Here is a 45,190-nt window from a genome sequence, read left to right as displayed (position 1 = left end):
ATCAGGAACAGGTCGCTCACCGCCTCGTGCAGCTCAAACCGCTCCGGCAGCAAGACATCCGGACCCAGCGGTGTCTCCAGGCGTAAAATACGCTCCGCTTGAATGAACGAAGCCGCCGCGACCTCGAGATTCATGGGGTGCTCCCTAAAGATCAGCGATAGTTCAAGTCGCTCCAGCAGTATCTTACGAAAGCAGAAATCCTCAAACTATCCAAACTGTACAGCCGGCCAACACTTGCCACGTCTGCCTTCCGACTTGCGACCGCGCACCGATCAGGCCGCGAGTTTCAACTCGGGTTGTGCAAACTGCGTGGAAAGCCGATGCAGCGCGCCAAAAGCCTCTCGCATGTTCTGAGGGGTCAGGCTGTTCGCGAAGAGGCCGTTGTCCACGAGGTCCTTGCCGAAGAAATCTCGGTAAAGCTTGTTCATACGCTGGTTGATTCCCCGGCCAAGCGCATCGATCTCAATGACTGAACCGATCATACCGGCGCTATATGCATTCTTCGGATAGGCCGCGGAACCAGGTGCTGCGGAAATCGGGGACCGCGATATGACCTTCGGGCCTCGCATCGTTTCACTGTATACACGCGTCACCATCTGGTCGCGGGTCATGACGAGGTTCAGATACATGATCAGTTCGAGCGCACCGGCAAGCTTGGGATCATAGATGTCCTTCTTTGGAGCCCTCATGATTGCCGCGCTGTCGAGAATGGCGATTGCGCGGCGCGCCTCTTCGAAGCTCGTATTGTTGTTCTGGATATCGAGTGCTGCAGTCTGCGCCTTCGAGCTCGCAAGTTTGAGGATGCGCAGCATGGCAAGATAAACACTGAGCGGCGTGTTGGAGCGCGTGATGGCATCGGCGCGGGGGACACCGGCCTTGATGGCCTCTTTGGCCTGGTCGGTGAGGTACTTGCTGCCGGCTTCGACAAGGCCGGCCACTGCGAAGCTGCCGGCAGGGCTGGCCTCGAGCATGGCGGCGATGCGGAAGGTCCGCTGCATGTTGAGGTTGCAGATCGTCGAAACTGCCACCTCTTTCATGACCGCAGTGATCGCGGCCTTGCCGATCATGGCCGTCGCCATGGTACCGCCAAGGAGCGAGAGGCCTACGAACAACAGCTCGATCCTCTCCTGGTCGGCCTTGGCTTGCGCGTCCAGCACGTTCTTGTAGTTGTTGAAGGCCTCGTCATAGGCGGACGCAAACGGGTTGATCACATAGGCATCCCAGTTGGTAACAGCCAGATTGAGCCTGTTCAGGTAGTCAACGACCAGATCGCGCTTCGTGGTTGCCATGATTGCCTCTTCCCTCGTTTTTCAACTCGTTCCAGCTCTATAGCCGGAAGACCATCGTCAGAGTGTGACATTGTCCGCCGCCGCAGGTCGGTCACCTCTTGTAGCTATATTCCGTGCCGCTGTTACGGCTTTCCGGCATTGATCCTCAAAGTATATTCGCCGCGCGTTGCATACATCCAGAAGTTTCGCGCCGGTGTCTTGTACTGCAGAAAGTCCAGTGCATTGGTCCTGGGTTGTCTCAAGCGATCCATCGCCTGATGTAGAAGTTGTGTTTCACGCTTGGCATCATCGGGATACCATTTGTATTCATTGCTACCTTCGACCGAAAAGACAAGCTCAAGATCGCCATCACTCAGTGTCCTGGCGCCCAGATATGTCCATTTGATTGGGAAGGAGCCGGTGGCCATTTTCCAGTCATAAGTAGTGACGTCTTGCTGACCGAAGCCGATCACACCTGTCTGACCGTTGCGCAAATTGTTGGCGTTGAAGAATTGCAGGATTTCCCGCGAAAATCTCCTGGAGACACCGTCATTCTGTTCGATGAACTGGACCGCACTGAATGTCTTGGGCGTACCGGCGCCGCTTAAATAATGATCGAAATATTCTTCGGCGCGGCCGCCTGAAGGCAGAGCGACGAGCCTTGCAAGTTCCGCCATTTCGCGATCCTTGCGCCAATCGGATTTCATGAATGAGAACGGACCCGAGCCGTAGTCGACAACTGTCCGCGCGCCTTTCACCATATCTCGCGTCGTCATGGGCATCGCATGCTGTCTCCGATCTGAGCTGCAACCCATGATTTAGACTGGCGCACACTTCCCCTCAAGCCGCTTTTCCGCCCGAGCCACAGCCGATAACCAAAAAGGAGGATGGTTTATTCCGCCAGAGCCTGTTTCAGTTCGCGTTGCAGGCGTTGCAACAGATTGACGTTTGTCACTTTGCCATTGCTGCTGTTGAAGAGGCCGGAATGTTCGACCAGCTTGTCCCAAAGTGCAGCCTTGCGCAGCGCCGGCAGCATTCGTGCGCTTGAACCGACGCGCTGTTCCAGCGTGGAGAGCGCCAGATCAGCCTGCAGACGCTCGACAAAGGCGAGGATGCCGGCACTAAGTTGGGAGGAGGTGCGGGATACGTCCTGAAAATCAGCTCGCATCATTTCCAGGTCACGTGGATCGGCTTCGGCCAGGAAGGAGATTACCGAGGAGAGCAAATTGGATTGGTTCTCTCCGGAGAGCGAGAAGATCCAAGGTGTGCTGCTGGGCTCGGATTCTCCTGTTTCCAACACCGCGGCCGATTTTATCCTGGCAACTTGCAGCGCTTGCAGCCCTGTCAACGCGATCGCCAGTGCTCGTCCGACATTGTGAAAGAATTTAAGCGAATCCTGAGGCCCTTCCGGAATCCTGACAAGGCCGGCGCCGTCGCAGAAAGCCTGAAACAGATCGCTGGCGTGCCCGACATCCAGTCCTCGGGCGGCGGATGGAATGGTTTGCGGGGAGGGCAGAGCGGAATGTTGAACCGGCATGGCGGCTGGGATCGAGACCGGCGGCCCGCCAACATCGATGTTCTCGACGGGTATGATGTGGAGATTCGCGCGATCCACACCCTCGATCGGAGGACTTTGCGGAGCGTTGGCGGCTTGGGGAATCGCTTCGACCGGCGTTGGCTTCGAAGTGGCTGCCGACGTCGCAGCCTCGTCCTGTGGAGCATTCCAGTCGTCCGGCAGTATCTGTTTCGGCCTTGGCAGGTCGATGCGCAAGGAGGCAGTCGGAATCTGCTCGGAACGATTGATGAGTTCGTGATTTCTGGGATGAATGATATCGGCCGGCTTGATCACGTCGCCGCCCTGGCTCGGCGGCCCATCCCAGCCAATATCGATCATCGGCTTCGCGGATGGTTTCGAAAGAGGCATTGATGGGAGAGGCTCTTGAATGCCGGGCAGAGATCCGGATGCGGTGATACCTGAAGGGGCCACATCGTGCAGGATGGCCGTGATCTTCGGTTGTGAAGGATCGGCGAGGTCTTTGCCTGAGCCATGCGCGGCGACGGAGATCCGGGCCTTGAAGCGGTAGGAGCCGATTGCAATCTCGTCGCCGTCGCGGAGCAAATTTCCATTGTTTCGATCGACCGGCCGTCCATTGACCGAAGTCCCATTGGTCGATGTGTCGACAATGCGGTAGCCGTCCGAAACCTGCTCTATAACGCAGTGGCGTTTCGAAACCGCACGTTGAGAGTCGGAAATCACCCAGTCGTTTTCCGTCGCGCGGCCGATCGAAAAACGCCGGCCCGAAATATCTGTCCGTCCGGAAAACAGCGTATCGCTGCCATTTGGCAATGCTTCGAGGCTAATTCTCATTCAACTTGTCGCTGTTGTACCGCAAGCAGACAATAGTCCATCTGGGCATCCAACGCGGTCATTTCGACACGAAGAGAGCCTGCCTATTGGCTGCTATTTCTTGCTTCGATGTCATGATTAGCCTAATGTTTTGGTTTAAGGAACCTCCATCATTCTTGGGGTCACCCTACAATTGTATCAGAGCGCGGCGACACGCCTTTCGCTAAAGACTTACACCGGATATTTCCATGCCGCGCGGCTGATCGGTCTCGCGACGATATTGCTCGTGCTTGGCGTTCTGGCTGCCCAGGCGGCACCTGGAGGCCAGCGTATTGCGCTCATCATCGGCAACGGGCGCTACCAAAATGTCCAGACCCTTGCCAACCCGACGAACGACAGTATCGCCATGCGAGGCGCTTTGGAGAAGCTGGGCTTCACCATTTACGGTGGCGATGACCTCGACCTGTCCGAGCTGAGGTCGACGATCGCCGAATTTCGCCAGGCAGCGGAAAAGGCTGACACCGTCCTGTTCTACTATTCGGGGCATGCCTTTCAGCTGCGAGGCAGAAATTATCTCGTGCCCGTCGACGCAAAGCTTAAAGCAGTGAGCTCAATCGAGGCAGAAACCGTCAGACTGGATTGGGTCATCGAAGAACTCCAGGACAGCAGGCGGCAGACGCTGATCTTCCTGGATGCCTGCCGCAACAATCCGCTTCCGCCCTCCCAGCGCACAAACGATGGCTTGGCGCAGGTCGAATCCGCGGGGAATGACCTTTTCGTCGCATTCGCCACCCAGCCTGGCAACATCAGCTACGATGGAAACGGCAAGCTCAGCCCGTTCACCAAAGCGATCGCGAAACATATTTCGACACCCGCGCAAGGCATTTCCGATCTGATGATCCAGGTTAGAAATGACGTCGAAAAGCTCACGCTCGGACAGCAGACTCCGTGGGAGCAGACATCGCTCAAAAAGCAATTTTACTTCAACCCTCGGTCGGTGCAGCTGCCGAACGAGAAGATCGCTTCCCTCGATCTTGGCGTGCCGGGTAGCGAGCTTTCGTCCACCGATCGTTCAGCTCAGATCAACGACGATGTGTCGCGTGCGCTCTCGGGCGACCAGCCGAATCTGATCACAGTCCCCGGCATCGGCAACACCAGCCCGAACGTCATTTTCCTGCCCGAAGCGCCGATCGAGCTGTTCGGCAAGGAGGATTTGATCCTGGGCGTACAGTCCGAATTGCAGCGTGTGGGCTGCTACAACGGCGAGCCTGACGGTATCTGGAGCGACAGTTCAAAAGACGCCCTTAGGCGCTACTACAAGGTGAGAAAGACGTTGCGCCAGGAGGGCGAGCCGAACGAGTTCCTTCTCGAGCTTCTCAAGCGCGAACGCGGCATGGTCTGCCTAGCGCCGGTTGTACGGCGACCGCCAATTGCATCGGTTCCGCGAGCGGAGCGGCCGAAAGCCAGCCGACGCGCATCGTCCGAGACGCGCAGCGCGCCACCGGTGGCCAGTGCCGCGCCGAAAGCCAGGACGATCACAAACACACGCGTGCTTGGCGCATTTCGCTAAGGCGATCGATCATGGTTCCGCAGCCTAGCGGTGATCCCGAATATCAATATCGGCTCATTGACGACTTTCGGCAGTTGGCCCGTGAGATCCACCGTCGCCGTCGCCTGCACATCGCACGCTTTTGGATCGGTTCGCTGGTTCTGGCGTGTCTGGCAGTTACCCTCGGTTGGGGCGGCTGGGTCGGATATCGAAGCGATTGGTTTCGCGGTAATGCCGACAGCGCGACCTTGGCTGTCTCCAGTGCGCAGGAACAAAAACCGGCTCAGGATTTCGAGCTTCAATCGGCCGACCGTATGCGCGATCCAATCCTCCTGGCGCCCGAAGATGGGCGCGAGGGAAAGAATACCAAGTTCGAGTTGCGCTTTCAGAATGCCGGCAGTGCAACGGCGGTTAACGGCAAGGTCTTCTATGTTTCGGATCGGATCGCCAACAATTCGGTTCAGCTGATCTCTGCGCTGCCGGCAACGCCGCAGGACTTTGCCTTGATGAATCCGGCGGCCAGCGCTGGCGACGAAAGCATCCAGGACGGCCAGTCGTCTGTCGTGGTGACCGAAGCCGAGGGATTTGACGGACAGGATGGGGCCGGCTGGGATACCTCCGCGCAGAGCGGGTCGAGCACACATGAAGAAGCGCCCAGCAGTGAGGCGTCTTCGCTTGTCGGCAGCAGCACCCTTCTGATCAAACCCGCTGAAAAGCGGGCGGCCGCTGCAAACGAAATCATCGTCAAGATCAGCGCGCAACGCACCGTCGAGGCGACGTTGCTCGAGGCCGCTTTGCCCTCCGCCGAGGCGAACAGGGCGGCCGTTGCTGCTGCCAGGCTGCTGAACCTGCAAATGCTCCAGCCGGGCTATGTCGCCGCCCTGCTGATCGACCATCAGCAAGACGAAGAAACTCTGGTCCAACTGACGATCATCGATAACCGCGGCGGCGTTAGCCTGATCCGGACGACCCCGAATGCATCTTATGAGCGGGTCGCGGATGGCGGTGCCAATGCTGATCTCCTGCGCTATATCGGCGAGACTGATCGGGCGCGAAGCGACAGCAGGCGATACCGTCTCATGGACGGACTTTATGCCGCGGGCATCCGCAGCGGAGTCGCTCCGGCTGTCATCAGCGAGGCCATCATGCAGATGGCGCGCGCCTATGATCTGGGCGACTTCATGCAGCCGGACGACAAGTTCACCCTGATCTATGCCGACAAGCCCCGTGACGATGAACGCGACAACGGACGGGTTCTCTACGCCTCGATCATCACCGGAGGAAGGACGCTCGCTTGTTATGTGCTGAAGCCCGGCCTTGACCGCGATTTCACATGCATGACCGAAAAGGACACTGTGCGGCAAAAACTTGGCCCAGTCGGATTCCTGACACCCGTCAATGGCGCCCTGTCATCCGGATTCGGTCCGCGCCTGCATCCAATCCTCGGCCGTGTCCTCAATCACAATGGCGTGGATTGGGCGGCCCCGACCGGTACTCCCATCGTCGCCGCCTTTGCCGGCACCGTCATGTTTGTCGGGCCGAATGGCGGCTTTGGCAATTTCGTCAAGATCAAGCATGCCAACGGCCTTGCGACAGGTTACGCACATATGAGCGCGTTCGCTTCCGGACTTGCGGTCGGCAAGACGGTCAAGGCTGGCGAAACCATCGGCTACGTAGGCACCACTGGGCAAAGCACCGGGCCGCATCTCCACTTCGAACTCTACTTGGATGATGTCGCGGTCGACCCGTTGTCCTTCGACGGCGGGACCGTTGCCGTCAACGGGTCTGAAAAGGATAAGCTGATCGCGCGCATCATCGGGGTGGAAAGCGGTGGCGATCCTTCCGCTCAAAATCCGCTGTCATCGGCGACCGGTCTTGGCCAGTTCATTTCCGGGACCTGGCTTCGCATGATCCGCTCCTATCGCCCGGACCTCATGTCGAGCATGAGTGAGGGCGATATCCTCGCCCTGCGATTCAATCCGACGATTTCGCGTGACATGCTCTATCATCTGGCTTCGGAGAACGAAGCAGATCTCCGCCGTGCCGGGCAGCGGGCAACGGCCGGCAATCTCTATCTAGCGCATTTTCTCGGCAGCACCGGTGCAATTTCCGTGTTGCGGGCAGCACCAGACCAGCCACTGATCGATCTTGTCGGCTATGATGTGATCGCTGCCAACCCGTTCCTCAGTGGGCGCGATGCGCAATGGGTCGTCGACTGGGCGGCACGCAAAATGTCCGGTGCCAGCACCATTCTGGCAAGTCGATTGCCGCCGGAAACCCGGATCAGGAACTCGCGCTTCGCTGCCTACAGCAGCGCTATCGACAGTCTGCTGAAATCGATAGCCGAACGCAGACCCACGGGTTAAGCAGCGACAAACCCCTCAGTTATGAAGCCAGGGCGAGGTCCGTAAGTAAACCCAGGTGGATCAATGTCGGCGCTCGATCAGCGCGCTGTCATAGGCCTCCCTAAAGTACTGAAGTAATACGTCCAGAACGCCGTTCTGACCGGCATTGCTATGAGCCTCCCAGACCGCGGAATAGGCATCCCAGCAGCGGCCCTTATGGCTGCGAAGAAGCGTACTCCCCACCTGCCTTTCGATTGTTGTTGGAGCAAAGTCGTTGAGCAACTTGAACAAGGCAATCTGTAAAGAAGGGAACGCTGTGCGCTGATGATCCTTCAGCGCGCCGACGAGCCTGTCGAGCACTTCTGTCGTACCTTCCAGATCGTGATCGGAGGCGTTGAGAAACAGTTCCAGAACATCGCCCTTGGTCTGCGTCAACGTCGTCAGGCTGTCGGAGGCATGGGTAGCGTCGGGCTTGCCCGCAACTTGCAGCATCTGCCGGTTCGAACGCAGCAATGCCACCATCGTCGGTACCACGACGCGCATGATTTGCCCCAGTTCACGCGCAAACTCGGCGTCGCTGCGTCCGGCGAGCCGATCGGGATTTATGTCGGCGCCAATTGCGAACTCCGTGACAAAATCGGAGCGAAAATCAGCGGCTGCGGTCACGGGCTGAATCTTGCCTGTCGGCGGCGGAGTGCTGGGATGCCCGGAATTTTCAAGCTGGGGTCGAATCTGCGACGAAACTTTGGAGAGTTCCGCATGTTGGAGAACCGTCGCCTCGCTCGCGTTCGCCATGAAAATCGTTGCACCATCATCTGTCGCCGGATCACCGTGCAGGATTGATACGATGATCGAAAAAGGGCCAATTGAGATCGTGTCGCCGTTGCGCAGCGTGATCTGTTGACCCTCGGTAAGCTCTTTGGCGCTTACCGCCAGGCCGTTGCGCGAGAGATCAGTCAAAACAAAATCGTTCCCTCGGCGCTCGATTTCGCAATGCCGCGACGAGACGAAGCGACTGGCATCAGGCAACAGCCAATCACATTCTTTGCCTCGGCCAAGGGTAACCTTGCCGTCGGCAAGATCGAAACTTTGACGCAAGCCCGGCGCGAATGAACCGGAATTTTCAATCGTCAGGACGAGCTTCATAAACGGTCCATCCTTACAGGGTAGCAACCTAGCTTGACTCGCAAAGCGGCATAAGGGCAATTCTGGCGAGTAACGAGGATGATGCGCCTGATCGCGAGGAAGTACGGCATTGCGGAAAGAACTATCGCTGCTGTGTTCGCAGCAGCCTGGATTTCTCTTGTGCCGACGGCTGCGCGGGCAGCCTTCACCATCTGCAACCAGGCTCTCGACATAGCCAATGTCGCGATCGGCGAAGCCTCCGGCGAACAGATCGAAACCAAAGGCTGGTGGGTTATCGCCCCGAACCGCTGCGCCAATGTCATCCCTGATGAGCTGAAGAGTCGCTACATCTATGTCCATGCCACCGATGTGCGTGGCAAGGTGCTTTTGGACGGCGACGCTATCTTTTGCACTCTGCCACGCCAGTTTCGCATCGTTGGAACCAAGGATTGCTGGCAGCGCGGCTACACGACGGGGGCATTTCGCGAGATCGACACGCGTCAGGCCAAAGAGTGGACGCTGTTTCTTCGTGAAGATCGCAGCACGCCGCAGGCTACCAGATGACGCGAACAATGATTTCGATCGGTACCGAAACGCGCATATCGCTCCAGGATTGCTATGGCGGTACGCATCAGGGGCGTGTACGACCCATCAATGAGGACCGTTTTCTCAACCGTCCCGATCTCAACGTCTGGGCGGTCGCCGATGGCATGGGTGGCCATGCCCATGGCGACATCGCCAGTTCTGCCATCATTCAGGCGGTGGCGGAGGAATTCGAGGCAACCAAGGCGGGCGTCAAGGTTCTGCAAGCCTTTTCGAATGCGGTGCATTCCGCTCACAACCGTATTCGCGCGATTTCGGAGGCCAATGGCAAGATCGTCATGGGGTCGACCGTTGCCGGCCTTCTTCTGGCTGAGGGACGGTTCCATATCCCGTGGACGGGCGACAGCCGAGTTTACCTGATCCGCAACGGCCGCATCAGCCAGATGACCCGCGATCATACAGAAGTGCAGATGCTGTTGCGCGAGAATGCGATTTCTGAGGAGGAGGCGAGGAATTGGCCTCGCAAGAATGTCATCCTGCATGCAATCGGGGTCAACGAAGCACCCTATGTAGAGGCGATCGAAGGCGACGTCGAAGCCGGTGACACATTCGTTCTGTGCACCGACGGGCTGACGGCGCACCTCACGGATCAAGATATTCAGATTCTCGTTACGGGAAACACGGCACAGCGGGCTTGTGTCGAACTCGTACGCGTGGCGCTTGAACGCGGGGGCAAGGACAATGTGACCGTTGTCGTCGTCCACGTTCCTGCGCTGGCCAGATAGGGCCTTCGAGGATCGCGATGGCGAATGATGACCGCACCGTAATCCTCAGCCATATCGGCCGCGTTGCTCCCGGTACGCGGTTGAACGGCATCTATCAGGTCGATGCGCTGATCGGTTCCGGCGGAATGTCGGAAATCTATCGCGGCCACAATATCCAGACACTCGACAAAGTTGCGATCAAGGTTGTTTTGCCGCAATTCGCCAATGACGAGCACATGGTTTCGCTGTTCCGTCGCGAAGCCCTGATCCTCAACCGGTTGAGCCATCAATCGATCATTCGCTATCACGTCTTTTCGCATGATGCGGAGTCGGATCTGCTTTATCTGGCCATGGAACTCGTGGAGGGGCCGACGTTGCGCGAACGCATTGCGCAGCGGCCGTTATCGCAGCTTGAGGCCTGCCAGCTTGTCGCTCGTGTCGCCCAAGGCATGAGTGCCGCGCATCGCGAAGGCATCATCCATCGGGATCTCTCTACGGACAACATCGTCCTGGCCGATGGGGATGTAGCGAGGCCAAAGGTCATCGATTTCGGCATCGCCCGTTCAGGCGACAGTACTGATTCAACGCTCATTCAGTCCGGCTTTGCCGGAAAGTTCAACTATGTGTCGCCAGAGCAGCTGGGCCTGTTTGGTGGCCAGGTCGGTCCTACCGCCGACATTTACAGCCTGGGTCTGGTTTTTGCCGCGGCCTTGTTGGGAAAGCCGTTGGATATGGCCGGCAGCCACGCTGAAGTGGTTATGAAGCGCCAATCCGTACCAGATCTTTCGCGTATCAATCCTGGCGTCAAGCCATTGATTGAACGCATGCTCCAACCTAATCCGGTCAATCGCGTCCAAAGCATGGATGACGTCGCCGCCGCCCTGCAGATGGCTTCCGGTTCAACTCGCGAGTCCACGAATTCCGGCCGACCAACGCGTCCCGGATCGGTTGAAACCCACCATGGAAAGACAGGAGAAGCGCGCAAATCCCATCTGCCGGTTTTGGCAGCTTTGGTTGTTCTGATTGGCGGTGCCGCGTTCGGAGGCTGGTGGATCACGCACGGCAGACCAGATCTGCTGGGCTTGGTGAATCTCGTGTCGGGTGGAAGCGAACAGAAACAAAAATTGCCATCGGCTGCCATGCCGACCGGTCCGACCGGCAAGTCTGAAGTGAAGGCCGATGCCGAAGCCCCAACTGTCGGAACCTCGGTTCCGCCAACCGGGGGCGAGTCATCGACACCTGGCGCCCAAGGGCCAAATCTTCCAGCACAAGCCGTCCCAGCCGAGGAGACAACTGCCGGGGAGAAGCCTGTTCCGGCAAAGGACGATGACGTCCAAGATAGTGTTGGCCAATCGCTGCCGAGTGAGCCATCCGGAAACAAAGAGGCCGCCGCACGTCCGGTCCGAGAGATAGCACCACGTATCTCACTTGACGAAGAACCTGGAGGACCGGCTGCGCCACCTGCAAAGGTAGAAAGTCCGGAAGTCGCAAAGCTGGAAGAGCCTGGCGAGAGCGCGCTCGATGTCGCCGATTGGCTTAGAAGCTTTCGCGGCGGCGATTGCTTTTATGCGCGAGCCATCGATCAAGCCGGCAAGCGTGTCGCTATCGAAGGTTTCAGCCTGAGCGTGCAGCCGCTTGAGAGACTGGAGCGCCAATTCAAGTCGACCTTCGGCTTCGAGCCTCCGATCGGAATGCGGGCAGTGCGTGAGGGGCAATGCCCGGTCGTAGCGTTTGCCGGGACAGTTGGCGACCCAGTTTCGGACATGAAGATCACATTGAAAAGTGATGTGTTGAGCCGCAATGAGGAGCTTGAGGCGCGCATTTCACGTATCACCCGCCGCCACGTTTCTGTTTTTCTGGTTGCTGCCGACGGTGGAACGAAAAACGTGACGCATATGGCGAAGACGGATGGCCGGGATATCGTCCTGGCGCTTCCACCTCAGGGCTTTGCGACCGGCAAGGAAGGATATCTGCTGCTTGCAGTGGCGGCAGACAAGCCATTAAAGGCGCTCGACGGTAGCGAGGCCAAGAAAGCAGCTTCGGTGATCGAGGCGCTCCGCCGCGAAGCCGCCGAAAACGCAACCGATCTGACAGCCTCGATCTACTATTTTCGCAGGAATTGAAGCTGCTGAACCGCTGACAGCTTTAAGATACGGTGCGTGCCGAGACGATATCGGGGTCGAATATCGTATCTTCGCTGTCCTCGTTGGCCTTGCCTTGCAGGGCCCATGTGTCCCAGCCAAGCCGCCCGACGGGCGACTTGGCATCGAGACGGGTTTGGGGGACTTCCGATTTCGAAAGAATGATCTGCAAGTCGAAGTTCAGTGACGGACCACAATAAAGCCTGATCAGTTCAACCAGTTGCGGATAAAGGGGGCGATCCGGCATCAGGGAGAGATAGCGTAGGTAGTCCACCGGCCCGATACGAACGCGGATAGCGCTCGTCCGGTTGAGCGATGTGGCACCAGCGACGGCGGAGCGGCCAAGCATCGCATTTTCGTCCAGACGCATTCCGAGCCGTGTCTGCTCATCCTCCGCAATGGGCAGACGCCGGGATTGGAATTGCCGGATTTCGACCGGAAGTCCGAGAAAATCCTGCAACATCAACTGCAGATTGATCGCGGTCCGCCGTTGATTGGCAAAGAAACCAGCATAGTAAAGCGGCACTTCCTCGTGCACCTTGAGCCGCTCACGCATTTTGGGTTGCGCAAAGCCGATGAGTGCAAAAACGGCAGAGGTGATGCGGTTCTGGGAACCGGTTCGGTAGAGCTGGAAGAGGCTGGGGAGTCGATATTTCCGGTGCGCATCGACGAACATCTCGCGCAATTCCCCGGCAAACAGTTCGAAAAAGTCGAAAAGGCTCGAGCTGCGCCGCTTGCGTTCGGCAATGGCAGCATCGGTATAGCTGGCGGGCAGGGCCGCAACCGGGCCGATGAGACCCAAATAGTTCGCGGCAATGCGATTTGCTCCTGCGCGGGAGCGGTCCTTGGAGAAGAGTGTAGGCTGGAAACGATTCGTCGGATTGGAAATCTCGCCCACCTGGAGATTGACGGGTGCGCCGTTCGGCAACGTAGCCAGGATATGGTGCGCCATATCCGGGTCGAAACGCTCCGGCGCTTCGTCAAAGCGCTCCGCAAGGCTTTTGGTATCCGCGGCCTTCATATCAGTACCTCTGCCGCGGTCCTTGGAGGAAAGCGGACGATCGGCAGCACGGTGCCCGACAATTTGATGGTCAGCCGTGAGAAGGTATTGATCGATGCATAGAGGCCGAGGAAATGCGACAGCACTGAGCCAAACAACAGCGCCAAGCCTCGGTCTACCGTGGTGTCGTCGAACGTGATGGTTATGTCGACGCCCTTGGCAATCGAACCGTCCGACAGCCGGGCGGTAGAGGATTTTGTATCGATCGATGTGATTGCGTCGATCAACACGCTGGTCTCTTGGGCCTGCCGGAAATCGTAAAGCCTGAGAATGTCGCGGAGCAGTTCCGGATCACCTCCGGTAATCGGCAGGTGATTGAGCGAAAGGGACGAGATCAGGCGCCAGTAAGAGCCTTCCTCGCCATCCAGGCGAGCCGTGGGAGTTGGTGGCAGGAGCAAGGAGAGCTTGGCTACCAGATCGTTCTTGTTGACGGCTGTCAGGAATGGCTGCCCACCGCCAAACGGTAGTTGTTCCGGCAAACCGCGATTGATGCAAAGCGAGGACACGGTGGCCACCGAATGCGCGTCGGATGTTGCGGCCTTCAGGGACAGATCGACTAGCGACAGTTGCGACGTGAACGCATTCTGGTCGTCGTTTGCCAGCCGTTTGTGCATCCAGAAGATCGAGCCCCGGGACTCCGTCGATGACGGTTTGCGGCCGAAGAAGGGGAAGATATCCACCACCTTGCCTTCATGATCCGACACTGTGACACGCTCGATGGAATGGACTTCGCGTGTGCTGTTGCGCCGAGCGTCCGGGATGATGTCGTATTCGTGGCGGGTTTGATCGATATGGATCGGCTCGGCGCGCTGCGGAAACAAGTTTATGACCGGCGTGCAATGGAGGTCGAAGCTGTTGGCGTCGACAGCGTTGAGCAGGCGGTCGACGTTGGCATCGAGGTAGAAAAAGATCGATGCCTTGCTGCCGGCAATCCTTGCCAAGGCGCCTTTGATTCCAGACAGGCGAAAGAACAGGTACTTCTCCGGCAGTGCGAAGAATTCGGTCAGAAGACGAAAGCCGGGGAAGCTGCGCTTCGGGAAGGGCAGCATGGCTGTTTCGTCTTCAAAGCCGACTGGGGTGAGCTGTGACAACGGAAGGCGCGTGGCGCGTTGATCGTCGGCATGTTCGCCTATGGCGATGGCGACGCAACGGTTGAGCAGCAATTCGTAAAGTTTCGTTGCGGTCGCGAATGGCGCCTTGATGAAGAAGACAAGCTCGTCGGCATCGAGATCAGCGAATGCGACGCCCGTATTCTGTTTTTCCAGCGTAATTGTGAGACAGGCGCGGGCAGCAGCGTCGTTGATCTGTGGCGCTACGAAAGGTGGCTTGTGCAGGGAACTTGCAGATATCTTCAGTGGTGCCAGCCGTACCTGCTGCGTCGTGCGGAATCGACAACGATCGCCGCGCAGGGGTTCCGTGTCGACCGCAAAACCGGGCTCAATGGCAATCACCTCGCCAAGTCCATCCGACGCCGTGAACTTCATGATCGACATGGAGGGGATCTGGGCCAGGTATTGCGGATAGAGCGCCTCCAGGAGCGTGTTCGTCAGTTCAGGAAAATCGTCATCCAGCTTCTGACGAATACGCGCGGCGGTATAAGCGAAGCTCTGCACGATACGTTCGGTGTGCGGATCGTCGATCGCGTCGGGCGTCATGCGCAGACGAGCGGCAATCTTGGGATGTTTTTGAGCAAATATGCCGGCCCGCTTGCGCAGGGCCATCAACTCTGTGTCGAACCAGTTGAGAAACCTGCTAGCCACGCTGAGCATCCCCGGAAATGCGGAACTGTCGCGTAGCGGGGTCGAGCTGGGTGTCGAATGCCAATGGCTCGTCGACATCGGCGAAACGAGTTTCAGCCGAGATCTTGAGTGCGAGTGTCCGCGCCCTTCGAGTGCGATCGTCGGCCAACGAAACCTTGACGTTGCGCAGTCTTGGCTCGAAGGTCGCAATCAAATTCTGCAGTGACTTCGCCAGTGAAAAATGCTGCTCGCGGGTCGCCAACATCAGACCGTGAAATCCTGTCGACCCGAACTGCACAAGGCTGGTCGGAATTTCCGGCAAGCCGTCCGCGAGCCTTTGAGGCGGTTGCTGTGTGTTCAGAAGTGTTTCCAGATCCCGCCGGATACTCTCCCGATGACGCCGCAATTGCTCGCGGTGGCCGATTTGCACTTCGTCGGGTTTGTCAGGGTCGAAATCCAGCAGCCGATCGAAGACGGTCGGGGGTCGACCGGGTAGCTGACGACTGGAGTGGACGAGCTTCGCCATCAAAGGTCTCCGGGAAGGCGAAACGTGAATTGACGGCCCGGTCTCATTGCAAGGGTCCGGTCAAGCCGCTGAAAGCGATGTGAGGTCGACAGCCGTAATCGCATCGTCATCGATCAGGAAGGTCTTCTGGCCGCGGCCGTAGACGATACCTGCCTCCTCCACCCAGTCGGTGCTGCGCGCCAGGCGCTCGTCATTCGTCGGATCGGTAACGAAGTAGGTCGAACAAACGATCACCTCGGTTTCCGATCCGTCCCGCATGGTAAGCTTCGCGGGGCGCCAGGCGAGATCGCGCACTACCTTTATCTGCGGGAAGGTGACATCCTCGACCAGGCTGAAGTCGATCCACATGTAACTGCCATCCGTGCAAAGGACCTCCAGCGCATGCGGGATGCGGTCGTCCGCGTCGCGAAAACTTTGAACGGGCTTTCCGTTGACTTTGAGCCCGCCTGTTTCAGACATGGCGGTCAGGGCCTCGAGGGCGATCTTTACAGACTGGGCGTCGCCCTCTCGCCGGGCGACTGCGAGTTCCATTGCCGCCCTGTCGCGATCGGTGGGGCCTTCCGGGAAAGCAGGCACTGCTCCGTCGGAGAACCAGGCTTGGCGGGCGGAGGCAGCCCGCAGGCGGCCGCGCAGCAATCCCATTGCAAGTGCCGTGTCGACAGAAGTCTTGGAGAGGATGTCGGCCTGCTTGTCGGCCCGTTCGAAATCGCCGGCGACGATCAGCAGGTCGATCAACAAGCGCCGCGCCTGAGTGTCGGTGGGCTGTGTCTTGACCTGCGTCAAGGCTGCTTGAAGCGCTCCGTCCAGGTCCGCCTTCTCCAGGTGACTTGAAATCTGGATCATGTCGTTGCTCCGCGAGCGGTATCGGCTTTGTTGTTCATGTCGGCCAGTAGTTGAAAACTTGCGGTCACATCGTCAAGCTGGAAATGCGGCTGCAAGTGCATCACGCAGGCATAAACACCAGGCTTTCCAACTATTTCGCGAACGTCGATATGGGCGGAACGCAAGGGATAGCGCGCCTTGGTAAAGGTGTCGGCATCTTCGTTGCCGATGCAATATTGAGCAAGCCACTGATTAAGTTGGGAACGCAAGGTGTCCACCGTGGACACCTCACCGACGTGCTCGCGCATGATCAGCTTCAGGTAATGCGCGAAGCGGCAGGCACAGAGAACGTATTGCAGCATGGCTGCAATACGCGCGTTCTGGTTCGCGATTTCCGTATCGTAGCGAGCCGGCAAGTGCAGCGACTGATTGGTATTGAAAACAAGGTCGACCGAGTAGGGTAGGGGCATCAGCGGGATAAGCCCGAACTCGCTCAACATCTGTTCCTGCATCGTCGTCAGTCGTATCTCGACCGGTGCCTGCGAGGCAAAGCCGTGCTTGTCGGTCGGGAAGCTGACCGTCGGATACATGTCGACCAAGCCGCCTGCGTCATCCGCATAACGTGTGCCACGTATGTCGGCGAACCAGCCCGACGTCATGAATTCGCGCATGACGACCATGGCCAGAGCGTAGGCCGAATTCCCCCACACGAGAGTGGAACCGTTTGAGGCGACTTCCTCGTGAAAACAGAAGCCGTCCTTTCGCGAAATATCGTTGTGTCGATATGGCGGCCGGACAAGGACGCGCGGACAGGTGACGCCGATAAAACGGGCGTCCGAGTTGCTCCTTAACCGCCGCCAGCGGACATTGGTCTCCATGTTGCGCAGATAGGCCATGTCCAATTCGCGATCGAGCTCAGCAAACTCGTCAACGTCGAGCAGTTCCGGTGAAGCGCCGACGATCACGGGAGAGAAGGCGGCAGCAGCCACACCGGCGATACTGTCGAGCGCACCGATGTCGTCCGTGCCGAAAACCTTGTTGATGCCAGCCGAGATTTCGTAGTCCGCGACAATCAGCCCGAAGGGCTGGCCGCCTGGCATGTCGAATTCTTGCGAATAGATCAGATTGAACAGCTTTGACTGGTCGAACTCTGATGCTCGTTCTGCATCGCGAACAATCTCTTTCCAGCTTGCCGAAAACACCCTGATGATCACCGGGCTGTTGTCGCGTTTGAGCAGGACCAGCATCTGGAGTTGGCGCCAGCTCGCCTCGAGCCTGCGAAACGCCGGGTGGTGGATGATCGCGTTGACCTGGCGAGACAAGATTTCGTCAATGGCGCTGATCAGGCGGTCGATTCGGGTCGATGTGTCCAGTGGTCTGGTCTCGGCCGGTTCCGGCATTTCTGCCGATGGGCCTGCATGTAGACGCCCGACGTATGCCGGTCCGGCACGGGCGATGGATATGATGTCGAGTTTCGTGGACATCTATGAACTCTGCCTTTCCAAGAGCTAAGAAACGCCTTGCGTAGGCAAGGCGCTTCTCGAACTTCCGGAGGGCTTCAAGAAGCGGCTACTGCGCTTAGTTCTGCGCTTTGGGGATACGAGCCACCATGCGTAGCGACGTCGTCAATTCCTCCATCTGCAACCATGGACGAAGCCAGGCTACCGCCTCATAGGATCCCGGACGGCCCGGTACTTCCTTGACTTCCACCTTGGCATCACGAAGTGGAAATTTCGCCCGCATCTCGGCACCGGCGTCGTCATTGGCGTTGACGTAGTTGTTGATCCAACGGTTCAGCCAGGCAGCGCAGTCCTCGGCCTCCATGAAAGAGCCGATCTTGTCGCGACCGATGACCTTGAGGTAGTGGGCGAAACGCGACGTCGCCATCATGTAAGGCAACCGGGCCGAAATCGCAGCGTTGGCTGTCGCTTCCGGCCGGTCGTACTTTTCGGGTTTCTTGGTGGTCTGCGCGCCGAAGAACACGGCATAGTCGGTGTTCTTGTAGTGGCAGAGCGGCAGGAAGCCGAGCTTGCCCAATTCAGCGTCGCGACGATCCGTGATGCCGATTTCCGTCGGACATTTGGCGTCTAGATCGCCATCGTCACTCTGGAACACGTGGACCGGCAGGTTCTCCACCTTGCCACCGTTTTCTGCGCCACGGATCGCGGTGCACCAGCCGAATTTTGCAAAGGCGTCCGTAAGGCGGGCACCCAGCGCATAGGCTGCATTGGACCAGCAATAGTCGCCATGGTTCATCTGGCTGTCTTTATACTTGATCGCTTCGTTGTATTCGAACTCATCGATGCGAAGCGTGTTCGGACCATATGGGATTCGGGTCAGCACACGCGGCATGGTGAGCGTGACGAAGCGTGAATCCGACGAATCGCGGAACGAGCGCCATTTCGTATATTCCACGGTTTCGAAGATCTTTTCGAGATCGCGTGGTCGCGACAGGTCGCGGTAGTCCTGAAAGCCGAACAGTTCGGCGCTCGCCGCGGAAATGAACGGTGCGAACGCTGCTGCGGCAACCGAACTCATGTTCTGAAGGAGTTCGACATCCTCGAAGTCGTTGGTGAACTCGTAGTCGCCGATGAGGCAACCGACAGGCTCGCCGCCCGGCGTGCCGAATTCAGCTTCGTAAACCGACTTGAATAGCTTTGATTGATCGAATTCGACCGCCTTCTGCAGATCCTTCGCGATCTCACGCTTGGACGCGTTCAACACGCGAATCTTGAGATTGGCACTGGTTTCCGAATTCTTGACCAGATATTGCAGGCCCCGCCAGCTACCCTCCAGCTTGCGAAACTTCTCATGATGCATGATTTCCGCAAGCTGGGTCGACAGGATCTCGTCGAGCTTCTGGATCGCTGAATTGATGGTGATTGTAAGGTTGCGGTTATAGGTGACCGTGCCTTTCAGAGCCTCGTTGGTCAGGGTACGCAGCAACTGTTCTGTCCGATCGACGGCCGTCTGCTTCGTGGCGGCCACGGCCTGCGCCAACAGCGAATTGCTGGTGACTTCGACGGTGGTCTCTGTCTTTGCCTTGCTTGAAGTTGCCATAGCTTAGCTGCCTTTAACTTCGTTGCCTTTGCCCGAAGCCTTGAGTTCGGAGGCAAGCTTCTTCAGCTCTGTCTGGTTCTGAAGGATGCCTTCCAGAAGAACCTCAAGGTCTTCCGAGCGATCCGCCTTGCTCAGCAAATCGCGCAGCTCGTTGCGCGCGTCCAGCAATGCCTTGAGCGCCGGCACCTGCTCGACGATCGCCCCGGGCTCGAAATCGTCCATTTTCTCGAACTTGAGGCTGACTGCCATTTCCTTGCCCTGGCCGTCGATCGTATTTTCGACGCGCAGGTTCAAGCCTGGTGCAAGGCGCTTCATCACGTCGTCGAAATTGTCACGATCGATCTGGATGAACTTGCGTTCTCCAAACGGCCGCTGGGGCTGCGTAGGATCGCCGGTGAAGTCACCAAGAACGCCGACCACGAAGGGCAGCTCTTTTTCGATCATGGCTCCTTCGGTTTCGACTTCATACTTGATGTGCACGCGAGGTTTGCGCACCCGCTCCAGTTTGTCATGAATGCTGGCCAATCGATTTCTCCTCGATCTCTGTATAGTAGGCGTGCCGCAACCCGTTCGGGCTTAAAATTCAATAATCAATATGTCGAGACCGTCTGCCCGGCAAGGTCAATGCCGCGCAAAGCATTAAGATCCGCCGGGATTGAGCGGTTTGATTCCTGCACGTGTGAGCATATCACGGCGTTGATTGTCGTCCGGAATGAGTTCTGCAAGTAATCCCATGAAATCCATACGGCCACGGTGGACGAGCGTCTCGATCGCCATCGGAATGGTCGAATGCGGCTCGGTTCGCCTGAAGAATGCCGCGATTTCCAACAGCTGGCGGAAAGCCTGCTCTCTGTCCATGATCTGCCCGGGTCTGGCTTGCGGCGCTACATGGCCATTGGCCGGAGGAGTTGCGTCGCTGGAGCTTACGGAGAGATCTTCGGCTATCTCGGTAGGTCCCTCAGGCAAGCGAACATAGACCGACAGCTCAGTGTAGGCACGGTCGATGTCTTCGAGGACGTCCTTGATTCTTCCGAAAGACGGACCATCGGCACCACAAGATGCCGTCAGGCTTGCATCCATTTCAGCAATGCTGCGCTGGCACGACGCGATTGCCGCGCGGCGGGCCTGGAAGAGAGCGCCGTCGAGGCGGCCGAACTCCTGTTGGAATTCGGTCATCACGGCACTGTCCCCAAGCTTGCGCGCGCGATCCAGTGACCAAAGACTCATGCGGCCGTAGATGCTGGCGGGAGAGAGGGAACTGAGCCGTAGCGGTCGGATCAACGTGCCGTCGCTGTCGAGACTTCCGTTCAGGCCGGCAAGGGGAGCCACCCGGTCAGCGATGCTTTCGTCGTCGATGCTATGGAGTGCTTGAAAATGATTGGCCAACAGCTCGCTCATCGCCTTCAGCACGCCTGCCAACGCCTCGAATCCTCGGACACGAATAGCGCCCTCGGCCAACCAGGCGAGCAGTTCGATATCTTTGGTCTGGGTTTCCAGCGCTTCAAGCGCAAGATCATGGACGTCCTTCCAACGAGCCGAAGGAGGATGGATATCGTCCTGTGGGTCACGTTCGTTGCGATCGATGACCACAGGGTTCTCGAGGGAGCGATCCTCGGAGCGGGCGGTCGATCGGGCGTCTCGCACAAGGTGATATTGGCGAACCAATTCCCGATCGTCGCGCAGGTTCACGCCGGTGGGATGATCCCCGCCGAAAACCTGTCCTACTCTTACATAGTCCGTGATTGTCAAATGACCCCTCGACCGTTCTTTTGGCTAAGTCCGCAATTTCATCACGCCTACACTAAACTATGGAATTCATTCGACAAGACTGAGCTTTGATACTGTGATGCAAGTCACGAGGTGCTGTTCTGGTAATTCGGCTCAGGCCGTGCGAATAGACCTATACGTGTTTTGCGGCACTGCGATGAAATACGGGGACCGAATGCCAGCAGTCGATTTGACCTTGATGATCCGCCGGCTCGATGGCGAGCTGGTTGTCGCTTTGGAGGAGGCAGTGGCCATAGCGGTGCGCCACGGCAACAGCGCAGTCGAGATCGAGCACTGGATCGCTGGCTGCATAGCGAAGTCCTCCGAGTTCAAGGCCATTGTCGAGGCCGCCGGCGGCGATCCGGAGGATATAGAGGAGAGCGCCTATCGCGGGATCGCGCGTTATGGGCGCTCTGAAACGAGCGCGCCTTCGATCTCGCCAGCCGTCATCGACATCACCCGGGAGGGTTGGCTCTACGCCTCATTGCAGCACGGCCGGGAACGCGTCGACGTGCTTGACCTGCTCTATGCGAGCCTGAGCGACAGCAATCTGCGGTCAGTGGTAGTGGGTGCCGTACCACCGTTGCGGGATATCCGGCTGGGGGAACTGGAAAAGCTGCTGGCGGAACGTCCTCAGGCGGAAGGCTTGCCAGCCGGGCAAGGCGCCCCGTTGGGAGGGGCTGGCGAGGCGCATGCGACCGGAGCCGGACCCGGCCAGTTTCTTCAATCCTATACGATCGACATGACGGAACAGGCGAGGGCCGGCAAGCTCGATCCCGTCGTGGGTCGCGATGCGGAGATGCGCCAGATCGTCGATATTCTTGTCCGCAGGCGCCAGAACAATCCCATTCTCGTCGGTGAGGCCGGCGTCGGTAAGACAGCCGTTGTCGAAGCGTTTGCCATCGAAGTCGCATCTGGGAACGTGCCTGAAAAGCTGCGCGACATCAGGCTGCTCAGTCTGGACTTGACCTTGCTCCAGGCGGGTGCCGGCGTGAAGGGAGAGTTCGAGCGGCGGCTAAAGGGCGTAATCGATGAAGCCAAGGCCTCGCCGGAACCGGTCATCATGTTCATCGATGAGGCCCATACCATGATTGGTGCCGGCGGTCAGGCTGGCCAAGGCGATGCCGCCAACATCCTCAAACCTGCACTTGCCCGTGGCGAATTGCGCACGATCGCCGCGACGACCTGGGCCGAGTACAAGAAATACTTCGAGAAAGATGCCGCGCTGACGCGCCGTTTCCAGCCGGTGCAGATCGGTGAACCGGACCAGGAAACTGCGATACGTATGGTACGGAGCCTAGTGGATGCGTTGGAAAAGCATCATCAGGTTCGCATCCGCGACGAGGCGGTGAGAGCGGCCGTCACGCTGTCGACGCGCTACATCCAAGGGCGCCAATTGCCGGATAAGGCCGTAAGCTTGATCGATACGGCATGTGCATCAGTCTCGATCTCGCGCATAACAACACCCGCTCAAATACAGGATGCCGAACGCAGCCGCGATCACCTGAGGATGGAAAGGACGCGTCTGGAGACAGAGCCGGATCAGGCAAGTGTCGCAGAGCGCATTGCTGAGATCGATACTGGACTGGCGCGATTGACAACGGATCTCGATCGACTGAACCGCCAGTTCGAAACCGAACGCAAGCTGGTGGATGAAGCAGACGAGGTCGAGGCGGACGAAGCCCGCAATGTGGCCCGGCTGCTTGAGCTGGAGACTCAACTCGTAGAACTGCAGGGTGAGAGCCCGCTGATCCACCGGGTTGTCGACAAGGAAACGGTCGCGGCAGTCACCGCACGGTGGACGGGAATTCCGGTTGGACGTCTGATGCGCGACCTCGTCGAAACGGTCCAGACATTGGAAGACCGCCTGAAGGAGCGTGTCGTCGGACAGGATCACGCTCTCAAGAGCATTGCGGACGCGATGGTGACCGCGCGAGCAAACCTTGGCGACGAGCGGCGTCCGCCGGGCGTTTTCCTGATGGTTGGGACATCTGGCGTCGGCAAGACTGAAACGGCTCTGGCGTTGGCCTCGCTGCTTTATGGCGGCGAGGAGAACCTCACGATCATCAACATGTCGGAGTTCAAAGAGGAGCACAAAGTCTCTCTCTTGCTCGGTTCGCCACCCGGTTATGTCGGTTATGGCGAGGGAGGCATCCTGACCGAGGCTGTCCGCAAGAAACCTTATGGGGCCTTGCTTCTGGACGAGATCGACAAGGCCCATCCGGGCGTGCAGGACATATTCTATCAAGTGTTTGATAAAGGCATGCTCAAGGATGGTGAAGGGAGGGATATCGACTTCAAGAACACCACCATCATCATGACGGCAAACACCGGGACAAAAACACTGACAGCCCTGTCCGCTGATCCGGATACGATGCCTGAGGGCAAGGCGCTGCTTGATCTCCTGCAGCCGGAACTATTGGAACAATTCAAGCCTGCGTTTCTAGGGCGGTTGGCGATAGTACCTTACTTGCCCCTCGCGCCGAATGTCCTGGCGGATATTGCCAGAATTCAGATGAGCAAGATCGAACGGAGGCTGGCTAATCAATATGGCGCAAGGCTGGAAGTGTCTGACGCTTTGATCGATCTCCTAGTAAACCGGTCGCAAGCGATCGACACTGGGGCCAGGGCTATTGAATCAACTATATCGCGTCAGATATTGCCAGAGTTGTCTCGACAAGTTCTCGCATTCGTTCTTCATAAGAAACCTGTCCAACAGGCGGTTATTTCGGTTGACGAGGACAGTCAAATTCTTGTTAAGATCACCTAGTATGCGGGGGCTGCCACGAAGCGTGGGGCCCATGTTCAATCAAACTGCATTTAGGTTTGATCCTTAGAGTTTTAGGGCAGCCTAATATACGGGAGTATAAAATGCCGATTTACTTGCAGCTTGACGGCATCCAGGGGGATGCAACTCACGAGACTCACAAGCAGTGGATGGACATCGAGGCTATCCATTGGGATGTATCGCGTAATATGAACACATCTGCTGGATCGACCGCCAATCGCGAGGCTTCGGAGCCGACCATTAGCGAAATGATCTTGACCAAGGTCAGTGATTCTTCTTCGACGAAACTATTCCAGGAAGCCTGCTCTGGTAAGACTGGCAAGCGTGCGACCATTCATCTGGTTACGACTGGCTCGCCGGGCGACACCTATATCGAATACATTTTGACCAATACGCTGATCGCGAACTACTCAGTCGATACTGCAGGAGATCGTCCAGTCGAGACGGTGCGGTTGAACTTCACGAAGATGGAAGTGAAGTACATCCCGTACGATGAGATGAACAACCCGAAGTCGCCGATGATCGCGTCGTACGATCTGACGACCACCCGCGCGGCCTGATCTCTTTCTATAAGCGCAGAAAAAATGAAGGATGCCGTTCAGGCATCCTTTTTTCTTGGCGGCGTTCGCGCGTAGAATGGTTGCCATGTCGAATATATACTACCTCCGCCCGTCTGCGCCGCGACCTGCCAAAGGGGTTGAAGACGCGGAGGTGCAAGAACTCAAGATTGCGCTGAATCCGTTGCATCTCGCGGCTGTTCTCATTCGCGGGTCCGTTGCTTTGAGTGGCCAGTCTTCCCAGCAGGTGGAGATGCTGGCGCGTAAATTCGTTTCCAGCGCAACAGGACCGCAACCGCGCGTGCCCGGAAAAATACCGACACGCGGTGGGTTACCGGCGGAGAGCTCCGCTCGTGCCGATCCAAACCGGTCGATTGCTGTTCCGGCGGCAGCTCAAACATTGCAGAAAGTCTTGTCTGTCGCGACGGTCGCTGCCGGCAAAGTCAAGCTCGATCAATCGAGCTATGCGACCGGATCTCGCGGCAGCGAAATCTTGAAGCTTCGCAGCCAGTTTGTCGCGGTTCCGGACGATGTCCTGCTCGCGCGTCAGGAACGTGCGCGTCGTGTCACCTTTTCCGTCAGTAGTATGGAGCGGCTGGGTGATGTGGTGAATGACGCGATCATGAGTCAGCGCTTCATGATTGAAAACTGGGCCGTTAACGGTGGGCGCCCGGATATCCGGTTCAAATATCAGGCTCGGGAACCCTTCGGACGCGTCGTTCATCTCAATGCTAAGGAGGCGACCGATCTGAGGGCACTCGCCGTTCGGTTGACGAGTGAACGCGACGGTTCCGAGCGTCTTTATGTGGTGGCGTTGTCTCTCAACGCATCCGGGCGTTGAAGCTGCAAAGTATAGCGTAGTGGTTGAGAGCCCGGCTGTGCGCTTCCCGTTACTTGTTTAAATGACTCCGGCACGTCCTAAAAGAAAAAGGCTGCTCGGAAGCAGCCTTTTTTGAACAGCGGTAACGTCGGAAGGTTAGTCCTTCGGCAGCACCATGCGTGCTTCGACGCGCCGATTCACGTCAGCAAAAGGATCAGAATTCAACGGCTTTGACATGCCATAGCCGTGCGTTTTGATTCGATCCTTGGATACGCCAAGATTGATCAAAGTATCAGCGACGGTTTTCGCGCGCTCAATCGAAAGCTGATCGTTGAAAATCTTGGTGCCGCGCGCATCGGTATGACCGTCGACCTCGAACGTTGCTATTTCGAGGCGCGGGTCGTTGAGCGCCGTGGCGAATTGCTCAAGTGTCTCTTTCGCATCCGATGTCAACTGTGCCGAATTCAACTCGAAATTGACGCGCATGTCGATCTCTTCGAGAGGCGCTTCAGCCTTGGCTTTGCATTCCTGGTCGGTACCAATGCAGATCGCTCTGGCCTCGCCGAGTTTTGCCGATTTGATGAAATGCTGGACGATTTGCTCGGCTTTATAGGCTGGATCGGCCTGTGCAACGATCGTCGTCAGCGCGAAAGCCATGCTCGCAGCAATGCAAACCTTGTGCATCTGGATTTTGCCCTCTGCCAATAAAAGTGTTGAAAAATTTCTTAACAGAGTGGCCCTAAAAGTCAATGGGAGAAAGGCTTTAGTACCTTTGTGGTAGTGGAGTTTTGCCGCCTACCGGCCGACAATTCCGGATCACGTTAAGTCGAGTTTTCAGCCGGCGTAGAAATGATCGCCGGCGAAGGCGTAAGTTTGTCCTAATTAATCCAAATCTGCCAGGTGAACGACTTTGAGGCTTGACTGTAAGTGCTTTGATGGCGCGAGTGGTTAATGTGGCGGGGAAACTACTCGCGAATCTTTTCTCGGCATCCGGTCGACATTTTTGCGCCGAGTGGAATTGCCGGGTTCACGATTTTGTATAAGAGAACGAATAGTGGGTTTCACATTCGAGTTGTTTCGGCAGCAGGCCATGCGCCCGATCGTGGCGGGGGAAGCGGGAATATAGTCTCCATGCTATTGCGCAATAGATCGCGAGTGTCTGTTCCTTTGATAAACATGGCAGCACCCAGCAGGGCTGGACGCGGGGTGCTGCGTTCGTCGACGGCTTTGGTTGTGTGCGGCGTCCTGTCCGCCGGTTTGCTGGATGGAGGATTGGCGGCGCATGCGCAGCAGCGTTGGGATGGGGATGGCAGCTCGGACTGGGGCACGGCCGGTAACTGGGACGGCGGTGGCGTGCCCGTAAGCTCAAGTAATGTTCGGATCGACGCGAGCGGAAGCACATTTCAGCCGACCATCGTTGATGCGCGAACGATACGCAGCCTCGACATGCGGAGCGGGACACTGTCCATATCCGGAACGGCTGCCTCACTCGCGGTGGATAGTTTTTTTGGTGGCGGTACCGTTGATGTGACGGGCGGTACGATAAATATCTTGGACGGAGGTAGTCTGTCCGCAGAAAGAGGGATCAGCATCGACGGCGGAGGCACAGTGAATGTTGGTACTAACAGCGAACTCGATGCCGACGTGACGAGTGAGGGTACTTTCAGCAACGCAGGCACCGTGATGGGCAATCTCGAAGTCAATGGCGGTACTGTCACCAACCTTGCTTCAGGGGAACTGCACGGAGATGTTACCATCAATGGCGGTGAGTTGATCAACGACAACCGGATATTCGGCACCCTAACCATCAACAACGGCGGTACTGCCACAAACAACGAGACGGTGAGTGGACTGGTGACGGTAGAGGAGGGCGGCGCGCTCACTAATACCACAGGTAGTGGATTGAATGGCGGTCTGGTCAATTCCGGCACCAGCATCAATCATCGGGGTGGCACGATCACGACCGTCGTCAACACCGATGGTACCTTCACCAACGCGGGCACTGTGACGGAAACGTTGGAGGTCAATGGTGGCATTGTCACCAACCTTGGTACAGGGGAGTTGCATGGAGCTGTCACCGTCAATGGCGGTGAGTTGATCAACGACAACCGGATATTCGGCACCCTAACCATTAACAACGGCGGTACTGCCACAAACAACGAGACGGTGGGTGGACTGGTGACTGTGGAGGAAGGCGGCGCGCTCACCAATACCACAGGTAGTGGATTGAATGGCGGTCTGGTCAATTCCGGCACCAGCATCAATCATCAGGGTGGCACGATCACGACTATCGTCAACACCGATGGTACCTTCTCCAATGCGGGCACTGTGACGGAAACGTTGGAGGTCAATGGTGGCATTGTCACCAACCTTGGTACAGGGGAACTGCATGGGGCTGTCACGGTCAATGGCGGTGAGTTGATTAACGGTAACGTGATCAGCAGCACGCTGACAGTTAACAGCGGTGGCAGGGTAACCAACAACGAGCTGGTTTTCGGGCTCGCCACCGTGAACGTTGGCGGCACCTTGAACAACAGGACCGATGGTCAGTTGAGTGGCGGTCTCGTCAATTTCGGTACCAGCACCAATGCTTTGGACGCGACGATCGCGAGTGTCGTGAACAATGCAGGCACCTTGTCTAATTCCGGTACGGTAACTGGAACACTTGAAGTCAACAACGGCACGGTGACCAACAATGCGATCGGCCGAATCCAAGGTGCTGTGACCGTTAACGGTGGCGAGTTGATCAACAATAACCTGATCAACAGCACGGTGACAGTCAACAATGGCGGCAAAATCACCAATAGCGCGGTGGTTGTCGGTTTAACCACTGTGAATGATGGCGGTATCCTGAACAACAATTCCGGTAGCCATCTCGACGGTGGGCTGGTCAATTTCGGCACAAGCGTCAATGTGGCGGGTGGATCCATTGCAGGTGTCATCAATAATGCCGGCACATTTACGAATTCGGGGACGGTGGCCGGGGCAGCCACGATCAGCGGCGGCACTATCACAAACACAGGTCAGATAACCGGTGTCACTACGGTCGACGCCGGTGGCACGCTGAATAACTACGCCGGCGGACGTCTCGATGGCGGGCTCATTAACTCCGGTGTCAGCGTCAACGCTGCAGACGGCTCCGTTGCAAACGTCGTCAACAACGCAGGCACATTCACCAATTCTGGCACGGTAGCGGCGGCCACCGTCAACGGCGGGACGCTGAGCAACTTGAATCTGATCAGCGGTACACTGACCGTCAACAATGGCGGCGCTGCAACAAATACGGGGACGATTTCGGGGCTAGCCACCGTCAATACCGGCGGCACGTTGAACAATGCCGGCGGTCAATTCGATGGTGGGCTCGTCAATTCGGGTATGGTAACCGGAGCAGTGACCGCAACTCGAAGCACGATAACAAACCAAGCCGCCGGTCGGATGCTGGATTCGGTCACTGTGAATGGCGGTGAGTTCGTAAATTTTGGCACCGTCGAGGCCGACGTAAGAAATCTAGCGGGGGTGTTCCAGAATTCGGGTACAATTGCCGGCACTTTCGCGAATTCTGATCGGGCTTACGTTCAGGGGAGTGTGAAGGGAGACATCTCCAACAAAAGTGGCGCTTCGTTCAACTTGACCGGCAGCCTGCAAGCGTCGAGTGGATTCGTGAATGAGGGAACATTGGCATCTGCCGGTTACAATACCATTGGCGGGTTGCAATTCTTCACGAACAGCTCAGGAGGAAAGCTCACCATCCGCGACGGCCTGACGATCTCGAGCGCTCAGACACGCTTTGAGCAGGGCAGCGTCATAGACATGATCGGCAACGGTACAAGCGACAGCCTTACCGTAAATGGAAACCTGCAGAGTCAGGGCGCGACCTACAACATCGACCTCATCGGCGTAGACCAGCGTGTCACAGCAGACAAAATTGTCGTCAACGGCAACTTGACCGGAACCGGCAATCTCAATTTTACCGTTGGCGGTGACCTGGCCAACGGCCAGCGCGTTCTGACTGGCAGCCCTGTTACCATTTTTGATGTTTCCGGCACGAACGATTCGCAGTTCACCGTGACCGGACTGCCGTTCGAACCTGGCATCATCGAATATGAAATGTTCAAGGACGGTCAGGACTGGGTTGTAAGCTCGGGCGTGAACCCCAATGCCGGTGCGATCGCTGGAAGCCTTGCCTTGATCAACTCCATGGTGGGAACTGTGGTGAACCGCCCGAACAGCGCGTTTGTGGGCGGCCTTGCCTACGAAGCAAAGCCCAATGAATGTGGTGTGGGGCCGTGGTCACGCGGTACCGGCGGTTCGGCGTCGATCAGCGGCACGACGACCGGTGGCCTCGAAGATCAGGTTTCGGAAGTTGATGCTTATTATGGCGGTTACCAGGGTGGCGCCGACTTCCAATGTTTTAACATTGGCAGTTCCGGTTGGGACGTCGCGATCGGGGGGTTCGGTGGCTTCAACATGGGGCGGTCGAAGCAAGCCATTGACGAGACATCGGTTACCGCTGATTTCAACCAATATTACGGCGGTGTCTATGCTTCGGCGGCCAAGGGGCAGTTCGTTGCCGAACTGCAAACCCGTTTCGACTATCTCGATTACACGCTGAACAGTCCGGTTCTCGGGCTGAGGGATGCGGGCATCGACGCAACGCGATTGACGGCCTCTGGAACAGCAAGCTATGCGTTCACATTTGGAGATTACAGCCTCGTGCCGTCGGCGGGTGCCAGCGTCTCCTACCTGAGAACGGATGACCTCGTTTTCAGAAGCAGGCACAGTCTTTCGTTTGAAAATCAATGGTCTGTTGTCGGTTTCGGCGGCGTGACTTTAGCCCGCAGTTTCCTCAATGCTGACAAGACGGCTGCGTATCGTCCTTTTGTAACGGCAACGGTCTATTCTGATTTCGGGGCAAAGGCCAATTCGACATTCTACGATCCGGTTTCGCAAGTAACCCAGGATCTTTCGTCCGAAGGTGTCGGCACCTTTGGCGAGGTCAGCGTTGGCCTCGACTACCTCAAGATCCTGCCAGAAAGCAGTTTCCTCAAGGCGCGCCAGTTGAATGCGACCGTTCGAGGCGATCTCAAATTCTCTGACCGTCTGTTGAGCGGTGGGGCCACTGTGCAGTTGCGGCTGCAGTTCTGAGTTGGTTGCAACGCTCGTCTGCGTATTGGGACGCTAGGGTTGCCGGTGGATCAAATAGAGCGGGCCAGTCTGGCGATTGGTTAGCTCTGCTATGCAAGCCATCAAAGTCCGGATTCGCAACGCGAGGGCAGGCCACGATCCGTTTGTTTCGAATGTTGGTTGTAATTTTGTCGTGATCCCAATTAGATACAGACGGGCGTTTCAAGATTTCATGGAAGCGAACGATGCGGTCTAGTGGCCAAAATGCAGCTGTGATGGCAGCGACACGATATGCGGCGGCAGGGATATTGCTGTTGGCAGCAGCGGGGTGTGTCAGCGTTCCTGGTGGAGTTCAAACCAGCGAACAACCGCAGGCACGCACGATTAGCGTGGCCCTTGGCGCGTCGAGCGATGTGAATCCAGGACCGGATGGGCGGGCTGCTCCCTTGCCGGTTCAGGTATATGTGCTGCGCTCCACGGGCGCATTTCAGTCGCAAGACTATTTCGGATTGAAAGGTGGATCCGCGATTTCCGCGGACCAGGTGGATAGCCGCTCCATTTCCCTGCGACCTGGAGAGACCAAGCAATTAAGCGTCAATTCGGGGACTGATGGCGCATATCTTGGTGTGATCGCCGGCTATCGCAACATCGATAATGCCAATTGGCGCGCCGTGTCGTCTCTCGGTACGAGTGACAGTTTTGTCGTTCGCGCAGGTAAGTCGTCGATATCGATTTCCGCTCGCTGACAAGGGGCGGGGTGTTTGAATGACTCATGAAAACCGAGTCGTATGGACCGAAGGCATGTTCCTTCGCGTCCAGCATTTCCAGCAGGCCGATCGGTGGGCCGAGAATATTGTTGCTCATACGGGCCGATCCCTGGTTGCATTCCCATGGGGTGTGAGCCGCCTGGCCATCAACAAGCAACTCCTTGGAACCGGTCGGGTTGGGTTATCTGATGTCGCGGGATTGATGCCGGACGGAACCGCGTTCGATGCGCCTGGCGCAACTGATCTGCCGCCGCCACTTGAAATCGCCGAGGGCGAAAAGGATCGTTTGGTCTACTTAGCCTTGCCTATTGCGCAAAAAGGCGGTGCAGAGATCGGTGATGGCCGCAGCGATGCGCGCAACGTTCGGTACGAGCCCGTCCGATATGAGAGCCAGGACACCAATCTTGGAAGTTCGATCGTCATGCCGATCGATATCGGTCGCCTTAAACTCCGCCTCAAGCTAGAAGGCGAGGATATGGCGGGCTTCGAGCGCATAGCCATCGCGCGTGTGCTCGAGGTTAAACAAGATCAGAACGTCATCCTCGATGAGTTGTTTATTCCGACAACTCTCAATTGTGGGGCCTCTCTGGTTCTTGAGAGCATTGCCAGCGAGATCATGGGCATCGTGACGCATCGGGCAGAGGCCATTGCGGATCGCATGGGCGACCCTTCGGTACGCGGCACCGCGGAGGTCTCCGATTTTCAGTTCCTCCAGGTACTCAATCGTTACGAAGCGATTCTGCGCCACCGGTTCCAGAATCTCGGTTCCACACATCCGGAAGCGCTCTATGCGCTGTTCGTGCAACTGGCCGGAGAGATATCGACTTTCACCAAGGAACGGCGGCGCGGTATCGAATTCTCCGGCTACAGGCACGCAGATTTGCAAAGTTCGTTTGCCCCGGTCGTGGCAGATATTCGCGAATCACTGTCGACGGTGCTCGAGCGCTCGGCAATCGAAATTCCGCTGGAGGAACGCCGTCATGGGGTGCGCGTCGGCCTGATCAGCGATCGCGGATTGCTTACCGGCTCGGGTTTCGTGCTTGCGGTCCGATCGGATCTCCCGCAGGAGGCCTTGCGATCGTCGCTTCCGCGGCAAATCAAGATTGGTCCGGTCGAGCGCATTGCCGAATTGGTCAATGTCGCTTTGCCGGGCATCGCCATCAATCCGCTTCCGGTCGCGCCGCGTCAATTGCCCTACAGGCCCGGCACGACTTATTTTGAACTCGACAAGGATGGGCCGCTCTGGAAACAGCTCACCACGACAGGGGGGATAGCGCTGCACATTGCGGGCGAGTTCCCGTCGATCGAAATCGAGTTGTGGGCGATCAAGGCATAGCCGATGGCCGATAGCGACGACGCGTGGAAGAGCGAACCCACGGTCATTAAGCCCAGCCCGGGTCGACCGAGGGCTTCCGGACGCGCCGACATTGGAGGAGATGGCGGGACGTTGCTGACAGCCGTCGAAGGCGGATCTGCAGCCCCCCAAATCGATTTCCGCTCTTCGGGTATGCCATTCCTCGTCGCGGCTGCCCGGCCGCAGCTAAATTTGCTCGACAGATTGCGCTCGCTGCCGGATGTGCCTGATCCGGAGCGGCTGCGTATGGCCGCAGTCGATGAGATGCGTTCCTATGAGCGCAAGGTCGCCAATGCTGGCGTCGATGTCGAAAACGCTCGCGTTGCACACTACGTGCTCTGCGCCACCATTGACGACGTTGTCCTTGCGACCCCTTGGGGGGCTGCGACCAATTGGGGATCGAACAGTCTCGTCTCCATGTTTCATCGCGACGTGCAAGGTGGCGAACGTGTGTTCGACCTTCTCGAGCATCTGCATCGCGATCCAGGTCGGAACAGCGACGTTCTGATGCTTCTCTATCTGTGCTTGTCGCTCGGCTTTCGCGGGCGCTTGCGTGTCAGCGCGCGTGGTGCGCTGGAACTGTCGCACTATCGCGACAGCCTCTACCGCACGCTCAAGGGAACAATGGCAGACTTCGAGCGCGAGCTGTCGCCGAATTGGCGAGGCGTCAACGCACGTGATCCGAAAAAAGGACTTAGGCACCTTCTTCCCGCGTTTCTGGCATTTCTCGTTCTGGCCATTGCGCTGGGCTATGTCGGCATCCTCAATATTCTCAACACGGATTCGGATCGTTTGATCGTTTCAGCCGCGGAATTGCCGCCGGTAGGGGTGCCAAGCATCAAGGTTGAGCAGCCCGCTCCGCAGCCGCCGGCGCCGCAAGACGATCCCATGGCGAAATTCCTCCGTTTCCTGCGGCCTGAGGTGCAGCGCGGCGTTCTGACAGCACAGCGCGACGGCAACGAGGTGTTGGTCCGATTCCGCAACACAGGCTTTTTTGCGCCCGGAAAGGCGGAGATCAATCCGGCGTTTCGGACCTTGCTCGAGAATATCGGGAAGGCCATCAACGACGCGCGCTTTGATGTCCTCGTCACCGGTCACACCGACAATTCGCCAATCAAGAACGTGACATTCCCTTCCAACTGGCACCTTTCAACGGCGCGCGCGGAAGCGGTTGCAAAGATACTCGAACAAATGGTGCCGAAGGAACGGATAACCTTCGAAGGGCGCGGCGAAACCGAACCCATCGATACCAACGATACGTCAAGCGGGAAGGAAGCAAACAGGCGGACTGAAATACTGGTGCGTTATGCCAAAGACACCAAGGAGAACGTAACCGTCGAGGGGCAGGGCGCCGCGCAATGAACTTCCTCTCCTGGTTTTACACTCTCAAATCTTACCTGGACTCCTATCTGGGCTTCCTAAAGGGGAGCCGATTCTGGTCGCTCATCTGGGTGTGCGCGATCTGCGTTGTCATCTGGTTCTACGGTGAAAGCCTGGGCTTTGGCTCATGGAGGCCACTCGAAGATCAGACCCGCCGCATTATCGCAATCGCAGTCGTCATCGTTTGCTGGCTGATATACCTCGTTGTCTCTTTTATTCGCCGTCGCCGCAGGGACAAGGCGCTGATCGAAGGCTTGGCGGACGGCGACAAGATCGATCCCGAAGCGGCATCGCGCGAAGAAGTCGGCGAGCTGCGTTCACGCCTCAGGGAAGCATTGTTGAAGATGCGCGCCCTGACGAAGAAGCGCTACAACTTTGTCTACGATTTCCCTTGGTACATGATCATCGGCGCGCCGGGTTCGGGCAAGACCACGACGCTGACAAATTCCGGTCTCAACTTTCCACTTGGCGAGGATTTGGAAAGTGTTGGAGGCGTCGGCGGCACGCGTAACTGCGACTGGTGGTTCACCGATGAGGCGATCCTCATCGACACGGCCGGGCGCTATACCACCCAGGACAGCGACGCGACGGTCGATTCCACTGCATGGCAAGGTTTCCTTGGGCTTCTGAAGAAGCATCGCCCACTCAAGCCAATTAACGGCGTTATCGTGACTTTGAGTGTCGAGGATGCCCTTACGCAAAGCCAACAGGCGCGCCTGAAGGAGATTCGTACAGTCCGCCAGCGCCTGCGCGATCTTGAAGATGCCCTAAAAGTCCGGGTTCCGGTCTACCTTGTCTTCACCAAGGTCGATGTGATCGCAGGCTTTGCCGAGTTTTTCGACTCGTTCAACAAATTCGACCGTGAACAGGTCCTGGGAACAACGTTTCCCCTCGGCGTCTCTCAATCGAGGGGAAAGATTGCTGACGCTTTTGGCGTTCAGTATGACCTGATCCTCGAACGGCTGAACCGCCTTCTGGTTGAACGCATGCAGCAGGAGCCGGATGATATCAGGCGGAGCCGCGTTTTCCGCTTTCCAGCACAATTCGCTGCGATGAAGTCTGCGATTATCGAGCAGGTCGCCGAACTGACTGCAGCATCAAAACTAACTCAATCTCCAATTCTGCGCGGGGTTTATTTCGCGTCCGCGACGCAATCGGGGCAGGTCTACGACAAGATCCGGTCTTCGGTATCGGAGCGGTTCGCTTTCCTGCCTGAAATGAGCGCATCCGGAAGCACCGGTCATAAGCCGTATTTCCTGTCCCGCTTATTCAACGAAGTCATTTTCAATGAAGCCAATCTGGTCACCACCGATCCGAAGGTTCATCGCCGCAAGCGCGTCCTGACCGCGGCACTCTATTCCGTTCCAATTGCGCTTGCCTGCCTCATTGCAGCCGGCTGGACTCATGCCTGGTTCACGAACCGGGCGACGATCAGTGCGGTCAATGAGAAGATTGCACTCTACAACACTGATGCTTCGAATATTCGCGTGGAAAACGTGGATGACAGTGACGTCGTTCGTACCGTCGAGCCCCTGAATTACCTGCGTGCAGCTCGGTACAACGACATTCAGGGTATCGACCGCTGGTTTTATTTTGGCTTGTCTCAAGAGAGGAAGCTCGCGGAAAGCATTGACCGTTCCTATGCCAAAGGGCTCAACGGCCTTCTTCTGCCGCGCTTGTTGGTCTACCTGCAGGACGGCATGAGCAAGCCAGGCATCGAGGCTGGTGACCTTTACAACAAGCTCAAGCTCTATTTGATGTTCGGCGGATTCGGAAAAATGGACTCCGTTTTTGCCGAAGAGACGCTGGCGGCCGATTTCGAAGCAAGTTTTCCGGGGGCAGGCCGAGCGGCCATGCGGCGAGCTCTTGTCGAGCATGTACGCGCACTGGTTACGCTCCGCGACATGAAGACCTTGGCCATCGATGAAAAGCTGGTCGAGGAAGCGAGGCAAGCCTTGCGTGCAAAAAGTCCAGCCGAACGCATCTATCAGGTGGCGACAAGCGGGACGGCCGCACGGCATCTGCCGGACTGGAGAATTTCAGACAAAACCGGCCCAAGCGGCGAGATGTTGCTGGAACGCAAGAGCGGCAAGCCTCTACGCGACGGTATTCGCGGCATCTTCACCCGCGAGGGATTCTATTCAGCGATCCTCGGAGAGATCGGGCAAACAACCGAGCGGTTTCTCGGGGAAGGATGGGTGCTCGGCGAAGATTATACTGCCGGGCTGAATTCCGACGAGGTCAAGCGAAGTGTCATCAATCTCTATCTGGCCGACTATCGAAAAGCCTGGGGCGAGTTGGTGCAGGACATGGCTATCAGGTCTCCTTCCGATTTGACCCAAGCTGCAAGTCTCGTCAGCCTGATGGTGGCGCGCAACAATCCGTTGCAAAATCTCGCTTCGGCGATCGGTCGCGATTCCGATCTGACGACGCGTCCAGACCCGGCACCTGTCTCACCGCAGGCGAGAGAAGCGTCCAAGGCCGTCGCCACACAGGAAGAGGCAGCAGACAAAGCGGCAGAGTTTCCCGTAACGCCGCCGGCCGAACTCTATGGCGGCAAGCCGTTGGGTGAGGATGCCAGGAAGCTCCTTTATCTTGTTGATGATCTTGGGCCGGGAGCCGTCGATCCCTACGCGAGTTTGCGGGACTATACAGCCGCAAACGGCGAACAGCCGGCGCCTATCAATACCCTCACGCCCATCTTCAACGAACTGCATATGCAACTGACCAAGGCTGCGACGAGCAGCAGCGAAGTGAAGACGATCTTCGGCGTCGATGGGGCGCTGGCAAGCGCGAACCAGCGCCTCTTGACAGAGGCGCAACTGGCGCCGCCGCCGGTTGACAACTGGCTTGGACAACTGGCGGCCGGCATCGCGAAACTGACCGCCAGTGGTGTGCAGGAGGCTCTCTCGAACCAGTGGGAAGTTACCGGAGGGCGTTTCTGCAAGCGGGCGCTCGAAGGACGCTACCCGTTCGAACGCAACGCCCAAAACGATGTCGCGATCGACGACTTCAACCGAATTTTCGGTCCGGGCGGTGAATTTTCGACGTTCTTCGAGTTGCATATGAAGCCATTTGTCGATGTTTCGCAAAGCCCGTGGCGTTGGACGGGTGTGGCTGGCAATGAAGCGGTCGCCAGCGATGCGCTCGCGCAATTCGAGCGTGCACGGCGCATCCAGTCCGCGTTCTTCGCTAACGGAACCGAGCTCAGCGTATCGGTCGACATCGAGCCGGCGACGCTGGATAATGATTCCACGTCGGTCAACCTTACGATCAACGACCAGGTGATCACCTATGATCACGGGCCTATCGCTCCCACCAAGCTGAAATGGCCGGGGGACGGCAATCGCTCGGCGCGAATTTCGTTCGAACCGCCGGGCAGCAACGCGAGTGCTCAGCGCACGGGTCCCTGGGCGATGTTCAGGCTCTTTGATATGGCGCGGCGTAAAAACACCAGCGAGAATACATTCACGGCGACATTCGCGTTCGGCAAACGTTATGCCGGCTTCAACGTCGTTGTGGGTTCCGTGTTGAATCCCTTCAATCTCTCGGACTTGGCGGAGTTCCGCTGCCCGGAACGGCTCTGATGGCGGCGCTGCGGCTGGTTCGGTTGGGCTATTTCGGCAAGGTGCCTTCGAATGGCGATTTCGTTTCGCGCAATGTCGACCGGAGCCTGCGTGAGCTGGTGGACGGCTGGATGCAGCAGGGTATGGAAGAAAGTCGCCGCGTGCTTGGCGACGATTGGCTGCAGAGCTTTCTGACCGCTCCCGTCTGGCGCTTTGTGATCGGCAGCGGTGGCTCCGTCGCCTTTGGTATCAAGATTCCCAGTGTCGACCGGATCGGGCGCTACTTTCCTTTCGCCATTCTGGGCGAGCTCGCCGAGCCAGCACTGGACGCCAGCACGCTGTCAAGGCTGGACAAGATGCTTGATCGGCTGGAACCGCTGTTGCTGTCTGCTCTCGACGATGATTTCGATCTCGACCATTTTGGTTATCGACTTGTCGATTTCCAGAAAAGGGAGTTGGCTGGCAAGGCGTCCGCCAACTTGCTGATTTCCGAGATCCTGCCGGAAACCGAATTTCGCAATCTCGATGAGGTGCTTGCGGGCCTTGATTGGAACGACGCTTCCGTCTGGTGGACACGCGGGAGTACTTACCGGCAAGCGGAAATATTCAGCCTCCACGGTTTGCCTGCACCGACGGCCTTCGCTGGATTGTTGCGGGACAGGAACGTCTTTGCTGACCTCGAAAAGATATGGATGGAAGTTCGCGATCTGGCGTTGACGCAAAGCGACAATGGTCAGATCGAACTCGCAGGACGCCATGGAGGTTTGCAGCCCTATCTTATCTGCCATCCCGGCAACGCTTCAGGACACAACACGTCTTTTGGCGCCATAGACCCCTTCAGGAACAGTCTGATCATTTCCGACGGTCGTTTCGCTACGGCCTTCCAGGCAATGGTCTCGCGATTGGTGTGCAGGGTTTTGCCTGGGTTATGGGATTACGAGGCGGCGACGCTCGACGAAGAAGAATTAGACAAGTTGGCGTCGTTTCTGTCGGCAAAGACCTCGTCGCAGAAGGTCAACATTCTCCCGGATTTCAGCTTTGCGGCACTGTTCCAGGATGGGGTTTTTCCCGGACGCGTTTACCTTGTTTGCGCGGGCGACTACTTCTGCGGCCGTATCCGCGGCGCAGAGATGGCACTTTTGTTATCAAATGACGCGATGGGCGACGACGGAACTGTGCGGCGGCTGCTTGACGGTAAATGTCTGGTTCTGCCGATTGACCTGCTACCGGATGATCGATTGCTGGTCGCCAATGTGGCGTTCAGGAGGCCCGATTTATTGGCGGAATTAGGTGAGGTGTTGGTGCAAGTGTCTGCTCCATCGGAGCTGGCACATGCTGCGCTTGAACTTGCGCTTTTGCGTGGTACTCGCGGAAACTTGGCGATTGGCTGCATGGGAGGTGGCTAGTTTTCGCTGCGATTGTCGCAGTTCGGGCGCAGCCGACCCCGATTTGCGGATGATCCTGCCCGTAAGCCGTTCTGACCAGCTCGCTGTAAATATCAAGGTCTCGGATTATGGCTCCCCGGGCCGGATTCGAACCAGCGACCAACCGGTTAACAGCCGGTTGCTCTACCACTGAGCTACCGGGGAACAGGGCTCTCGTGTGAACGGGGCTGGCTATAGCGATCCTTTTCGGCTTTGCAAAGCGGGAATTCGTATTTTTTTGAAGGTTTTTCTGCGACGCGTTCTCGCAATCGCCACAGCGCGCCATCATATCAGGCGCCAATGCCGGCAAATCGGGGCGTTTGAGGCGTCCGGACTTCACCGGGCAGAGGAGCAAGGATGAGCGAAACGGTGCAAGGCATGAGCGCAGACAGCGAGCCTCGCAAACGAAAACACAAGATTTCGGCTTTCGGGCGCGAATTCGCATTGCCACGCTCGCGTGCGTTGCGCATCGCCATCGGTGTGGCGTTCCTGTTCGGTGGCCTGCTTTGGTTCCTGCCGGTTCTGGGCCTGTGGATGCTGCCAGTCGGTTTCCTGGTGCTCTCCTACGAGTTCGCGGTGATTCGACGCCACCGCCGCCGCATCGTGGTGTGGTGGGAGCGGCGCCGCCGCTCCTAGACCTTTCATCCGCACGTGCTTCACCTGTCGTTTCGCCCTCGCCGAAACAGGCGCCGAGGTCCTGTTCAGAATAGGTTAGGGATTTGTTTCCAGAATGGAGCTTGTGTCCTTGACTGCCAAAACGGCCCAACCTATTGAAGCGCCGTGGAACGCCGGGAGCGATAAGGCCTCGTGGCGGAGTGGTTACGCAGAGGACTGCAAATCCTTGCACCCCGGTTCGATTCCGGGCGAGGCCTCCAATCCCGAGCCGGCGTTGTGCGTCGGCGGGCGTTCTGGAAGACTGTAGGCGCATGATTCGCGCCGGAAGCGGGACGGTTGGAACATGAGCGCTGATTTCTCCGCACGCCGCGTGAAGATGGTCGATGGCCAGCTGCGCACCACCGACGTGACGAACGCTCCGATACTCGACGCTTTCCTTGCAGTACCGCGTGAAGCCTTCTTGCCGGCCAGCCAAAGCGATCTTGCTTATATCGATGAGGATATCCGACTCTCCGGTGTGGCCGGAGAACCGCGTTACATGATGGAGCCGTCGCCACTGGCCAAGCTGCTACAGCTGGCGGGAATCGGTTCCGAAGACCGCGTGCTGGATGTCGGCTGCGGCAGTGGATATTCGGCAGCGATTCTGTCGCGGCTCGCGAGGGCGGTCACCGCTCTCGAAAGCGATTCGGGTCTGGCCGAGACCGCCCGCACGACGCTCGCCTCGCTCGGCTACGACAACGTCACCGTTGTCGAGGGCGCACTGCGCGACGGTTATGCCCAGAATGCGCCCTACAACGTGATTCTCATTGGTGGCAGCGTGGAGGAGGTGCCTCAAGCGCTCCTCGACCAGCTTGCCGAAGGCGGTCGTCTCGTCGCCGTGGAAGGGCACGGCAACGCAGGTGTGGCCCGTCTCTTTTTGAAGACTACTGGTATCGCGACCGGACGGCGTGCATTTAATGCGGCAATAAAGCCACTACCGGGATTCGAACGTGTGCGTGTTTTCGAATTCTGAGAGATTTACTCTTGCGGCCTACGCCGCGGCATGATGGCTTGTATTAACAGATCGTTGCCGACGGTTCGGATTTGGGGAGACGGGCTAGCGGCAGGGAACATAAACACGCAATGACGGTTGCCAAAAACGACGGCGGCCGTTCTTGCGTGGTTTCCAATGAAGAATGAGGATTTGCCGTGCATTCTGTAAACAAGAGTCTCCTCGCAATTCTGCTTGCTTCGGTGACCGCGCTTTCTCCCGTCGCGGCATCTGCCGAAACCATACTCGGCGCACTGTCAAAGGCTTATCAGAACAACTCGACGCTGAATTCGTCGCGCGCCGGCGTACGTGTGACTGACGAAGGCGTGGCGATTGCCAAGTCCGGCTGGCGCCCGACCGTCACAGGTTCGGCCAGCATCGACTATTCGAGCACGCGAGGAAACAACGCCGGCCGCCTGACGACGGGCAATTTCGGCGTTCAGATCAATCAGACTCTCTTCGATGGTTTCCAGACCAAGAACAATGTTGCCGCGGCGGAAGCGCAGGTTCGTGCTTCCCGGGAAGGGCTGAACAACACCCAGAATGATACTCTTTTCGCTGCGGCTCAGGCGTATATGAACGTTATTCACGATCGTCAGGTCGCGAAGTTAACCCAACAGAATCTCAAATTCCTGACCGAGCAGGTGCGCGCGGCGCGTTCGCGCTTCGAAGTGGGTGAAGGTACCCGCACCGACGTAGCACAGGCCGACGCTCAGCGTTCCACGGCACAAGCCCAGGTGAGCGCGGCCCAGGCGCAGGTGCTGGCCAGCGAAGGAATCTATCGTCAGATCATCGGTGACAAGCCGGGCAAGCTGAAAGCGCCATCGCCGCTGGGCAAGCTGCTGCCGTCGAACATCGAAAATGCCATTGCCGCGGCGACGAACGAAAATCCAGCGATCCTGGCCAATCAGCACCTCGTCGATGCCTCCGGCTTCGGCGTCAAGGCAGCCGAAGGTGCACTGTTGCCGCAAGTGAGTGCTTCAGCAGGCATTTCTCGCAATTATCGAGATGCATCGCCCGGCAGCATCCTAAGTCCCGACGGTTCGTCGACCTCTGCCAGCGTAGGGGCGACCGTGACGGTGCCGATCTATTCGGGTGGCCGTACGTCTGCGACCGTTCGTCAGCAGAAGGAGAGACTCGGTCAGGCTCGCATCGAGGTCGATGTGACGCGCGACCTTGTGCGTAAGAATGTTGTGGCGGCGTGGACTGCCTATCAGGCGGCTCGCGAGAACGTTGATGCCAATCGCGCTTCCATCGCAGCCGCGCAACTGGCGTTGAACGGCGTGATCGAAGAGCGCAATGTCGGTCAGCAGACGACGCTCGACGTCTTGAACGCCCAGAACGTGGTGATTAGCGCGCAGATTAATCTGGCCGCTTCCGAACGCGATGTGGTGATTGCCAGCTACGGTATCCTTCAGGCGATGGGGCGCCTTACCGTCGAGCGCCTGGGCCTGCAGGTGGCGAAATACAATCCGGAAGAGCACTATGAGGCTGTCAAAGACAAGTGGATTGGCCTGCGCACACCGGATGGTCGTTGATCATCCACGGTCTTGTGAATTTGAAACAGCCCCGCCTAGCGGGGCTGTTTCATTTCTAATCTGTTGAAACAGCGCCAGCCCCTGGTTTGGGGATTCTCTGATTGCAATCGGTCGGTTACGCTTGAGCCGATGATTCGAATCGGCCTTCGTGCCGGGCGAAAATGCAACAGGTTTCCAGGGCGGCGAATGTGACCATGGCCACGGCAGCAAGCAGCGCGCAGCGCGAACCTTCGATGGAAGAGATCCTGGCTTCCATCCGCAGGATCATCGAAGACAGCGATTCGGGCCGTAAGGCCGCACTCGAATCCGAGGCGGGACAGTATGAGGAAGCTGCTGCGGCCGCGTCTGCCTCTGTCGAGGAGACCGCCCCTGAAGTCGATGCGTTTCGCAGTGAACTGCGCACCGAAGCGCCGAGCAAGCCTGTCAGCCTTGCCGAGGTCCAAGCGCAGCTTACGGCGGAAGACGCCGAGCATGAGCGTCCTGCCGCTTCAGTCATAACGCTGGCTGAAATCGGCGCAATGACGGCTCGATCCGCACCTGCCGGGTCGCAAGCAGCTGCGACCCACGATGAAATGACTGCTCGTACCGGGTGGCCGCGAGAAGTCGAGGCTGTTTCTGATGAACGGGTGGAGAAAATCCTCAAGCCAGAGCATGCTGTCTCCGAACTGCCCGATGGCGGTATCTCGGGAACGCTCCCGAAGGGCGAAGCGCGCGTGGGGTCGGCCCTGGAAACGGCTGCGCTGCGACCCTCGCTGATATCCGAACATACCAGCCGCCAGGTGGCGGCTTCCTTCGAGGAATTGTCGGAAGCCTTCGCCGGGCGAGCCAAGAAGACCTTTGACGACATGGCGGCCGAAATGCTGCGCCCGATGCTGCAGGACTGGCTGGACAACAATTTGCCGACGCTGGTCGAGCGTCTCGTGCGCGAAGAGATCGAGCGGGTCGCTCGAGGCTCCTGATCAAGGCTGAGGGCTTTCCGCTCGCTCCTGCCGAAACACGCAGACGCCGCCTCGACGAAGACGGCGCCTGCCTTTGCCTCTCAGGATCCGACGCGTTTCATCAGTGCCATGGCGCCGAAGGGGGCCCGGACCTTACCTTCGGTGATGAAGTAGGCGAACACGTCGCGCGGCCTGGCCTCTGCTCTGGTGCCGGGGTCGGCACGCTTGAGGTCATCCGGTTCACCGCCTGCAGCCCAGGTCTTGACGCGTTCTGCCCACTGATCGAGCGCTTTCGGCGTATAGCAATCGGGATTGTCGTCGCTGCCAGTCTGCAGCCGCGCATACACGAAGTCGCCGGTTACATCGGAAATCGCCGGATATTTCGCATGGTCGGCATAAACGATCGCGACATCGTGCTTTCGTGCGAGCGCGGCGAATTCGGGGACGATGAAAGAATCGTGACGGACCTCGACCGCATGACGCAGTGTGACCCCATCCTGCTTTTCGGGCAGAAGCGCCAGGAATGCACCGAAATCATCGGCGTCGAAGCGCTTGGTGGGCGCGAATTGCCAAAGAATAGGCCCGAGCTTGTCGCCGAGTTCCGAGACGCCTGAATCGAGGAAGCGCTGCACCGATTCTCCAGCTTCAGCCAGCACTCGGCGATTGGTCGCAAAGCGGATTGCTTTCAGTGAGAAGACAAATCCGTCCGGCGTATCCTTCGCCCATTTGGCGAATGTCGGCGGTTTGAAGGTCGAATAGTAAGTGCCGTTGACTTCGATGGTAGGGACCTGTCGCGACGCATAGTTGAGCTGCTTCGCCTTCGACAGCGTTTCCGGATAGAACGACGTATCCCAGGGCTCGAATGTCCAGCCGCCCATACCGGACCGGATTGTTCCTGCTGCACTCATCCATCCCTCCTTGTGCCGTTCGATGCCGCTGGTCAGTCAAACCACGGCGAAGCGCGGCAAGCCATCCGAAATCGGCAAAGCCGGCAATCATCCTGCCAAATTCCGTCCAGCACCAGGGCCGTCAGGTGTTGAGCAAAGTCCCTTTGATCGGCTGGGTTGTGCTCCAGGGCAGCGCTCCAAAGCTCCCATCTCCTCCATTTGAGGTATGTACCTTGGATTAAGATGCGCTAACATCAAGGCAGACCGTTAATACCGTTCTCCCGGTTCTTTGGCTCGGGGGCGCGGCGCGGTGCCAACGGCCGCGTTGCCGCCAAATGCTAGGGAGAGCAGGCGAAGATTTCGTCTGCTCTTTTTTTGTTCCCGTTTCCTGGTTTTTGTGTCTGCTGCGGACGAACCCGGCCGGAGCAGGGCTATTCCCGGCCTGCCGCCATCCTGACGACCTTGCCACCGGCAATCGCCTGGACCGCCGTTGCGCTGGCGTCACCGAGGGCATGCGGGGCGGCGATCCACTCGGCCGTGTTGCAGGAGGGTCAGATCTTTCCGCCCTGATCTTCCCAGGTGAGCGCTTTCATTGGCAGGTCAACGCTGGCAATCTGCCTGTCCTGCATCAGGGGCGTTCCACCCTTAGGGTTGCCGAAGATCAAAAGCTGCGTTGGGCGAAGCGTCATGCCGGCCTCGCGTGCGCCTGCCGCATGATCGATGCGGGCAAAAATGTAGAGGCCAAGCCCGGTCACCGTCTCTGCCAGGCGATCGAGGGTTTCGGGCACCTCGAAGCGGCTTTCGACCGAGACGATGCCTTCGCTGTCGTTCACTCGGCCGCCTCGCGTTTGCCTTTCGGCCGACGCTCCAGAAGTTCCTTGAGGAATTGGCCGGTATAGGAGCGCGGCTCGGCGACGATATCTTCCGGCGTGCCGGAAGCCACCAGCTCACCGCCGCCATCGCCGCCTTCGGGGCCGAGGTCGAGCACCCAGTCTGCTGTCTTGATGACCTCGAGATTGTGCTCGATCACGATCACCGTGTTGCCCTGGTCGACCAATTCATGCAGCACTTCCAAGAGCTTCGCCACATCGTGGAAATGCAATCCCGTGGTCGGCTCGTCGAGTATATAGAGCGTCTTGCCGGTGGCCTTGCGCGACAGTTCCTTGGCGAGCTTGATTCGCTGCGCCTCGCCACCCGACAACGTGGTTGCCTGCTGTCCGATGTGGATATAGCCAAGGCCGACCTGGTTGAGCGTGATCAGCTTGTCGCGCACCGCAGGCACCGCGGCGAAAAACTCGACGCCTTCCTCGACGGTCATATCGAGCACATCAGCGATCGACTTTCCC

34 protein-coding genes and 2 tRNA genes (1 of these 36 only partly in view) are annotated in these 45,190 nt (G+C 57.9%); 19 read left to right on the top strand and 17 right to left on the bottom strand.

Annotation, left to right across the window (positions count from 1 at the left end):
- Positions 1 to 272: 272 nt before the first annotated feature.
- From L4923_RS03435 to L4923_RS03425, 3 genes are all read right to left on the bottom strand, one after another.
- Entirely contained in the window at positions 273 to 1,289 is a 1,017-nt protein-coding gene (locus L4923_RS03435) for a hypothetical protein (RefSeq protein WP_239362035.1), read from the bottom strand.
- Between the two features lie 122 nt (positions 1,290 to 1,411).
- A complete protein-coding gene (locus L4923_RS03430) occupies positions 1,412 to 2,029 on the bottom strand; it encodes a hypothetical protein (protein WP_239362034.1) in 618 nt (205 codons plus the stop codon).
- Between the two features lie 131 nt (positions 2,030 to 2,160).
- Positions 2,161 to 3,636 carry a type VI secretion system-associated FHA domain protein gene (locus tag L4923_RS03425; protein WP_239362033.1) on the bottom strand — a complete coding sequence of 492 codons (1,476 nt, stop codon included), beginning with the start codon at positions 3,634 to 3,636 and terminating at the stop codon, positions 2,161 to 2,163.
- Between the two features lie 172 nt (positions 3,637 to 3,808).
- Between L4923_RS03425 and L4923_RS03420 the strand changes: the two genes are divergently transcribed.
- Both L4923_RS03420 and L4923_RS03415 read left to right on the top strand, forming a co-directional pair.
- Positions 3,809 to 5,185 carry a caspase family protein gene (locus L4923_RS03420; protein ID WP_239362032.1) on the top strand — a complete coding sequence of 459 codons (1,377 nt, stop codon included), beginning with the start codon at positions 3,809 to 3,811 and terminating at the stop codon, positions 5,183 to 5,185.
- A gap of 11 nt (positions 5,186 to 5,196) precedes the next feature.
- The gene (locus tag L4923_RS03415) at positions 5,197 to 7,530 is read left to right on the top strand and encodes a peptidoglycan DD-metalloendopeptidase family protein (RefSeq protein WP_239362031.1); all 2,334 of its coding nucleotides are present in this window, start codon (positions 5,197 to 5,199) and stop codon (positions 7,528 to 7,530) included.
- Between the two features lie 60 nt (positions 7,531 to 7,590).
- On the opposite strand, the gene L4923_RS03410 is transcribed toward L4923_RS03415, so the two are convergent.
- Complete coding sequence (locus tag L4923_RS03410; protein WP_239362029.1) at positions 7,591 to 8,655, bottom strand: type VI secretion system-associated FHA domain protein; 1,065 nt, start codon at positions 8,653 to 8,655, stop codon at positions 7,591 to 7,593.
- Positions 8,656 to 8,733: 78 nt separating this feature from the next.
- Between L4923_RS03410 and L4923_RS03405 the strand changes: the two genes are divergently transcribed.
- Genes L4923_RS03405 through L4923_RS03395 form a run of 3 tightly spaced genes read left to right on the top strand, consistent with a single transcriptional unit; the run spans position 8,734 to position 12,064 of the window.
- On the top strand, positions 8,734 to 9,198 hold the full coding sequence (locus L4923_RS03405) for a DUF1036 domain-containing protein (RefSeq protein ID WP_239362026.1): 465 nt from the start codon (positions 8,734 to 8,736) through the stop codon (positions 9,196 to 9,198).
- Positions 9,195 to 9,962 carry a PP2C family protein-serine/threonine phosphatase gene (locus tag L4923_RS03400; protein WP_239362024.1) on the top strand — a complete coding sequence of 256 codons (768 nt, stop codon included), beginning with the start codon at positions 9,195 to 9,197 and terminating at the stop codon, positions 9,960 to 9,962. The genes L4923_RS03405 and L4923_RS03400 overlap by 4 nt, the downstream gene beginning before the upstream one ends.
- A gap of 17 nt (positions 9,963 to 9,979) precedes the next feature.
- The gene (locus L4923_RS03395) at positions 9,980 to 12,064 is read left to right on the top strand and encodes a protein kinase domain-containing protein (protein ID WP_239362021.1); all 2,085 of its coding nucleotides are present in this window, start codon (positions 9,980 to 9,982) and stop codon (positions 12,062 to 12,064) included.
- Positions 12,065 to 12,086: 22 nt separating this feature from the next.
- On the opposite strand, the gene tssG is transcribed toward L4923_RS03395, so the two are convergent.
- The 8 genes from tssG to tssA all read right to left on the bottom strand — a co-directional run bounded on the left by tssG (position 12,087) and on the right by tssA (position 21,038).
- A complete protein-coding gene (gene tssG, locus L4923_RS03390; RefSeq protein WP_239362019.1) occupies positions 12,087 to 12,980 on the bottom strand; it encodes a type VI secretion system baseplate subunit TssG in 894 nt (297 codons plus the stop codon).
- A gap of 119 nt (positions 12,981 to 13,099) precedes the next feature.
- Entirely contained in the window at positions 13,100 to 14,902 is a 1,803-nt protein-coding gene (gene tssF, locus L4923_RS03385) for a type VI secretion system baseplate subunit TssF (RefSeq protein WP_239362017.1), read from the bottom strand.
- Entirely contained in the window at positions 14,895 to 15,407 is a 513-nt protein-coding gene (tssE, locus tag L4923_RS03380) for a type VI secretion system baseplate subunit TssE (protein WP_239362015.1), read from the bottom strand. The genes tssF and tssE overlap by 8 nt, the downstream gene beginning before the upstream one ends.
- 60 nt (positions 15,408 to 15,467) lie before the next feature.
- The gene (locus L4923_RS03375; protein WP_239362014.1) at positions 15,468 to 16,250 is read right to left on the bottom strand and encodes a type VI secretion system accessory protein TagJ; all 783 of its coding nucleotides are present in this window, start codon (positions 16,248 to 16,250) and stop codon (positions 15,468 to 15,470) included.
- Positions 16,247 to 17,629, bottom strand: a complete 1,383-nt coding sequence (gene tssC, locus L4923_RS03370) for a type VI secretion system contractile sheath large subunit (protein ID WP_239362076.1) — start codon at positions 17,627 to 17,629, stop codon at positions 16,247 to 16,249. Before tssC (L4923_RS03370) ends, L4923_RS03375 begins: the two co-directional genes overlap by 4 nt.
- A 178-nt stretch (positions 17,630 to 17,807) precedes the next feature.
- A complete protein-coding gene (tssC, locus tag L4923_RS03365; RefSeq protein ID WP_239362013.1) occupies positions 17,808 to 19,289 on the bottom strand; it encodes a type VI secretion system contractile sheath large subunit in 1,482 nt (493 codons plus the stop codon).
- 3 nt (positions 19,290 to 19,292) lie between these two features.
- Positions 19,293 to 19,814, bottom strand: a complete 522-nt coding sequence (gene tssB, locus L4923_RS03360; RefSeq protein WP_239362012.1) for a type VI secretion system contractile sheath small subunit — start codon at positions 19,812 to 19,814, stop codon at positions 19,293 to 19,295.
- Between the two features lie 114 nt (positions 19,815 to 19,928).
- A complete protein-coding gene (gene tssA, locus L4923_RS03355; protein WP_275448202.1) occupies positions 19,929 to 21,038 on the bottom strand; it encodes a type VI secretion system protein TssA in 1,110 nt (369 codons plus the stop codon).
- A gap of 193 nt (positions 21,039 to 21,231) precedes the next feature.
- Here tssA and tssH point away from each other — a divergent pair, with 193 nt between their 5' ends.
- The 3 genes from tssH (at position 21,232) to L4923_RS03340 (ending at position 25,242) form a co-directional block, all read left to right on the top strand.
- Entirely contained in the window at positions 21,232 to 23,826 is a 2,595-nt protein-coding gene (tssH, locus tag L4923_RS03350; protein WP_239362010.1) for a type VI secretion system ATPase TssH, read from the top strand.
- A gap of 101 nt (positions 23,827 to 23,927) precedes the next feature.
- Positions 23,928 to 24,404, top strand: coding sequence for an Hcp family type VI secretion system effector (locus L4923_RS03345; RefSeq protein ID WP_239362009.1), 477 nt, complete (start codon positions 23,928 to 23,930; stop codon positions 24,402 to 24,404).
- A 151-nt stretch (positions 24,405 to 24,555) separates the two neighbouring features.
- Positions 24,556 to 25,242, top strand: a complete 687-nt coding sequence (locus L4923_RS03340) for a hypothetical protein (RefSeq protein WP_239362008.1) — start codon at positions 24,556 to 24,558, stop codon at positions 25,240 to 25,242.
- 135 nt (positions 25,243 to 25,377) lie between these two features.
- Here L4923_RS03340 and L4923_RS03335 read toward each other — a convergent pair whose 3' ends face one another.
- Positions 25,378 to 25,971 (bottom strand): OmpA family protein, encoded by a 594-nt coding sequence (locus tag L4923_RS03335; protein ID WP_239362006.1) that lies wholly within the window; start codon positions 25,969 to 25,971, stop codon positions 25,378 to 25,380.
- A 426-nt stretch (positions 25,972 to 26,397) separates the two neighbouring features.
- Here L4923_RS03335 and L4923_RS03330 point away from each other — a divergent pair, with 426 nt between their 5' ends.
- The 6 genes from L4923_RS03330 to tagF all read left to right on the top strand — a co-directional run bounded on the left by L4923_RS03330 (position 26,398) and on the right by tagF (position 38,818).
- A complete protein-coding gene (locus tag L4923_RS03330) occupies positions 26,398 to 30,366 on the top strand; it encodes a hypothetical protein (protein ID WP_239362004.1) in 3,969 nt (1,322 codons plus the stop codon).
- Between the two features lie 254 nt (positions 30,367 to 30,620).
- Positions 30,621 to 31,091 carry a type VI secretion system lipoprotein TssJ gene (gene tssJ / locus L4923_RS03325; RefSeq protein WP_239362002.1) on the top strand — a complete coding sequence of 157 codons (471 nt, stop codon included), beginning with the start codon at positions 30,621 to 30,623 and terminating at the stop codon, positions 31,089 to 31,091.
- Positions 31,092 to 31,110: 19 nt separating this feature from the next.
- Positions 31,111 to 32,448 (top strand): type VI secretion system baseplate subunit TssK, encoded by a 1,338-nt coding sequence (gene tssK, locus L4923_RS03320; protein ID WP_239361999.1) that lies wholly within the window; start codon positions 31,111 to 31,113, stop codon positions 32,446 to 32,448.
- Positions 32,449 to 32,559: 111 nt separating this feature from the next.
- Positions 32,560 to 33,828, top strand: a complete 1,269-nt coding sequence (tssL, locus tag L4923_RS03315) for a type VI secretion system protein TssL, long form (RefSeq protein ID WP_239361998.1) — start codon at positions 32,560 to 32,562, stop codon at positions 33,826 to 33,828.
- Positions 33,825 to 37,433 (top strand): type VI secretion system membrane subunit TssM, encoded by a 3,609-nt coding sequence (gene tssM / locus L4923_RS03310; RefSeq protein WP_239361997.1) that lies wholly within the window; start codon positions 33,825 to 33,827, stop codon positions 37,431 to 37,433. Before tssL ends, tssM begins: the two co-directional genes overlap by 4 nt.
- Positions 37,433 to 38,818: a type VI secretion system-associated protein TagF gene (gene tagF, locus L4923_RS03305; protein WP_239361996.1), complete on the top strand. Its 1,386-nt coding sequence runs from the start codon at positions 37,433 to 37,435 to the stop codon at positions 38,816 to 38,818. Before tssM ends, tagF begins: the two co-directional genes overlap by 1 nt.
- A 108-nt stretch (positions 38,819 to 38,926) precedes the next feature.
- Here the strand turns inward: tagF and L4923_RS03300 are convergent.
- A tRNA-Asn gene (locus tag L4923_RS03300) sits at positions 38,927 to 39,001 on the bottom strand.
- A 213-nt stretch (positions 39,002 to 39,214) separates the two neighbouring features.
- Between L4923_RS03300 and L4923_RS03295 the strand changes: the two genes are divergently transcribed.
- From L4923_RS03295 to L4923_RS03275, 5 genes are all read left to right on the top strand, one after another.
- Positions 39,215 to 39,472: a hypothetical protein gene (locus L4923_RS03295; protein WP_239362074.1), complete on the top strand. Its 258-nt coding sequence runs from the start codon at positions 39,215 to 39,217 to the stop codon at positions 39,470 to 39,472.
- A gap of 165 nt (positions 39,473 to 39,637) precedes the next feature.
- Positions 39,638 to 39,711 (top strand) — tRNA-Cys (locus L4923_RS03290).
- An 83-nt stretch (positions 39,712 to 39,794) separates the two neighbouring features.
- Positions 39,795 to 40,463 carry a protein-L-isoaspartate O-methyltransferase family protein gene (locus tag L4923_RS03285; RefSeq protein WP_239361995.1) on the top strand — a complete coding sequence of 223 codons (669 nt, stop codon included), beginning with the start codon at positions 39,795 to 39,797 and terminating at the stop codon, positions 40,461 to 40,463.
- A 176-nt stretch (positions 40,464 to 40,639) separates the two neighbouring features.
- The gene (locus L4923_RS03280) at positions 40,640 to 42,019 is read left to right on the top strand and encodes a TolC family outer membrane protein (RefSeq protein WP_239361994.1); all 1,380 of its coding nucleotides are present in this window, start codon (positions 40,640 to 40,642) and stop codon (positions 42,017 to 42,019) included.
- Positions 42,020 to 42,213: 194 nt separating this feature from the next.
- Positions 42,214 to 42,978 carry a PopZ family protein gene (locus tag L4923_RS03275; protein WP_239361993.1) on the top strand — a complete coding sequence of 255 codons (765 nt, stop codon included), beginning with the start codon at positions 42,214 to 42,216 and terminating at the stop codon, positions 42,976 to 42,978.
- 80 nt (positions 42,979 to 43,058) lie between these two features.
- Here the strand turns inward: L4923_RS03275 and L4923_RS03270 are convergent, their stop codons facing one another.
- The 3 genes from L4923_RS03270 to uvrA form a co-directional block, all read right to left on the bottom strand.
- The gene (locus tag L4923_RS03270; protein ID WP_239361992.1) at positions 43,059 to 43,865 is read right to left on the bottom strand and encodes a DUF72 domain-containing protein; all 807 of its coding nucleotides are present in this window, start codon (positions 43,863 to 43,865) and stop codon (positions 43,059 to 43,061) included.
- A 530-nt stretch (positions 43,866 to 44,395) separates the two neighbouring features.
- A complete protein-coding gene (locus L4923_RS03265) occupies positions 44,396 to 44,677 on the bottom strand; it encodes a DUF302 domain-containing protein (RefSeq protein WP_239361991.1) in 282 nt (93 codons plus the stop codon).
- A protein-coding gene (uvrA, locus tag L4923_RS03260; RefSeq protein WP_239361989.1) for an excinuclease ABC subunit UvrA crosses the window boundary here: on the bottom strand, positions 44,674 to 45,190 show its 3' portion. Its footprint extends 2,405 nt past the window's final position; 517 of the gene's 2,922 nt are visible here — the last part of the coding sequence; its start codon lies off the right edge, out of view; the stop codon is at positions 44,674 to 44,676. Before uvrA ends, L4923_RS03265 begins: the two co-directional genes overlap by 4 nt.

The organism is Terribium retamae (assembly GCF_022347545.1).
Lineage (GTDB): Bacteria > Pseudomonadota > Alphaproteobacteria > Rhizobiales > Rhizobiaceae > Mesorhizobium > Mesorhizobium retamae.
The sequence above is the reverse complement of the archived record's forward strand: the minus strand, read 5'-3'. Positions and strand labels throughout refer to the sequence as shown.

Bases quoted from the DNA above. Each gene is read 5' to 3' on its own strand.
- L4923_RS03435 (WP_239362035.1), bottom strand. From the start codon at position 1,289: ATGGCAACCACGAAGCGCGATCTGGTCGTTGACTACCTGAACAGGCTC.
- L4923_RS03270 (WP_239361992.1), bottom strand. From the start codon at position 43,865: ATGAGTGCAGCAGGAACAATCCGGTCCGGTATGGGCGGCTGGACATTC.
- tagF (WP_239361996.1), top strand. From the start codon at position 37,433: ATGGCGGCGCTGCGGCTGGTTCGGTTGGGCTATTTCGGCAAGGTGCCT.
- L4923_RS03430 (WP_239362034.1), bottom strand. From the start codon at position 2,029: ATGGTGAAAGGCGCGCGGACAGTTGTCGACTACGGCTCGGGTCCGTTC.
- tssJ (WP_239362002.1), top strand. From the start codon at position 30,621: ATGGCAGCGACACGATATGCGGCGGCAGGGATATTGCTGTTGGCAGCA.
- L4923_RS03410 (WP_239362029.1), bottom strand. From the start codon at position 8,655: ATGAAGCTCGTCCTGACGATTGAAAATTCCGGTTCATTCGCGCCGGGC.
- tssM (WP_239361997.1), top strand. From the start codon at position 33,825: ATGAACTTCCTCTCCTGGTTTTACACTCTCAAATCTTACCTGGACTCC.
- L4923_RS03425 (WP_239362033.1), bottom strand. From the start codon at position 3,636: ATGAGAATTAGCCTCGAAGCATTGCCAAATGGCAGCGATACGCTGTTT.
- L4923_RS03375 (WP_239362014.1), bottom strand. From the start codon at position 16,250: ATGATCCAGATTTCAAGTCACCTGGAGAAGGCGGACCTGGACGGAGCG.
- tssC (WP_239362013.1), bottom strand. From the start codon at position 19,289: ATGGCAACTTCAAGCAAGGCAAAGACAGAGACCACCGTCGAAGTCACC.
- tssH (WP_239362010.1), top strand. From the start codon at position 21,232: ATGCCAGCAGTCGATTTGACCTTGATGATCCGCCGGCTCGATGGCGAG.
- L4923_RS03330 (WP_239362004.1), top strand. From the start codon at position 26,398: ATGGCAGCACCCAGCAGGGCTGGACGCGGGGTGCTGCGTTCGTCGACG.
- L4923_RS03285 (WP_239361995.1), top strand. From the start codon at position 39,795: ATGAGCGCTGATTTCTCCGCACGCCGCGTGAAGATGGTCGATGGCCAG.
- L4923_RS03400 (WP_239362024.1), top strand. From the start codon at position 9,195: ATGACGCGAACAATGATTTCGATCGGTACCGAAACGCGCATATCGCTC.
- tssC (WP_239362076.1), bottom strand. From the start codon at position 17,629: ATGCCGGAACCGGCCGAGACCAGACCACTGGACACATCGACCCGAATC.
- L4923_RS03405 (WP_239362026.1), top strand. From the start codon at position 8,734: ATGATGCGCCTGATCGCGAGGAAGTACGGCATTGCGGAAAGAACTATC.
- tssK (WP_239361999.1), top strand. From the start codon at position 31,111: ATGACTCATGAAAACCGAGTCGTATGGACCGAAGGCATGTTCCTTCGC.
- L4923_RS03415 (WP_239362031.1), top strand. From the start codon at position 5,197: ATGGTTCCGCAGCCTAGCGGTGATCCCGAATATCAATATCGGCTCATT.
- L4923_RS03295 (WP_239362074.1), top strand. From the start codon at position 39,215: ATGAGCGCAGACAGCGAGCCTCGCAAACGAAAACACAAGATTTCGGCT.
- L4923_RS03345 (WP_239362009.1), top strand. From the start codon at position 23,928: ATGCCGATTTACTTGCAGCTTGACGGCATCCAGGGGGATGCAACTCAC.
- L4923_RS03275 (WP_239361993.1), top strand. From the start codon at position 42,214: ATGGCCACGGCAGCAAGCAGCGCGCAGCGCGAACCTTCGATGGAAGAG.
- tssE (WP_239362015.1), bottom strand. From the start codon at position 15,407: ATGGCGAAGCTCGTCCACTCCAGTCGTCAGCTACCCGGTCGACCCCCG.
- L4923_RS03395 (WP_239362021.1), top strand. From the start codon at position 9,980: ATGGCGAATGATGACCGCACCGTAATCCTCAGCCATATCGGCCGCGTT.